Genomic DNA, 57,671 nt, shown 5'->3' on the forward strand with positions numbered 1-57,671 from the left:
AAGATGCAGAACATCATCCGCGCCGAACGCGACGGCGTCGTCAAGGCCGTCAACGCCAAGTCCGGCGATCCCGTCGCGGCGGATGAGGTGCTGGTGGAGTTCGTCTGATGAATTACCTGGCTCGTGACCCCTACGCGCCAAAGCGCCTGATCGACATAGGCGACGCCGCTCGCGGGCTGGGCGTCACCACGCGCACGCTGCGCTACTACCAGGATCAGGGTTTGATCCGATCGCACCGCCTGGCCCGCAATGTCCGGGGCTACGACCTCGCGACCATCGAGCAGCTCAAGGCCATCGTCGCGCTTCGGGCGGTCGGGCTGCCGGTCGCCGCCATTCGCGCCATTCTGTTCTTGCGCGATCAGCCCGACGCGCAGCGTCGCGCCTTGCGTTCGGCGCTGGCCGAGGCGCTGCGCGAGCAGCAGGCCCAAATCGAGCGGTTGGCGGCCCTGGCCGATGGCGTCGCCACCGACGACGCGGGGCTGCCACCGGCCATCGCCGGGCTGCAGGCCGCCTCCGCCGCGTGGCCGACGACAAGTCCGTCGCCCGACTGAACGCCGTGATCCGGCCGCGCCGGCTTTACGGTGCGCCCTATCGCCCCGCGGAGCGATCGCCGCGCGCGGCGTTCACAGCGATTGGCCGTCGTCGATGGTGAAGTCGGCGCCGGTCACGCCCTTGCTCTCGTCGGACAGCAGATAGACCAGCATGGGGTCCAAGGCGTCCTCGTCCAGGATCCGGCGACGCGGCCATTTGCTCATCTGCTTGCGGCCGCCCTCGGTGTCGAACCAGTCGCCCGCCAGTTCGGACCGGATATAGCCGGGGCAGAGGTTGTTGACGTTGGGCCCCGTCCGCGCCCATTCGCGCGCCAGGTGGCGGCCCATGTGGCTGACGGCGGCCTTGGAGGCGCTGTAGGCGGTCACACCCGGCGTCACCATCCTGGCGGTGATCGACGAGACCAGCACGATGCGGCCGCGCTCGGCGATATCGGCCTTGCGCATTCGCCGCGCGCCTTCACGGGCGGTCAGGAACACGCCCCGGACATTGACCGCGAACACCTGGTCGAAATCCTCGACGGAGAGATCCGCGGCCAGCCCCTCGGCCGTGATCCCCGCATTGGCCACGACGCTGTCGACCGGCCCGAAGGCGGCTTCGGCTGCGTCGTAGGCGGCGATCGTCGAAGCCTCGTCCGCAACGTCCAGAGCCACGGCCAGACACCGCCCGCCCGCCGCCACGATCTCGTCGCGCAGGGCCTCCAGCCGATCGACGCGCCGCGCCCCGATCACCACCGCCGCGCCCTCGTCGGCCACGACGCGCGCGAACCGCGCACCGATGCCCGAAGACGCGCCGGTGATCAGCACCGTGCGGCCGGCCAATCGCTGGATCTTGCTCATGTCTCTCGCCTCGGGCCTCGCCCGGTCGCCGCCCGTGACGACGGCGACCAAAACATCACGGATGCTCTCTATCAGCCCTGGATGCGTTCGATGATGATGGCCGGGGCCATGCCGCCGGCGGCGCACATGGTGACCAGGCCATAGCGGCCGCCGGTGCGCTCCAGCTCGTCCAGGACCGTGCCGATCAGCATCGCGCCGGTGGCGCCGATCGGATGGCCCAGCGCGATGGCGCCGCCATTGACGTTGACCTTGGCGCGATCGAGACCCAGGTCGCGGATGAACTTCTCGGCGACGACGGCGAAGGCCTCGTTGATCTCCCAGAGATCAATGTCCTCGACCTTCAGACCGGCCTTGGCCAGAACCTTGCGAGCGGCCGGCACGGGGGCGTTGAGCATCAGGGTCGGATCGTCACCCACGTTGGCCATGGCCACCACGCGGGCCCGAGCCTTCAGGCCGTGCTTTTGCGCATAGGCCGGCGAGGCCAGCAGCACCGCCGCCGCGCCATCCACGACGCCCGACGAATTACCGGCGTGGTGCATGGCCTCGATCTTCAGATCGGGATAGCGGCGATTGATCTGCCCACGGAAGGTCGAGCCCTTCGCGTCATAGGGATAGTCGGCGATGGCGGTGAAGGCCGGCTTCAGCTGGGCCAGCCCCTCGGCGGTCGTCTCGGGGCGCGGATACTCGTCGCGGTCCAGCGCGACATCGCCGTCGGGGTTCAGCACCGGGACGATCGACTTGGCGAACCGCCCCTCGGCGATGGCGCGGGCGGCGCGCTTCTGGCTTTCCAGACCCAGGGCGTCGAGGTCCTGGCGGGTGATGCCTTCCATGCTGGCGATGGCGTCGCCGCAGACGCCCTGGTGCGACTGCGGATGCAGCATGTCCAGGTGCTCGTTGCCCGAGCCCATCAGGCCTGGCGGAAAGCCGGCCGCCTGCTCCTGGGCGGCCATGGCGGCGGTCAGGCTCATCATCTCGACGCCGCCGGCGACGACCAGATCCTCCATGCCGCTCATGATCTGGGCGGCGGCGAGGTTCACGGTGGTGATGCCGCCGCCGCAGAAGCGGTCCAGCGTCATGCCCGAGGCCTTGACGTCATAGCCGGCGTCCAGCGCCGCCATGCGACCCAGGTCCCCGCCCTGCTTGCCCTTCTGCGTCGAGGTCGACCAGATCACGTCGTCGACGTCGGCGGTGTCCAGCCCGTTGCGCTCGGCGATCGCCTTCAGGACCGTGGCGGCCAGGTGTTGGGGGTGCAGATGGGCCAGCGCGCCCTTGCCCACCTTGCCAATGCCGCGCGGCGTGCGCACGGCGTCGATGATCAAAGCCTCGGCCATGGCCGTCTCCTCCCGCGTCTTATTCGTTGTTCGAGCGATTAATTGTTCGATTAATTGTCGTCAAGCGGTTTGCGAATGGGTCGCGCCAGGACGCCATGGAAGACCAGGTCCATGACGTGCTGGACGTATTGCTGGCGAACCTGCTCGGTCAGTTCGGACAGGCCCAGCGTGGTGGGCAGCGCGAAACCGGCGTAGAAAATGTGCTCGCAGGCCCCGACGACGCTGTAATACAGCATGCCTGGATCGAGCGGCCGGAACGTCCCGTCGTCGACGCCCTGAGCGACGATCGCGCGATAGGCGGCGATCATCGGCTCGACGAAGATCTTGGCCACCCGTTCGCTGGACGCCTTGTCGCCCCGGACGATCATGTAATTGATCAGACGGTTGACGTAGGGCGATCGGTAGTAGGTGTTGATGATGCCGCCGATGTGGATGCGCAGCTTCTGTTCGGCGGAGATTTCCATGCGGACCAGGCTGGCCAGATCGGCCATCGATCGCTCGGCCACGCGCTCCAATAGCGCCAGCAGCAAGCCCTCCTTGCCGCCAAAATAGTACTTGATCAGCGCCGAGTTCAGGCCGGATCTCAGCGCGATCTCGCTGAGCGAGACCTCGATCGTGGATCGCTCCGAAAGCAGCGCCGCGGTGGCGTCAAACAGAGTGGCTCGGGAATCTCGCCGCTCAAGACCCGCATCCTTAGCTCGCGTTCGCGCCATGCTTCATCCAACCTTCGAGATTGGACTCAGCTAATCGATTGACTAGAAACGTCAATCAGATTTGGCTTCAAGTCCCGGCCGGAGAGACTTCGGCGACGGGCGCGAGCATGTTTCAGTGTCGCCTGGTCGAGAGCTCAGCCCACCTTGGCCGACGGGCACGACCGCGCAGACGCCAGGCCCGCCGCCCATGCCTTCGGCCCCTCGGACCGCACCTTGGCCAACATGTCCGGCGCGTCGCTGAACGCCCCGTCGATCCCCTGGGCGAACAGGCGCCGGGCCTCGGTCTGGACGTCGCCGGACCGGTGGTCAAAGCCGGGCTTGGTCGGATCGCCGCAGCGCAGATCGACCGGCAGGTCCAGATTCTCCGGATTGACGCTCCAGACATGGACTTTCAGCCCCGCCGCGTGGGCGTCGGCCACGAAGGCGCTGGGCGGCAGGCTGCGGCCCTCGGCGTCGCGCGGCAGGATGATCTGGGTCTCGGGCCCGACAATGTCGGCGAAGGCGGCGATCTTCTTCAGGCCGTCCGGCGACCACACATCCGACCATCTGGCGATATGGTTGGCGGCCAGGATCGAGGCCGGCGGCGGCTGACTGTTGACCAGGAACATCAGCTTGATCGGCGTCATCTGGCGCAGAGCGATCAGCGCCGACGGGAAGAACGACTGGATAATCACAGGCGCGTCGGCGGTGTTGAGGCCGTTGGCCGCCAGGACGTCGATCAGCGCCTTCTCCATCGGCAGGCCGATACGCCGGAAATAGTCCGGGTTCTTCAGTTCGACATAGAGGCCCACCGGCCGGCCGCGCGCGGCGCCGGCCTTGGCGATGTCGATGATCTCCTGCAGCGTGAACACCGACTCCCGGCCGTCGTACCGGGCGCTCCCGGGTCGCGCCTCGGGCCGGCGCTCGCGCGATCGCAGGGTCTTCAACTCGGCCAGGGTGAAATCCTCGACGAACCAGCCGGTGAAGGTCTCGCCGTCGATGGCGCGCGTGGCCTTGCGGTCGGCGAACTCGGGATGACTGGCCACGTCGGTGGTGCGGCCGATCTCGTTCTCGTGCCGCGCCACCAGGACGCCGTCCTTGGTCATGACCAGATCCGGCTCGATGAAGTCAGCCCCCATCTGGATGGCCAGCTTGTAGGACATGGCGGTGTGCTCGGGCCGGTAGGCGCTGGCGCCCCGGTGACCGATGACGATGGGCGCGGCGGCCGGCGTCTGAGCCATGGCGGGGACGGCGAAGGCCAACAAGGCCGCGGCCGATAGCAGAAGGCGTCGCATGATCTGGCCTTTTCCCTAGTGGTGGATGGTCAGGCGCAGGCCATAGACGCGCGGCTCGCCCAGCACGTTGGTCGGCAGGCCAATCGACTTGCCGGCGCTCCCCGCGCCCTTACGGTAGATCTCGTCGGTCAGGTTGCTGCCGAAGGCCTCCACTTCCCAGTCGCCCCGCTCCGGCGCGTAGCTGATCCGGGCGTTGAGCAGGCCAAAGCCGTCCTGGAACTCGTCCTGGCCGGCGTCGGGAACCAACAGGCCGGCCTGCAGCTCGGGCCGGTCGTTGTCGTCGGCGAAGAAGATCTTCGAGCGCCAGGTGTAGGTCGGCCGGAAGTCGAACTTGCCGCCCAGGCCCGTCCAGCGGACCGACGCCCCCAGCGAGACCATGTGGTCCGGCGAGCGGGCGAAGTGGTTGCCCTCGTAGGCGCCGCGCGTGAAGCGGGCGTGGTTGTAGGCATAGCCGCCGAACAGGTCGAGGTTCGGCGTCACCGCGAAGTCGGCCTGGCTTTCGAACCCGTAGGCCCGCGCCGTGCCGGCATTGGTGGTCACGAAGGTCGAGCCGCGCTGCTCGCGGGTCTGGAAGTTGTCGTAGTCGTAGTAGTAGAGCGAGCCGTCGATCCGCAGGCGGCGGTCCAAGAGGTCGGCCTTGATCCCGGTCTCGTAAGCCTGCGCCGTCTCGGCCGGCGCGATGGCGAAGATCGGCGTCCCGTCCGGCGCGCCCGGGGCCCCGGCCGACAACACCCCCGGCCGGCGGCCGCGCGAATAGCTGGCGTAGAGGTTGGCGGTCGGGCTGAGCGCATAGCGGCCGGTCAGGCGCCAGGTGACGCCGTCGTCGCTCAGGTCGCGGCTGGTGAAGTCGCCATTATGAGCCGTGGGCTGAGCCGACACCCCGAACAGCGGAACCGGACCGTCCAAGGTCGCGCCATAGAAGCTCATGCCCTGGATCAGGGCGCGGGCCGTGGCGACGCCGGCCGGCGCGCCGGTGGCGGCGACGCCGGCCGCGCCGATGGCGCCGCCCAGGATGCTGCGCCCCTGCACCGAGCTCCCCCAGATCGTGGTCTTCTCGTCGCGGCTGTAGCGCAGGCCGCCCGACAGCTCGAAGCGGTCGGTGAGGCGGAAGGTCATGTCGCCGAACAGGTCATAGGCGTCGAGGTCGGACTCGTTGCGCGAGGTCTCGACGTGGCGCGGGTCCAGCCGCGCGGCCAGGGCGGCGGCTTCGGCGCTGGTCAGCACCAGATTGCCCTTGCTGGACTGGGCGACCAGACCCTGCAGCAGCGCGCCGGTGAAGGCGGTGTTGTCGAAAAGCGCGGCCGGGGCCGGCGTGGTCTTGGGCAGGCCGGTGAACGGTCCGCCGCTCAGCATCCCCGCCGCCTGGGCCAGCAGCATCCGCTCGTCGAAGCGGACATCGACCCGGGCCTTGGAGCGCTCGCGGTAATAGTTGGCCCCGGCGAACCACGAGACGCGGCCACCCTTGTCGTAGTTCAGGCGCATCTCCTGGCTGAACTGCGTGCCGCCGACATCCTCCATGTTGGTGAACAGCGGCAGCGACGTGCCGTCGGCGTCGTAGACCTCGACCGCGTCGATGTCGCGGTAGCTGGTCGTCGCGTTCAGGGTCAGGGCGTCGGTGAGCTTGTACTTCACCAGCGCCATGACGCCGTTCTGGTACTGGTCGACGCCCAGTGGGTGGCCAAGCGCGAAGTCGGCGGGCTTGGACAGCCAGACCGGATCGTTCACCCGCGCGCCCGCCAGCACCTTGCCCGTCGCCGGGTCGGTCGGGCTGACATACATCGACTTGAAGCCCGTGCCGTTCGTCTTGTCGTCCTGGTGGTTGTAGATCAGGTCGGCGCTGAAGCGGTCATTCGGCTTGAAGCCGAGCGCGACCCGGTAGGCGTTGGTGTCGATGGCGTTCAGGTCGCCGTCGGCGTTGGGGTTGAGGTTCTTCTCATAACCGTCACGGCTCTTGCGCCGCCCCGCCACGCGCAGCGACACCGTGTCGGACAGCGGCAGGTTCAGCATGCCGTCCAACTGGTAGTAGCCCAGGTTGCCGGCCTCGCCCGCCACCGACCAGTCGAGGTCCGGACCAGCCTTGTTCTGGATCACGTTCAGCGCGCCGATCAGGGCGCCGCGCCCGAACAGCGTCGACTGCGGCCCCTTGGCCACCTCGACCCGGGCGTTGTCATAGAGTTCGATGTAGGAGCCGCGCGACTTGGAGATCGACACGCCGTCCTGGAACACCGACACGCGCGGCTCGGTGAACGAGTCCCCGCCCGACGAGGTGATGCCGCGCATCACGAAGATCGGATTGTTGGGCGACTGGTCCTCGACCATCAGGCCCGGCACGTGGGTCGACAGTTCGCGGAAGTTGGTGACGCCCAGCCGCTCCAGCGCCTTGCCGCTGTAGGCGGTCAGGGCGAACGGCACGTCGATGGTCTTCTGCTCGCGCTTCTGGGCCGTGACCAGGATCTCGTCCAGGGCCACGGCGGCGTCGCGCCGGGCGGGGCGCAGCGAGATGGTGCGGCCGTCGTCGGCGGCGATCTCCAGCTCCCCAGCGGCCAGCAGCTTCGACAGCGCGGCGCGGACCGGCATCGAGCCCTTGATAGCCGGAGCCTTGCGGCCCGCCAGCTCGGCCGAGGGGAAGAAGATCTGCACGCCGGCCTGGCGCGCGAAGGCGTTGAGCGCCGCGGTCAGGTCGCCGGCCGGGATGTCGAAGGTCGCCGCCGGAGCCTGGGCGAAGGCTGGCGCATGAACGGCGACGGCGGCCGTCGCGGCCAGCAGGGCCGCGTAGCTGATGTCCCTGTAAGTCATCGAAATTCCCCGAAAGCCTCGCGCCACGGCGCGGTCGATGGGGAGACGCTCAGGGGCGCGGCCACCGCCAAGTTCGGCGGAAATTATTTCGCGCGGGTCAGGATCACGTCCTCGCCGGCCTGGCGAGAGGTCACCCCCAGGCTAGCCGACAGAGCCTGCAGAAAGTCGGCCGGGTCCGACGAGGTGAAGCGCCCCCCGACCCGCACCGCGGCCAATTGCGGGTCGACGATCATCAGCTTGCGCGTCAGGTAGCGGTTGTATTCCTCGACCGCGGCCGCCAGCGGCTCGTCCTCGAACACCACCTCGCCGCGCCGCCAGGCTTCGATGGCCTGCAGCTCGGGCGCGGCGGTCGGCCGGGTCAGGGCGCCGCTGGCCGTCAGGGTCAGGTTGTGGGCCGGCGCCGCGGCGACGGAAGACACGGCGGCCTGACCGCTCAGCACCGTCACGTCGATGACGGGTCCCCGCATGCGGGCGTTGTAGCGGCCGCCCGGCTGAAGCCGCGCCGTCTCGGCTGCCACGCGCAACAGGAAGGGCCGGCCGGCGGCGGTCAGGCTGACCTCTCCCCGCTCCAGCCACACCTCGACGCCGTCGCGGCCCTCGCGCCAGCGCACCTCGGTATCGGTGTTCAAGGTCATCACCGCGCCGTCGGCCAGCTTGCGGTCCAGTCGCTGGCCCACGTCGGTGACGACGCGCTGGCGGGCGAAGGCGCGCGTGGCGACGCCGCCGCCCAGGATCGCGACCGCGCCGATCCCGGCCGCCTCCAGCAGTCGCCGACGCGACGGCCGGCGCGCGGGCGCGGCGACGGGCGCGGCCACGGCCCTTCCCACGCGGGCCAGGTCAGACCACAGGGCCGCGACCTTGGCGAACGCCACCGCGTGGCGCGGATCGGCGCTCCGCCACCGCTCGAACTCCACCTCGTCCGCCACGCCCGTGTCCAGTCGCGCCAGCCAAGCGGCGGCCTGGGCGGCGACGGAATCCGGAGCGTCGTCCATCGGAGGTGGTGGAAGGGAATCGGGCACAGGCAGGGTCTCGGTCGCGATTTCACCCTAGAGACGCGCGAACCGCGACGCACCTCCACTTTGACGCCTGGGTATTATTCAGTCGCCGCGAACGCGCCGTCCGAGCTTGTTCCCAGCCGCAGCCGAAGGCGGCGTCTCGGCCGCCGCCCGGACGTCCGCGTCCATGGCCTGGGACAGCAGGAACATGCCCCGCGCCAGGCGCTTTTCCACGGTCGACAGGCTCAGGCCCAGTTGCCGGGCGATCTCCTGCGGCGGCTTGTCCTCGAAGCGGCGCATGATGACGATCTGGCGGCAGCGGTCCGGCAGCCGCTCCACCGCCTTCAAGAGGCGCCGCAGCTGTTCGCGGTCGATAGTCTGGCGTTGGGCGTTGGGCGTCTCGTCGGCCAGGTCGCCGGCGTCCAGACCCGCGATCTGTCGGATGCTGACCACCCGCGCCCGCCGCAGCTTCTGAATCGCGAGGTTACGGATCATGGTCAGCGCATAGGCCTTCGGGCTGGCCAGGCCGCTCCAGTTCTCCAGCCCGAACAGCTTGGCGTAGGCGTCCTGCACCAGATCGGCCGCGTCGTCGGCATTGCCGCAAAGGCGCCGCGCGTGGGCCAGGTAGGTCCCCTCGTGCGGCAGCACCTCCTCGATGAACCATCGGTCCAGGTCGCGTAGATAAGACATGGGGAGGCGATCCTGACGACGTTCCGTCGGGACTTAAGAGGGGCCTATGTCACCTGTATGAAGGGCGATCCGCCGCGCCGAACCGAAGATCGCCCTTTGGCCGGCCGATTATCCCAGGTAGGTCGCTCGCAACGTCGCGATCTTCGCATCGGTCAGGCCGAAGCGCGCCTTCACCAGGGGGACCGGTCCGCCGAACCTGGCGTCGATCGCCGCCATGGCCCGACGCATGACCTCGGGGTCCGAGCCCATGATCACCTGCAACACCTCCGGCGGCAGCTTGGCCAACGCCTGGGCCTGCTGGGCCGAGACGCTGGTGTTGGCCGCGCCGTTTGACATCTGCTTCATGTAGTAGGACTGCGGCGTATAGACCTGGGTCAGGGCGTAGTCCTCGATCACCGTCGCGCGCGGCGCGCCCAGCACCGACAGGATCAGGGCCGAAGCCATGCCCGTCCGATCCTTGCCCGCGCTGCAGTTGAAGGCCAGCGGGCCTTCGTTGGCGACCAGGCGCGCGAACAGGTCGGTATAGTGCGGCGTCAGCATGTCGAGGAACGACACGTAGCTGTCGGCGAAGCCCTGGATGGCCTCCTCGCGCGTGGTCATTCGCGCCAAGGCGGCCATCGAGGCGCTCATGTCGTAGTCGGTGGCCACGACCTTCGGCGCGCCGGCCTTGCCCAGGAACGGGCTCGGTTCGGAGGCGCGCTCCTGCGGGCTGCGCAGATCGCAGATCGCGGTGACGCCCAGCCTCGACAGATAGGCGTAGTCGGCCAGGGTCAGACCGCTCATCACGCCCGAACGATAGATCTTGCCCCACTTGATCTGGCGGCCGTCGGCGACACGCCAGCCGCCGACGTCGCGGAAATTGCGGCCGCCTTCCAGCGGCAGCAGGCGCTCGGCGACCCGGGTCTGGCGACCGTCGGCCGCCGTCACCAGGAAATACGGGCGCGGCGAGATCGGGGCGTCCAGATCCGCCGAAGCGCCGGCGGCCGTCTTCAGCGGGCGCATGGCCGGCTTCCTGGCGTCCGGGTCGGCGGAGACCAGGACCGAAACCGCCCGAGCGCCGGTCCAGTCCAGGCGAACGGCTGTCGGCGAGGTGCGGGCGGCCTTGGCGTCGAGGATAGTGGCCGCGCGGGCGGCCGGGGCCAGCGCCAGAGCGCCGGCCGCGGTGAGAAAGAGACGACGATCCATGGTGATCCCTCCGCTTAGAACTTGACGTTCAGTTCGACGCCGTAGGTGCGCGGCTCGTTGTAGATCCCGTAGGTCCCCAGGGCGGCGTTGTAGGCCCGCATGAACAGATGGGCCTCGTTGAGCAGGTTGCGCGACCACAGCGAGAGCTGCATGGCCGGACCGTCCTCGCTGACCCGGATGTCGGTCAGGGCCAGGCGACCGTTCACGATCATCGAGTCGTCGCTGAGGGTCGGATCGGCCGTGTTGGCGTACTGGGCGTCGGCATAGGCCGCGTCCAGGTGGGCCCTTAGGGTCGCGCCGAAGGCGGGGCGCTCATAGTCGACCGCCAGGCTGGCGGCGTTCTTGGGCGTGAAGATCGGATAGATCTTCGAGCGGGCGTTGATGAACGGGTTGAAGGCGTCCGACAGGGTGGTCTTGGTGTAGGCGTAGCCGGCCGTGACCGTCAGGCCTTCCATCACCGCCAGGGTGAAGTCGGCCTCGAAACCCTTGGTCTTGCCCGTCGCGGCGTTGGTGGTTTCCAGCGTGCCGCGATTGTTGTTCAGGATCAGGACGTTGAAGTCGACCTGGGCGTCCTTGATATCGCCGCTGTAGGCCGCGACGTTCAGGCGGGCGCGGCGGTCCCAGAACTCGGTCTTGGCGCCGAGCTCGTACATCTTGACCACTTCTGGATCGAACGGGCGGTAGGTCAGCGAACGCGAGTTGGCGCCGCCGGCCTTATAGCCCGTGCTCCAGCGGCCATAGACGTGGACGCTGGGAGCGACGTCATAGGCCAGGGTGACCAGCGGGTCGAAGTGGCTCCACGATTCGTCCAGCGGAATGACGCCAACGATCGTGTTCTTGTTGGCGTCGACATAGCTGGGGATCGCGCCGTTGACGACGTCCAGCGAGCCCTTCTTGGCGTCCTTGGTCAGGCGACCGCCCAGCGTGACATGCAGGGCGTCGTCCAGCACCGGCGGCGTCCACACCGCCTGACCGAACACGCCGTAGCTGGTGGTCCGCACGTGGCTGAAACGGTCGAAGGGCACCGCGTTGAGGTTCAGCGAAAGAACGCTGTAGCCCGTGCCCGTGGCGTTCCACTGCAGGCTGTTAGGGGTCTGGGCGCTGTCGCTGACCTTCTCGCGGAAGTAGAAGGCGCCCAGGACGTAGTCGAGACGGTCGAGCTTGCCGATCGCCTGGAACTCCTGGCTGTATTGGTTCTGGTAGGTGTTGGCGATGCTGTAGCGAGCGAACGGCGCGTTGGGCGCGAACACGCCCAGGATCGCCCCGGCGTTGTCGTATTGGCCTTGTTTGAGCTTGCGGTAAGAGCTGATCGACTTCAGCTCCAGGGCGTCGTTGACCTTCCAGTCCAGGCTCAGGCGATGGCCCCAGGTGAAGCCCTCGCTGAGGCGCAGCGGCACGCCGACGGTGGCCGCCTTGGCGCGGTCGGGCTGCGGCGGCGCGATCGGGGCGGTCGGATAAAGGCCCTTCGAGATCAGCTGCACCAGGTAGGGCGTGCTGCCGTCGTAGGAATCGTCGAAGGCATAGTCGGCGCTGAAGCCGTCGACGGGCTTCCACAGGGCTTCGATCTGGAAGCCGCGCTTGTCGTAGCTGTTGAAGTCCGGCTGGCCCGAGGTGGTCGGGTTCTCCGCCGTGCCGTCGCGCTTGCTGAGCAAGGCGTCGACCTTGACGCTGACGTTATTGTACTCGGGCAGGTCGATGTGGGTCTCGGCCTTGTAGGAATTGAAGTTGCCATAACCCAGCGTCGTGCTGGCGCCGAACACGCCGGTCGGCGCCTTGGTGACGATGCTGATCGCCCCGCCTTCGGTGTTGCGGCCGAACAGCGTGCCCTGCGGTCCCTTCAGCACCTCGATGCGCTCGACGTCGTACAGCGCCGAGCCCAGGCCCTGAGCACGCCCCAGATAGACGCCGTTGATATAGACGCCGACCGCCTGGTCGCGGGCCGGCTGATTGGCGTCGCCGGACGAGCCCACGCCGCGCATGCCGATCGTCAGGGCCGATTTGCGCGAGAAGAACGGGGCCACGCGCAGGGTCGGGATCGAGCCGTCGCCCAGGTCCTCGATCGACTGGACGTGGCGGGCCTTCAGGGCCTCGCTATCCATGGCCGAGATCGCGATCGGAGTGTCCTGCAGGTTGGTCTTGCGCTTCTGGGCTGTGACCACGACCTCCTCGAGGCTCACCGTGCTGTCCGCGGCGGCGGGTGCGGCGGCGCCGAGCTCGGCCGCGTGGGCCGCGCCGCAAAGCGCCAGAGCGGCCACGCCGGCCAGCAGGCCGGCGCGCAGCGCCGACGTCTCAAATCCCCGATTCATGGTGTGTCCCCTGGATGCCCGAACGACTGTCGGCGTCGAGGCGGCATCTAGGCTTTGCGCGTGACCTTAGAACGAATGTTATGTTGCAGTTCCGTGAAGCTCGGCGTTATCCAGCGGCCAAGCTTGCGATCCTCGTCCGACCAGGGAATATGCGACATGCCCTTGCGCCCGCCCTATTCCTCCTCGGCCAGATCATCCGCCAGCGCGAACGTTCTGGAACCTCAGGACAATACACGACAGCGCTTGATCGCCGCCGCGGCGACCCTGATCGCCGAGGGCGGAATCGCCGCCGCCTCGGCGCGCGCGATCGCCGCTCAGGCCGGATCCTCGGCCAGCGCGATCAACTACAATTTCGGCAACATAGAACGATTGTTACTGACTGTCTTCGAGCAAGGCGTCGAAGAGACCCGCGTCTGGCTGGCCAGTCGCACGCGCGAGATCGCCGCCCTGCCCCGCACCGCCGACGGCGCGGTGTGGGCGCTGACACACGTGATCCTGGCATGGACTTCACAGGGCCGCTCACGCGCGCTTGTTTACCAGGAAGCCCTGGCCGCGAATGCGGGCCAGGGCGCCGCGGCCGCCTGGACGCGCCTGTGGCAGGATTTCTGGACGGAGACGGCGGCCCTGTTCGGGCTGGATCCGATCGATGGCCGAATGATGCATGTCCTCTTCGAATCGGAGGCCCTCTATCACCTGTCGACCTGGTCGCCGGCCCTGGAGGCCGCGGCGCTGACCGAGATGGTCGAGCATTTCGCCTCGATCTGGCTCGACACGTCACCTCGCGCCCCCTGGGGCGCGGCGGCCCTGGCCGCGGAGGCGGCCGGCGCCCGTCCGTACAATTCCGTGCCGCCAGCAGCCTTGCGCATCGCGAAGGCCGCCGCCGAGGTCGTGGAGGAAAAAGGCCTGACGGGACTGACTCACCGCGCCGTAGCCACCCGCGCGGGCGTGACGACCGGCTCGGTCACCCACCACTTCCGTTCGATCGAGGACCTCGTCGCCGGCGCGATCCGCGGTCAGGTGCAGTTGATGACCGAACAGGTGCGCGCCCAGAGCAATCCGCCGCCTTCGGTCGACGAGATTCAGACGGTCGAGCAATATTTCGAGGCTCTGCGCCACCATGTGGCGTCCGGAGCGCCGCCCAGCCCGGTCCTGCGTCGCCGACGCCTGTTCCTGGCCGCCGTGCGGCGCGAGGATCTCGCCGCCTCGGGCGCGGTCATCCGTTTCTCACAGGGCGGCACCACGCGCGACACCCTGGAGCGGATCTTCAGCCTGCCCGAGAGCGACCTGGTTCTACATGCCGGCGTGGTGTCACGCTTGCTGTCGGCCATCTGGTTCGCCTGCGCCGGCGACGCTGAGCCGGCGCGGGCGCGGACAGCCGTGTTCGATCGGATCGAGACACGCCTGCGCGCCCGGCTGACGCAGCCAGGAACCGAGGGCGCAGACGGCAGGTAGAGTGGGTTGCGGACCTCGCTGCTCGTCAGCGCGACGAGGCGGGATCGCTGAAACTGGCCCTCCCCGCCTCGACGTGCCCCGCCAAGCGATAGCTCAGCCCGGCGGCGCTGATCTCGAGATCGTACCAGTGGGCGCTTTGCTCAAGGCTCAGGGACCGAATGACCCGTGCGCCGGAACGGATCGACAGGGATTGCGACGCGAGGCCATACCGATCGCGAATTTCCAGGTCCAGCGGGCCCGCGCCCCGATTGCGCAGATGGAGCTTCAGTCCGCCGTTGGCCAACGCTCGCAGACGAACCTCCAGACCGACCTCTTCTCCGCCCTCGAACGCCCGATAGAAGCCCGCGGGGCCCTGCACGATCAGTGCGTGGCGCCCCTGGGTCGTCTTCCACAGATCGGAGAGCGAACGCCGGGCGCCGACCGTGAACCGCCGCGGCGGCGCCTCGGGCGCCAGGCGATCGGACACGTAGAAGCTGGCGCCCGCCTTGCCGTCGTTGACGAAATCCAGCTCGACGCCGCCTTCGACCTGGCGAAGGTCGACGGCCAGCCTGTAGGGCAGCGGCCGCCAATTGCGCGGCCCAGGCTCCACCATCGGATCCGGCGGCGTCGCCGGCGCCACGGGCTTGGGCCGCTTGCCGACCACCGCCTTATAGGCATTGAACGCCGCCTGGTCTGGCAGGGCCAGATCGGCGCTGATCGTGGCCAGCTTGCGTGGCGGCTCGCCGTTCGGCGTCTTGAAGTCGAAGGCGGCCGTCAGGTCACCGCAGACTGTCCGACGCCATTTGCTGATATTGGGCTCGCGCACGCCGAACCGCGCTTCCAGGAAGCGGATGACCGAGGTGTGGTCAAACACCTCCGAGCAGACCCAGCCCCCACGGCTCCAGGGCGAGATCACCAGCATCGGCACCCGCATGCCCAGGCCATAGGGCTGCCCCGTCGCGGGGTGGCGCTCGTCGTGGGTCGGCACGGTGCTGAGACCCTGCTCGCGGTTCAGCGGCGGCGTCGGTGGAACGACGTGGTCGAAGAAGCCGTCGTTCTCGTCATACATGACCAGGAAGACAGTCCTGCTCCAGATCTCCGGGTTGGAGGTCAGGGCGTCCAGGATGCGGGCCAGATATTCCACGCCGTAGGCGGGCGGCCAGTTGGGGTGTTCGCAGAAGATGCGCGGCGGCGTGATCCACGACACCTGCGGCAGGCGATTGTTCTGGACGTCGGCCTTCAGGGCCTCCAGCCGACGCGGCTCGGCCCCGGCGTGATACAACGGGTCGCCGGGCTTGGCGGTGTGAAACCGCTCGAACGCCATCAGGGTGTTCATGCCGCCGTCGCTGTCATCGTCACTGGCCAGGTCCGTTCCCTGCCGATAGACGCGCCACGAGATCCCGGCGTCCTGCAGCCGCTCGGCATAGGTCTTCCAGCCAGGCCCGAACACCACGCCGTCGGGCCTCTGGGTGATATCGATGTTCGCGATCACCGGCCCGCCGCCCTTGCCGTGGTGATCCACGCAGCCGGTCATCAGATAGAGGCGGTTTGGACAGGTCGGCCCCTGCAGCGACGAGAAATAGGCGTCGCAAACCGTGAACGCGTCGGCCAGGGCGAAGTGATAGGGAATATCCTCCCGCGCCAGGTAGCCCATGGTGAGCCCGCCCTTGGCCGCGATCCAGTTGTCGTAGCGCCCCTCGTTCCAGGCCGCGTGGCCGGTGGCCCAGTCGTGATGCAGGCTCTTCATCACAGGGAAGTTGGTGCCGTTGGTGTCGAACCTGAACGGCGCCGCCGCGCCGCCCTTTCCGTCCGGCTGCCGCCAGACCGCGCCGCCGCCGGGCAAGGTCCAGGGAAAGCGGTCGGCGAAGCCGCGAACCCCGGACAGGGTTCCGAAGTAGTGATCGAAGGAGCGGTTCTCCTGCATGAAGATCACGACGTGCTCGACGTCCATGATCGTGCCGGTGCGGTGGGCGGCCGGGATCTCCATCGCCCGAGCGATCGCGCCGGGCCAGAGCTCGGCGGTCGCGGTCAGCCCCATCGCCGCGCGCAGAAACGCGCGGCGTGTGGCTTCGTCTTGGTTCGCGCTCATCCGGCCGGCCTCAGTAGCGGTATTTGAAGCCGGCGAAATAGCTCCGCCCGCCGCCAACGCTGTTGTAGATGGCGTCCGTCGCGCCGGTGGTGATCGTCGTATAGCTGTCGGTGATGTTGCGCGCCTCGAACGTCACCTGCAGCCCCTTGGCCAGGCGCCAGTTGATCTGGGCGTCGAGCTGGTCGGAGGGCTTGATCCACTGGTCGCCGGTCGGCGTGGTTCCGAAGGTGGTGGTGAACGCGCGCCCCCGGACCCGATAGTCGACATGCAGATCGACCGGTCCCAGGTCGTAGCTGACCCCGACATTGCCCAGATACTTCGGCTGGTTGCGCAGGGAGTCGATGGTGCGCACCGTTCCGTCGGTCAGGATCACCGTCCAGCGGCTGTCCAGGTAGGTATAGTTGGCGCTCAACCCCAGACGGTTGAACGGCGCGGGCAGAAAGTCGAGCCGCCGCTTGGCGAACGAGGCCTCCACGCCCGTGACCCGGGCGCTGCCACTGTTGAGGGGCGTGGTCTGAGTGAGGATCACCGCACCCGTGCTGTCCAGCGTCAGGGTCTTCTGGCTGAAGGTCTCGTGGCTCAGGTCCTTGTGGAACACGGCCAGCGAAACGAAGCCGCCGGCGAGATAATATTCCAGGCTGGCGTCGTAGTTCGTGGACAGGCGCGGACCAAGCTTCGGGTTGGAGCCGCTGATGACGGGATTGCCATTGGCGTCCACACCAACGGAACGCCCCGGCGCGATGTCCGCGAAATCGGGCCGCCCGATGGTCTTTGTGAAGGCGGCCTTCAGCTTGAGACGCGCGGTCAGGTCGTAGCTGCCCTGAATGTTGGGCATCCAGTTGCCGTAGTGGTTGATCCGGCGCGACGGGGTCGAGACACCGCCGACGGTGTCGCCGGTGTCGTCCTGATCATGGGTGTTCTCGTAACGCAGGCCGGCGATCAGGCGATAGCGCGCGCCCGACAGATAGGCTTCGGCGTGGCCGGCGAACACGTCCTCGACCAGGGCGTAGTCCGAGGCCGGCGCCCGGTCGGTGGTCTTGATCCCGTTTGCGTAGACATAGGTCCAGAACTTGTCCCAGTTCATCCTGATCGCGGCGTTGTCGGCCATGGTCGCGCCCGGCGCGGCCACGTCCGACAGCTTCAGCACCGTACCCTTGGGTAGCAGATAGTTGGCCTGGCCCTGGTCATAGGTGCGGTCCAGCCGGGTCCAGCTGGCGCCGGCCGCGAAGCCCAGTCCCCGCGCCTCGGGGAAGGTATTCTGACTGTAGTCGGCCTTCACCGCGCTGACCTTGTCGCGCAGGTCCTGATCGCGGACGTAGGAGGCCGTGGTGTTGCGGTTGATCCAGTTGGCCGGGTCGTTGTAGGTCGCCGGACTGTCGTACCGGGTCGTCGGCAAGTCACCGTTCAGGTCATAGTGACCCGACAGATTGTTCAGCTGAAACGTCTCCGGGTAACGGGTGACGATGGTGTTGTTGAAGTCGGTATAGTTGGCGCGCACCGCCAACACCCCCGCGCGACCGACCTGATAGTCGACGCCGCCGCCCAGCATCTTGGCTTTGCGCTTGATGTCGTAATCGTACTGCTTGGTCTGGCCGATCGCCTTGTTGAAGTCGGCGGCGCCGTTGCTGAAGTTCGTGGTGCGGCCGGCGGTGTTGTAGATGTAGGTCCCTTCCCGATCCAGGTACTGGCGCCGGGAGTCGTCGATGATCGTGCCGGACAGGAAGGCGTACAGCCCGTCGTTCTTGCGCATCTCGACCTTGGCGTAGCCGACCGCGTTCTTGACGTCCTTGTCGTAGAGACTGCTGCTGTAGAGATTGCTGGCGTTGACCTGGTCCTCGCCATTGACCTGCGCATAGGTGTCGACGCCGCCGTATTTGTCGGAATTTCGCATCCGCTGGGCGTTGAAACCCACGACCACGCCATATTGACGGTCAGCGCCGAAGGTCGTCTTCGCGGCCCCGTAGAGGCGCATCGACGGCCCGGAATTGACGACGCTGTCCTGGTCGAAGCGGCCGATGCGGCCGCCCAGCGACAGGTAGGGCCGGCTGCCCCCGTCGAAGGCGCGCAGGGTGCGCAGCGAGATGTGTCCGCCGACCGAATTGCCGTCCTGGTCGGGCGTCACCGTCTTGTAGACGCTGGTCTCCTTGATGATCGACGATGGGAAGACCCCGATCTGCGCGCCGCGATTGTTCTGGCTGCTGAACCAGATCGGGTTCCCGTCGATGTCCATGCTGTTGTAGCGGGAATCGAACGCCCGGACCGACACATACCCACCGTCGCTGGTGCCGTAGTACTTGTCGGCGCTGACGCCGACCACGCGGTCCAGCGCTTCGGGCAGGGTCGTATCCGGCGTGTTCTCGATGTCCGAGACCGTCACCGAATCCGAGATCCCCGGGGTCAGCCGCTTGATCTGCTCGTGTGGCGTATCGATGGTGCGGCGGCCGATCACGACGACCGCGCCGATGTCGGCCACGTCCTGCGCCGCCGCCGCGCTCCCCTGGGCGGCGACCCGGATGATAAAGCCCCCCGTCGCCGTGCCCTCGAACGTAAGGCCCGACCCCGCCAGCAGGCGCCGCAGGGCCTCTTCGTTCAGATACCGCCCCTTGAGCGAGGGCGCGGTCTTGCCGCGCACCAGACCGGGGTCGAAGACGATGTCCTTGCCGCTCTGCAGCGCGAACACGCGCAGCGCCGAGCCCAGCGCCTGCGGGGTGATCTCGAACGCACGGGCCTGGGTTTGGGCGCAGGCGGTCTGAGCCGATAGGGCCAAGACAATCGCCAAGGCCGAGCCGCCCATGAACTGGGCGGGCAAGAATTTCTGCTGCATGGTCATCCCCGTCGACCGGTCCTCGCCGGCAGTTCAGAAGACGCAGCCCGCTCTCCTTACCCCTGAAATCTTATCGTGAACTTTTGACGACATCTGGCGCCTGGATACGAGCATCCGCGGCCTGCGATCCCAGGACGATTTGCTTGTCGTCGTTCTTGACGATCCTTATCGGGAAGGCGCCGACGACCTCGCTCACGACGTCATAAGGTCGCCCGGTATGGAACACGCCGCTGATCCGGATATCGCCAAGCCGAGGATCGGCCAGCACGATCTGGGGGCCGCCGTAGCGATTCAGGTCCGCGACCGCCTCGTCCAGTCTGACATTGTCCAGCACGACACGTCCGTACCGCCACGCGCTGGACTGAACCACATTGGCCTCCCGCGCGATGGAGGGTTTGGCGCCGTCGAGATCCAGGGACTGACCGGCCGACAGGTAGAGCGCCGGCTTGACGGCTGGAACGGTTGAGGACCTCGCCAGGAGGCGCTTGCTTTCCGACGGATCGACGCCGTGAAAGATCGCCAGACGCCCTTCCTCCAGCACCACCTCGGCGCGGTCGTCCAGTCGCCGCACCTCGAACGCGGTTCCGACGGCCCGGACCTCGTCATCGCCAACGAACACCCGGAACGGCCGCGCGCTGTCCTTGGCGACCCGGAAATAGGCCTGGCCATGCTCCATGAGCACGCGGCGCTCGCTCCGCGTGAAGCGCGTGCTGACCTTGGAATCGGTATTCATCAGCAAGGTCGACCCATCGCTCAGCGAGATGGTCCGCAGTTCGCCGGGCACGGTCGCGTAGTGCTGCGTGGACTGAAGCCCTCCCGCCAGGAAGAGGACCAGCGCCGCGGCCGCGGCCAACCCTCCCGCGCCAACGCCCCATTGCGCCAGCCGCCGACCAAATCCCGACCACAAGGGCGAGAACTGCAGCACGGCGCGCGCCTTGGGATCGTCGCCCCACGCCGCCACGGAATCCCAGATCGTCACGTGAACCGAGAAGGCCTCCACATGGGCGGCGTCCGCCTCCAGCCAGGCGTTGAAGGCCTCCCGATCCGCCTGGGTCCGTTGATCGGAATGCAGGCGCACGACCCAGGCCGCGGCCTCTCCTTCAATGCGTTCAGCGTCGGTCATGATCAGGAAGCCGTTGTCGAAGATGACTGAGAGCCTTGCCCATCTCGCGTTCGATGACCTTCACATTGACCGCGTAGCGGGCGGCCAGCTGGGTGTAGGTCAGGCCGTCCAGCCGGTTCAGCAGGAAGATGTTGCGGGTCCGCTCGGGCAGTTCCCCCAGGGCCTTGGCCGCCTGTTCGAGCGCTTCGCGCCCTTCCAGAATCCGCGAGGGCGAGCCTTCGGGGCTGATCAGCTGGAAGTCCGCGATCGGGTCGTGCTGCCCTTCCCGCCTGACGCTGGCCCGGCGCGCGCGATCGATCAGGACGTGGCGGGCGACCTTGAACAGATAGGCTTCGGAGTTCTCAACCTCGGACTCCGCCACCCGCGCGAGGCGCACGAAGACGTCCTGGACGCAATCCTCGGCCGCCTCGGGCGACAGCGCCCGGCGGGCGAAGAACCGCAGCAGCGGCTTGCGATAGAGCTGCGCCAAACCGGCCAGCGAAGCCGCGACGGGGGCGTCCAGGCGATCGGTCTGTCTCAACGCCGCCTCCCCATCACGTCACATTTCCCTCGAGGATCACGCCGCCGATGACGCCCCCAAGGTATGAAGACGCAGCGTGACGCATATCCCCCGAGCCAACGGCGAAATTCTTCCCGGACCGTCCCGCTCAGGCTCGCCCCGGCCGCGCCGCCGTGCGTTTCCAGGGGCGGGTCGACGGCGGGCTTCAGGCCCTGACCGTTCCGGCGCGACCATCCTCGACGACCCAGGTGTTCAGCGTGGCGACCGTGGCGCGGGGGTCGCGGACATCCGAGATCGCCCTGTAACGGGTCGTCATCCGGTCTCGCCCCACGTCGATCGACATGTAACCGCGCACCCGGCTGTCGAAGAACTTGATCTGCGGATTGTTGGGCATGGCCGCCATCAGGCCTTCATACGGCGGCCCCGACGAGGTGATCGAGGTGCCGACGAACTCGGTGGCGATGGTGGCCGAGGCCGGATCGTCCGCGTTCAGCTTGACGTCATTGGTCCAGAACGAGTGGTAGTCGCCGCTCAGCACCACGGGGTTGCGCGGCTTCAATGTCGTGATCGCCTGGGCCAGACGGTCGCGCGCGCCGGGGAAGCCGTCCCAGGTGTCGGTCCAGAACTTGGTGTCGGGCCCGCCGTCGCCAAAGCGCAGGCCAGCCATCACCAGGTCCTGCCCCAGCACCGTCCAGCGCGCCTGGGTGTTGGCCAGGCCGTCATACAGCCAGCGCTCTTGATCGAAGCCCAGGAACGTGCGCGCCGGGTCGCGACGATCGGGACAGGCCGCGTCGGTGACGATCTGGCCCTTGCCGCCGTTGGGACCGTCTGAGCAGGGCTGGCGCGAGCGGTACTGGCGGCCGTCCAGCATGAAGAACTCGGCCAGTTTGCCGTAGCGGACTCGGCGGTGGATCGGCATCTGCAGCCGCGCGTCCAGCCGGGTGCGGCGGATCGGCATGGCCTCGTAGAACGCCTGGTAGCCCGCCGCGCGGCGGCGCAGGAAGGCTTGCGGCGAGACGCCGGACGTCTTGGACCAGATCCCCGAATAGTCGTCCTGGATCTCGTGGTCGTCCCAGGTCGCCAGGCAGGGCGCGACCTGGTGCAGGCGCTGCAGGTCGGCGTCTGTGCGGTGCAGGGCGTAGCGGTTGCGATAGCCCGCCAGGGTGGTAGCCTCTTCCAGGCCGTAGGGCCGGACGACCTGGTCCTTGCGGTCCGGCCCCATCGAATATTCGTAGATGTAGTCGCCCAGGAACAGGGTCAGGTCCGGGGCCTCGTCGGCCATGTGGCCATAGGCGCTGAAATAGCCGCGCTCCCAGTGGGAGCACGACGCCACGGCCAGGCGCAGGCGGTCGATATCCGCGTTCGCGGCCGGCGCGGTGCGGGTGCGGCCGATCGGGCTCTGCTGGCCCAGCGCGGTGAAGCGGTACCAGTATGGCCGGTCGGGGCGCAGGCCGGAGACCTCGACGTGGACGCTGTGAGCAGCGGCGGGTTCGGCCATCGCATCGCCGGCCATGACCACGCGGCGGAAGGCCTCGTCGGCGGCCACTTCCCAGCGCACGGGGACGGCAGCGCCCATGCCGCCCAGGCCGTCGGGAGCCAGCGGATCGGTCGCCAGGCGAGTCCACAGCACTATGCCGTCAGGGGCCGGATCGCCGCTGGCCACGCCCAGCGGGAAGACATAGGCGCCGCCGGCCCGAGCCTGACCGAAGCGCAGCACGGCCGGGGCGACGACCAGGCCGGACAGCAGCGCGCGGCGGTTCAGGGTAAGCGAAGACATGACGACTCCTAGAGCAGGGTCCACGCGCCGACGCCCTTGGCCTCGGCGGCCGCGCGCACGCGGCGCTGCACCGGGGTGGGCGAGCCGGCGACGCGCGGATCGGTGACGCTGACGAAGCTGGCCTCGACCGCCTCGCGCGTGACGTGGACGGCGACGAAGCCAATCGCCAGGTGATCGCACCAGACAACGTCGCGGTTGCGCTCGGCCACCCGCTGGCCGAACGGGGCGTCCTTCATGGCCAGGACCACGCCCAGCGACGGCCCGGTGAGCGTGCTGGTCGACAGCTCCACGGCCACCCGCCCCTGCTCATCGTGCAGTTCGTTGACGAAGGCCATGTGGCTGTCGCCCGACAGCACGACGGTGCGCGCCCCGCTGGCGCGGATGGCGTCATAGACCCGCTGCCGCTCGGCCGCGTAGCCCGACCAGGCGTCGAGGTTCAGCAGCGGCAGATCCAGCTTGGTCAGCTCGAAGAAGCCCTTCAGGGCGCCCGAGGCCGGGGCCCAGCGGCTCATGTCCGGATAGGCGTAGTCGGCCATCACCGTGGCGCTGCCCAAGAGCACCCAGGGGCGGCCGGCGGCGACCGAGCCGCGCATCTCGCCGGCGATCCAGTCCACCTGCTGCTGGCCTAGCATCCGGCGCTCGGGATCGGCGATCTTGCGGCGGAAGCCGTCGAGGTCGGGACGCCCGTCCGGCAGCCGGTCCAGATCCTTCGGCAGGGCCAGTTGCGCCGCGCGCGCCCTCAGCCGGGTCTCGGGCACGATCAGGGTGGCCAGGTCGCCGAACACCACCGCCCGCTGGATGGCGTAGGGATCGGCCGGGTCCGGATCGCGGATCGGCATCCACTCGTAATAGGCGCGGACGGCGGCGACCTTGCGGGCCTCCCAGTCGCCGTCCTTGGCCGGGTCATGGTGCTGGGCGCCGTGCATCCAGTCGTCGTTGGCGATCTCGTGGTCGTCCCAGGTGCAGATCCACGGCGCGCGCTGGTGGGCGGCCTGGAGGTCGGCGTCGGTCCGGGCCTGGGCGAAGCGGCGGCGATAGTCCTCGAGCGTGACGGTGTCGCGCGGCGGATCGGCCGGCCGCAGGGTGGGCAGGCCCGGATAGTTCGAGGCGCCGTATTCGTAGATGTAGTCGCCGACGAACAGCACCGCATCCAGCTTCGGCCGCTCGGCGATGGCGCGGTAGGCCTGGAAATAGCCCATGGTGTACATGGCGCAGCAGGCGACCACGAGGTCGAGCTGATCCAGCCGTCCGACCGGCAGGGTGCGGGTGTGGCCGACCGGCGAGCGCTGGCCGCCGGCCTCGAACTGGTACCAGTAGTCGGTGGCGGGATTCAGCCCTTGCGCCATCACCTTAACCGTGAAGTCCCGCTCGGCCAGGGCGATGAAGCGCCCTTCTCCCACGACCTTGCGCATGGCCGGGTCCGTGGCGATCCGCCAGCGGCCGTCGACTTCGCCCAGGCCCGTGACCCGCGTCCACAGCAGCATCCGGTCCGCGCCCGGCTCGCCGCTGGCCACGCCGTGGCGAAAGGCGGCCTCGGCCGCTTCGGCGCCGGAGGCCAAGGCCGCCGCGCTCAGGGCCAGACCCGCCCCCACGACCCGTCTGCGATCAACCGTCATGACAAGCTCCTATCCACAACGAGGAAACCTCGCCGCGGCGCGAAACGCGCGCCGCGGCGAGGCCGATGGCCGAAGGGGAAACGGCCGTCGATCAATAGCGCCAGGTCACCCGAACGCCATAGGTGCGCGGCTCATGCGGCGAGGCCGTCGCCGCCGAGATGAAGGCGTTGCGGGTCTCTTCGAAATAGTCGTCGGTGGCGTTGTTGACCCAGACGCCGACCGCGTACTTGCCGTTGGCCGGGCGGGCCGTCAGGCTGGCGTTGAACAGCCAGTAGTCGCCGATCACCGAGTTGGACGACGTGCTGAACATGTCGCTGCGGTAGTTGTAGTTGGTCTCGGCCTCGACCTGCCAGGCGCCGACGTCCATCACGTAGCTGATCGCGCCCTTGTAATCGGTGCGCGGGAACGGCAGGCGCTCGCCCGAACGGTCGCTGTAGATGATCTTGTTGTACTGGCCCGTCACCGGGTCCTTGGCCGCCTCGGTGGCGGTGGCGTTGACGAAGAAGAACTCGTCATACTGACCGTACTTGTAGCCCAGCGACTGGCTGATCGTCAGGCGCGCCGTCGGCTTCCAGGTGATCTCCAGCTCACCGCCCTGGATGTGCGACTTGGGGATGTTGATGATCCGGCCGACGCGGCCGGTCTGGGTGTAGAGCACGCCCTGCAGCTGCTGATCGCGATAGTCGTAGTAGAAGGCGGCCAGGTTGACGCGCAGGCGGCGGTCGAAGAACTCCGAGCGCAGGCCCGCCTCGTAGGCGATCAGCTTCTCCGGATCGAACGGGTCCAGCTGCGTGGGCAGGCCGCTGTTATAGGTGGTGAAGCCGCCCGACTTCACGCCGCGCGCCACGCTGGCGTAGCCCAGCACGTCCTTGGTGAAATGGTACTCGCCGCCGACCTTGCCGGACCATTCGCCCATGTGGCGGTCCTTGTCGGTGTTGGCCAGCCGCGAGTAGGTCGGGGCCAGGATCTCGGTCTTGAAGCCCTTCAGCTCGCGGGTCTCGTCCTCGTAACGCAGGCCGCCCGACAGGGTGAGGCGGCTGGTCAGGTCGTAGTCGAGGTTGAAGAAGGCGCCCGTGGTCTCGACGTCCTGCTTGTAGGTGGTCGAGAACCAGTTCTTCAGCGTCGAGGCTTCCGAGAAGTCCGAATAGAAGCCGCCGTCGACGGACTCCGTGGAGTGGTAGAGGCCGGCCAGCCAGCGGAACGTCTGGTCGCCACGCGAGGCCAGGCGCACTTCCTGCGACAGGGTGTCGATGTCGTTGAAGAAGAAGGTGCCGGCTTCGTTCGAGGCCGTGGCGTCCCAATCGTTGAACTCACGGCGCTTGAAGGTCTCGTAGCCGACCACCGCCGTCAGGGCGGCCCAGCCGAAGTCGTGACGCAGGCGGACATTGGCGCCGACGCCCTCGTTGTCGCGGAACGGCTTGGCGTTGGTCGAGGCGCCGATCAGGTTGGCGAAATAGGGCGTGATGCCCCAGCCGGTGATCCGCGGGTCGCTGTCGATCGGGTAGAGCTTACCGATTGGGGCGTAGTTGTGCGACTGGAAGGCGCGGGTGACCAGACGCAGGCCCAGGCCGTCGGACTTGTCGCGGTTGTAGCGCAGCGAGCCGTCGATCTCGGTGACGTCGCTCGGCTTCCAGTCCAGCTTCAGGCGGGCGGCCCAGCGGTCCTTGTCGCCGAGCTTCTCATGGGTGTCGCGGTGATACTGCCAGGCGCCGCCCTGGTCGGTGGTCATGGCCAGGCGGGCCAACAGGGTCTCGGTCAGCGGACCCGAGACGAAGCCGTCGACGTGGGCGGCGTCGAAGCGGCCGTAAGACGCGGTCAGGCCCGCGTCGAACGTCTGGGTGGGGGCGTTGGTGATGACGCTAACCGCGCCGCCCGTTGTGTTGCGACCGTAGAGGATGCCCTGCGGACCGCGCAGCACCTCGATGCGGGCCACATCGAACAGCGCGCCCTGGGTCATCGAGCCGTAGGGATAGGCGATCTCGTCGACATAGACGCCGACGGTGCCGGTGTTGTTGGCGGCGTAGTCGGTCAGGCCGACGCCACGGATGCGGAACTGCGGCTGGCCGCCGCCCAGCTGGCTGGTGACCTCCAGGTTCGGGACGCTGTTTTCCAGGTCGTTGACAGTCTGGATGTTGCGGCGGTCCAGTTCGGCGCCGCTGACCACCGTCAGGGCGGCGGCGACCTTCTGCTCGGATTCGGCGCGGCGTCGCGCCGTCACCGTGACCTCGTCCAGACGGTTGGAGACAGCCTCGTCCGCCGCCGGAGCGACCGCCTCGGCCGCCATGGCCGGCCCCGCGAAGATCGCGGCGCTTCCCATCAGCAGAGCCACGAATTTCACTTTCGACAGTACACGCATCACGCCCCCTCTTCCCGACGACAAACGGCCGGAAAAATCAGTTGTTCGACATCGAAGGGGATATAGGAGCGGCCCGTGTCGCTTTGATGAAGCCCGAACAAAGGAACTCTTTCACGCGCCTCTGGGTGAAACACAACCAATGAGAGAATTGAATAATATCGTTCGTTCGACGCGCTACGCGGTCACGGGCACCAGGGCCAGCGCCGCCGCGCCAAGCCGCGCCTCCGCCCCTTGAGCCTCGGTCTCGGGGAAGGCCGCGCTCAACAGGGCCGAGCCCTTGATCCAGATCGCGAAGCGCATGGCGCCGAGGCGGGTCATGTCGAAAGCGGGCGGCCAGACGGCCTCGCGCCGCGCATAGGTGCCGCCGCCTTCGGGGCCACGCAGCAGCATGGCCATGTTCTCGAAGGCGGCGTCGCGCCGGGCGATCAGGCAGATCTGCGCGATCAGGCGGGCGTACTTGACGTAGAAGCCGGCGCGCCCCGGGTCCTCGGATGATCCCGGCCGCAAGGTCGGCGCCAGCAGCGCCGCCAGGCCCTCCAGGTCGGCCGGCCGCTCGCGGTCGCGCGGGCTGCGGGTGTCCAGATAGTCGGGGATTTCGCGAAACACGCTGTGCCAGATCGCTTCGGTCAGGAACGAGCGCATGTCAGCGAAATGGTAGAGGATGGTCGAGGTCGAAACCCCGGCCGTCTGGGTCACGGCGCGGTTGGTGACCGCCCCGATGCCGCGTTCCAGGATCTGGTCGGCGGCGATGTCCAGCAGACGCATCTTCACCGACCCCGGCGCGTGACGCTTGCTGGGCGGCTCGGGCAGAACCAGGGCGTCGGTGAACCATCGCGCCACCTTGGCCTCGCCGCCGGACGGCTCACCGAACGCCATGGCCAACAACCCCTCCAGGCTCTCGCGCAGCAGCAGTTCGTAGTCGAGCCGCCGCGCCAGGGCCGCGGCGTAAAGCTCTTCCATCAGCAGATAGGGCAGATAGACCGCGCCCAGGCGCGCGAGCCGGGCGTCACGGGCCAGCAGCCCCTCCAGCTTGCTTCGCCGCATCGTCAGCCAGCGCGCCAGCGGTTCGCGCGCCACCTGGGCGGCCTCGGGATCAATCAGAACCTCTTCCCATATCCGGGCGAAGCGCGCCGAGGGCTCGGCCCGCGCCAGGACGTAGCGCGCGGTGATGTCGACCATCCGCCGCTGATCCAGGACCAGCCCGTCGACCTGGGACAGGAAGGCGTCATGGAACGCCAGATCCTCCTCCATCGCCGCCTCGACCATGGCGCCCAGCACCCCGGCCTTGGTCTGGAAGAGATTGAAGATGACGGTCGTGCTCTTACCGATCGCCGCGGCGAGGTCGCGCACCGACAGCGCCGCCAGCCCCTGCCCCGCCACGATGTCCATGGCCGCCGCCACCGTCCGCGCACGGGCGTCGTCGCGGTCAGGAGCGGTGAAGGCCATCGGGTCCGATCGTGCTGGCATCGCGCTATGTAAGCCAGATTCCGGCGCGCGCCGCGCGTTTCTGCTCGCCCGCCCGACAACATTCCGCCCGTTGCTCGGCGGCGTCAGTCGGATCTCATGGCGCAATCGGCCGATCCGCCCCAGAGCACCGTCTTAAGGCCTCTTAGGCCTCTCCCATCACGGAACGTCGCCCCGGTCGTCGCCTCACTTCACGCTCCAGCGCCACGGCGTTGACCAGCACGCCGCCCCTGTCGTGGATCGGAAAGACCTCGACCTCACACCGATAGGCCTCGCCCGACTTGCGATAGTTGATCAAGGCGACCTTCATCCGCTTTCCTTCGCGCAGCGCGCGCGCCAGCGTGCGGCGCGTCGCGAGACTGGTCTTCTCGCCTTGAAGCAACCGGGGCGTTTGCCCCACCAGTTCCGAACTCGAATAACCCGTCATGCGCTCGAAGGCGCCATTGACGTACAGGATGGTCGGCCCTGGATGCGAAAGCTCGCCATCCGTGACAACCACCGCCGTCTCCGAGGCGGCTGTCAGGGCGGCCACTAGATCCTCTAAGCCCATACTCACACAACCCACACACTGAACTCACCCACCGCGACTGCGGCTTAGATGAGATCGGCCAGATTGCAATTCATTTACCGTTAACCGTGGCCAATCGTCGCGCTTTCAGGTGGTTGCTCAGTTTGGGGAGGCTCTACCTGCGTCATATCTGCCCTTTGAATAGGAAATTAGCACCTCGTTAGTATTTTACAGCAACGTTCATGCAACAATGTTCTTAGAGCGAAATCGAACCGCCATGCTGTTTTCGAATACGGCCAAGACCAAGCAAGCCGCCATCGCCGCCGAGCTGCGCGAACTAAAGGCTCAGGTCGCCGCCATGGACCGGTCTCAGGCGGTGATCGAGTTTAAGCTCGACGGAACGATCCTTCGGGCCAACGCCAACTTCCTGAACGCCCTGGGCTACCGGGCGGAGGAAGTCGTCGGAAAACACCACAGCATTTTCGTCCCGCCAGCCGAAGCGGCGAGCGCCGAGTATCGCGCCTTCTGGAATGAGCTCAACAGCGGACAGTTCGTCGCGCGCAAGTTCCTGCGAATCGGCAAGGGGGGCGCCGAATGCTGGATCCAAGCTTCGTACAACCCCGTGCTCGACGAGAACGGCAAGCCCTATAAGGTCATCAAGTTCGCCACCGACGTCACGGCCATCGAGAATGAGCGAATGCGTTCCGAGGGCGAGCGGCAACGCGCGGCGGAAGAGCAGGAGGAGGTTGTCGCCAATCTCGCCGAAAGCCTCAAACGCATGGCGCAAGGTGACCTGACGGCTCGGATCAGCGCCCAATTCCTGGGTCGCTATGCGCAAATCAAGGACGACTTCAACGCCGCGATCGACAGCCTGCGCGAAGCCATGAGTGGGATTACGGCGACGACGGGCGGCTTGCGCGCCGGCGCCGATGAAATCTCCAGCGCTTCGGACGATCTGTCGCGCCGCACGGAGCAGCAGGCCGCCAGTCTGGAGCAGACGGCTGCGGCCCTGGACGAGATCACGGCCACCGTCAAGCGAAGCGCCGAAGGGGCCAAGCAGGCTTCATCCGCCGCTTCGGGCGCGCGGACCGACGCCGCCCGCTCGGGTGAGGTCATGCGCGACGCGGTCTCCGCCATGGGCGAGATCGAGCAGAGTTCAGGTCAGATCACCCAGATCATTGGCGTGATCGACGAAATCGCTTTCCAGACCAACCTCCTGGCCTTGAACGCCGGCGTCGAAGCCGCTCGGGCGGGTGAAGCCGGGCGCGGCTTTGCCGTGGTCGCCCAGGAGGTCCGGGCTTTGGCCCAGCGGTCGGCTGAAGCGGCCAAGGAGATCAAGACCTTGATCGCCAGCAGCACCGCTCAGGTCGAGCGGGGCGTTAAGCTCGTCGGCGACACCGGCCAAGCGCTGACCGGGATCGTGACCAAGATCGCCGAGATCGATGTCCTGATCTCTGAAATCGCCACGTCGTCGCAGGAACAAGCCACCGGCCTGAATGAGGTCAATACCGCTGTCAATCAGATGGATCAGGTCACCCAGCAGAACGCCGCCATGGTCGAGGAAGCCACCGCCGCGGCCGCCAATCTGAAGACCGAAGCCGCCGAGCTGGCCTCGCTGGTCGCGCGCTTCCAGACTGGCGCGCCCACCACGCGCGTCGAACGCGCTCAGCCTGGCCGTCATGCGCCAACGGCCAATCCCGTGGCGCGAGCCCAGGCCAGGATAGCCGCTTTCGCGCGGCCCGGTGGCGGCTCTCAGGCGGCGGCGCAGTCCTGGGAAGAGTTCTGACCCGCGTCGAGGGAGACGGCCAGATGGTGAGCGAGAGCAGCCTGCCCAGCGCGGGCAAACTGGAGCTGATTTCCTTCGAGATCGGCGGCCAAGAGTTCTGCATCGACATTCGCAGCGTGAGAGAGATTCGGGGTTGGACCGCGGCGACGCAGATGCCGCACACCCCGAGCTACATGCTGGGGGTCATCAACCTTCGGGGCGCGGTGATGCCGGTCATCGATCTGCGCTGTCGCTTGGGTTTGGGCATGACCGAAGTCTCGTCGCGCCACGTCATCGTCGTGATCCAGCACGGCGCGCAGTTGGCCGGCGTACTCGTCGACGGCGTTCAGGAAACCTTCCAAGTGGACGCCAGCGTGCTGCAGGAGCCCCCGCAGATCGAAACCACGACATCGGACCTTTTCGTCGACGCCATCATCCCGATTGGGGATCGCCTGCTCAGCCGGCTGGTCGTGAGCGCGCTTCTCCCAGCCCAGCGTCTCGTCGCGTAGGAAGCACTCGCTTCAGCCTCCCATCATCAAGAACGGCCAGCGTTACGATTGTCCGCTCGCGAGCGGGTTCGGCGCCTGGCCCGGGTGGCCACCGCTCGACCGCTCCAGTTCCTGCCGCATGCGCAGCACCTGGCCGCCGAGGCTGGTGATGTCGTTCTGCAACTGGGCGTTCCGGCGCTTGAGATAATCGTTCTCGCGACGCATCGCCTGGGCGTCTTCGTCGGTCATGGACGCGCCTCCCCGATCGTGGACCGCGGGGTCATGCGAATGACCGCCCGCAGCAGGGCCGCGCGATCGGGATGGAGGCCCGGCGCCAGCAGCTCCTTCTGCGCCCCCTCCCGGATCTCGCCCTTGTGCCGACCGCCAAGGAAGAAGGCCTCGGCCCGCACATCCCGCATCGAAACCTGGCGCACGCCGAAGATCGCCAGCACGGCGCCCCACGGGTTCATTGAAATACCGCGCGCGTGAGCTCGCGGACCGGACTGTTCGAGGGGGAGGACATGACGTCCCTTCAGGCCGACGAGCCCGCATGGCGCGGGGTAATCCGTGGCCCGGACAAGATAGCGCGATCCAAGGCCAATAGCTCCCCACGACGCAATCTTTTCCCCGCCCCGCGGCCGCGCGTGCTAGGGTCTTGCCGAGGCGCGCAGTAACGCCATCCGGCCCTGCCCCTCCCAGCGGACGGTCCCAAGGTCCCGAAGCCGGGGCGCCCAGACGCTCTCTTCCAGACATCAAATCACGGTCGACCGCTTCAGGTCGGGCTTGGCCCGGCCTCCGCGCGCACGCTCGCCCCCCCCCTCCCCCACGGCCCTTGAAAGGAAAACTCTCTTGTCCAAAGGCAATCGTGAAGTCCGCAAACCCAAGACCGCCAAACCCAAGGTGATCGCCGCCGCCCCCCCGACGCTCTCGCAGACCCTGGCGCCGCGCAAGAAGTAGCGGCCAGCCCCCAGACGACCGAGCGCCGCGGACCGGCGCGCTCGACGAAAAGGCCACGCCGTGAACACCTCCCCCGGAACTCGCCCCTCGGGCCCCAAGGGCTTGGAAGATCTCCGCTCGACCAGCGGCCAGCCCTCGCGGCCCCATCCAATCGCCCCCCACGCCCCGCGAGGCGCCAGGTCTTGATCCAAGCCCCCCGCCGCGCGCCGCCGACAATCGCCTACCTGATCCTGGTCCATCGCTATCCCGAACAGTTCAAGCGGTTGTTCAAGGCGATCCACGATCCGGCCAACCACTACCTCGTCCATGTCGATAAGAACGCCGGCCCTGAGCTGGAGAACGACCTGCGCGCGTTCCTCGCCGCCTATCCCAACGCCGCCGTCCTGGAGAGCAAGCGCGCCCTGTGGGGCGGCTACAGCCTGGTCGACGCCGAGCTGCGCGGCATGGCCCGGCTGCTCGAGATGGACGCCCGGTGGGACTACTTCATCAACCTCAGCGGCCAGGACTTTCCGCTCGCGACGCAGGGCCGCATCCGGGACTTTCTCGACGCCAACCGGGGCCGTGAGTTCATCCGGGTCCTCGACCAGGCCAGGAGTCGCCCCGAAACCATGGGCCGCGTTCTCGGGCACGTGGTCGAACAGGGCGGCCGCATCATCGACAGCCTGGTCACGCGGCTCTTCTTGAACGACGCCACGCCCTATATCGGCAATCAGTGGAAGATCGTCAGCCGGGCGTTCTGCGACTTCGTCTGCCATGACCCGTCGGTCGATCGTTACAAGGCCTTCTATCGCAACACCTTCATCGCCGATGAGGGCTTCTTCCAGACCGTGATGATGAACACCGCCATGCACGGCGAGATCGTCAACGACGACCTGCGGATGATCGACTGGGTCCCCGACGGAGACATCAAGCTTCGCCCCCGCACGTTCACCAAGGCCGACGCGGACAGGCTGACGTCGAGCTCGGACCTCTTCGCGCGCAAGTTCGACGCCGAGGTTGATGGGGAGATCCTCGACATCCTGGAAGCCCATTTGCGGACCCAGCTCGTCGCCAGTGAGCGCGCGCTGGCGGCCGTCCCCGATCCGCTCGCGATGTTGGTGGCCTAGACACCGCGAACCGGTGTCTCCTTCAGTCGATCAAGGAGTCGCGGCTGGATCGTCCTTCTGAAGGCCATCCAGCCGGCGCCCGGCTATGCGCGGACCACGACTCCGGGTCTCCATCGCCCTAGATCCCGCTCCCGCCACCGCGGGCACATGGACAGCCGACTAAGAGCTCGCGCTATTCGAGCAACACGTCCAGGAGGCGGACATACTGCTGCCCGCTGTGCATATCGCGCTCGACGACGCCGCCTTGGGGCGACTTCCTGGGATAGGAGATCTTCAGCACGCTCAGGGAGTCGACGGCGAAGCGCTTCACCTGTGTCGGATCGGCGCCATAGGCCTCGCCGATCGCCTCGGCCGAGAGCGCCGGCGCGTCCTTGAACCGCGCATAGGACTCCGGTCCGTCGAAGAAGACGTCAATCGTCACCCAAAAGGGCCCGGCGTTCTTCGAGCGCACCTGGTGGCAGACCTCACGCAGCGTGACCATGGTCCGCCTCCTTGCCTTGTTCGAGGTTGTCCTGGTCAAGATCGACCCAGCGCGTGCGGACCAGTTCGAAGGGATCCGTGGTCTCGACAACATGATTGAGCTTGAACTCGAAGACCTGGCCCCGCTCGATCTCGGCCGGGGAGAACGGGAAGGCGTAGCTGGGCAGCTCGATGCCCATGCGGACAGGAAAATGGAAGAAATAGGGGTTGCAGGCCTTGGCGATCTGGGTGGCCTGGGCTTGGCCTTCGGCCGTGGCCACGAACAGCAAGCCCACCTCACGCGGCGGCGGGGTTCCGGCTCCTGGCGTCTGACCTGAGACAGCGTTCCAGCCATAGGCGCGTAACGAAATGTCGAAGTCGCCGGCCGCGTCGCCCATGGCGCGATGGATGCGCTCGTTTAGCGCCTGCGCCATTCGCGCCATGAACCCGTCGAGATCGGCCAGCACCGCGGGGTCCTCGATCCCCACCAGCATGACCGTCTGAAATGGCCCGCCAGCGGCCCCCTCCAGCTTCATGGTGTAGGGTCCGGGCGTCCATCGCGATCCGGTGACCCGAACGCTGCGATCGTCCAACGCGAGGTAGGCCGAACCGGTGACGTCCAGCACGCCGCCGGGTTCAACCAGACGGAACGGATCGCTGTTCTCGTAGAGCATGTGGGCCGAGACGGTGTGCGGTTCGCAGCGGTTGTCCGGCGAAAGCGGCGCGATGTCGAAGCCTTCGTCATCGACCGAGAACAGAATGCCGGGGTTCATCGGATTGACCGTGCATTGCCCCCCGCACTCGGCGACCTTGGCGCCGTGCCAGGCCGGACCGGCGGCGGCGCCCAGCATCAGGGGCACGGCGGCCAGGACCGCTGTATCCGTGGTGCGTCCGCCCAGCACGATCTCGGCGCCGGCCCGCAGCGCGGCGACATAGGGCTCGGGCCCAAGCAGGGCGACGATGTGGGCGCAGTCATCAATGACGCCGTCATCCAGCGCGCCCAGAGGCGGTAGAGGACGGATACGACCCTGCGCGTTGCGGGCCTTCAGCACGGCCTTGTCCTGCTCGGAATAGAGCACCGCGATCCTGGGCGAGCTCCCCTGCTCGACCGCGATCTCCCTCACGATCTCCAGGGTCCAGTCGACGGCCTCGTCACAACCAGAGGTGCCGCATGAACCGACCAGCAGCGGGATTCCGGCCCTGGCCCGGGCCGCCATCAGGATCGAGAGGTCGCGCTTGACCGCCGCGCGGCTGTACTTGGACTTGCCCGTGCCCAGATACGCCGGGCCGCTGTCGGTGGAGCCGGCGTCCAGGGCGATGGCGTGGGCGCCGGCGGCCAGACCCGCCTCGACCTCGTCGGGCCGCACACCGCCGCCCAGCGCCCCACAAGGCACCAGGACCTTGACGCCGCCCTCCGGTAGCTTGCCGTCGTACATGGAGACATCCTTCGGAAAATCGTTTCGAGCCACTAGCCGGCTCGCAAGGGGAAGGCGCCGGTAGCCAGGGCGGCGACCAGCAGCAGGAGACAGGCGGCGATCGCCCACTTCAGCGAGAACCGCTGGGCCTCGCCGACCTCGACCTTCAGCAGACCGGTGACCAGGTAGATCGCCGCGATCAGGGGGCTCAGCCCGTGCACCGGCTGGCCGACCAGCGAGGCGCGAGCGATCGCTTCGGCCGGCACGCCGAATTTCGCGGCCGTTTCGGCGATCACCGGCAGGACGCCAAAATAGAAGGCGTCGTTGGACATGAAGAAGGTCATCGGCATGCTGATCAGGGCCGTGATCGGGGCCAGATAGGGTCCAAGGCTTGGCGGGATCGCCACCAGGGTCGCGTCGGCCATGGCCTTGACCATGCCGGTCCCCGAAAGGATGCCAGTGAAGGCCCCGGCCGCGAAGATCAGCAGGACGACGCCAAGAACGTTGTTGGCGTGGGCGGCCACGCGCTTCCGCTGGCTGGCGATATCGGGATAGTTGACGATGGCGGCGATCGCGAAGGCGCCCATCATCAGCACCGGCAGCGGCGCCAGACCCGTCACCAAGCCGGCCACCAGGGCCAGGGTCAGGGCCAGGTTGAACCAGATCAGCTTGGGGCGCTTGATCGTCGGATCGTCGGGGAGGTCGAGACGCGGATTTCCCCCCTCCCCCGTCACGACGGGCTCCAGCCCCAGGCGCCCCAGACGCTTACGCTCCCCGCTTCCCAACCACCAGGCCAGGACCAGGACGCCGGCTAGGCCGATCAACATGGCCGGGATCATCGGCAGGAACACCGCGCTGGGCTCGAGACGCAATGCCGTGGCGGCGCGCGCGGTCGGTCCGCCCCAGGGCGTGAGGTTGACGATCGTGTTGCTGAGCCCCAGCAGCAGGGCCAGGATCAGCGGGTTCAGCTTCAAGCGGCGATAGACCGGCAGCAGCGCCGAGATCGTCACCAGCGCCGTGGTCGCGCCGTCGCCGTCCAGCGACACCACCATCGCCAGCAAGGCGGTGCCGACGGTGACGCGGACGGGGTCATCCCCCACCGTCTTCAGCACGAGCCGGACCAGCGGGTCGAACAGACCCGCGTCGATCATGACGCCAAAATAGAGCACCGCGAAGGCCAGCATCAGGGCGGTGGGCGCCAGCTGGGCGACGCCCTTGATGATCATGCCGCCCAGATCAGGCCCCGCCCCCGCCAGCAGACCGAACAGGATCGGCACGACGATCAGGGCCGTTACGGCGGACAGCCGCTTGGTCATGATCAGCGTCATGAAGCTGATCACCATCAGGAAGCCGAGCAGCGCCAGATTCATGACCGCCTCCAGGGTTTGGCGATCATCCTAGTACTTCCAGTTCAGGGTCGCGCCGAAGGTCCGCGGCGCGCCGAAAGTGACGAGGTCCGCGCCCTGGAACACGACCTGGTGGGTCCGATAGTAGCGGTCGGTCAGGTTCTTGCCCCACACCGACAGGTTCCAGTGGCCGTCGGCGCTGTCGTAGACTAGGCGCGCGTCGGCCAGCAGCTTGGGCTTGCGGACCGTGATCGGGTTGTTGTCGATGTCGTCCCAGACCTTGCTCTCGTAGGCGAGGTCAACGGTTCCGGTCAGGCGCGCGCCTGAAGCGAAGGGCTGTGCGTAGCTGGGCGACAGGGTGATCTTGTGCCTGGGGCTACGGGTCATGTGGTTGCCCGAGCGATCCTGCCCGCGATCGACCAACTCCAGGAACTTGCCGTCCGTATAGGCGTAGCTGGCGCCGACCCGCATCCGCGGGCTCAGTCGCGCGTCCAGCGATGTCTCCAGACCCCGGATGCGCGCGGTGCCGGCGTTGGTGGTGATGGTGTCGAAGCCCCGGGTGCTGCGCACCTGCAGGTCCTGGTAGTCGGTCTGGTAGATCGAGGTGTTCCAGGTCAGGCGACGATCCAGCAGCGTGGTCTTGGCGCCGAGTTCGTAGAGGGTGGCGGTCTCGGGATTGAACGGGGTGGCGGCCGACGTCGCCGTTGACGGCGTGTCCTGGTAGCCGCCGCTCTTGAAGCCGGTCGAGATCACGCCGTACAGCATGACGTTGTCGCTGGGTGAGACGTCGCCGCCGATCCGCCAGGTCAGCTTGTCCCAGCTGTGGCTCGTATCGATGCTGTAACGGGCCGCCGCGCGCAGCAGGGCCGTGGAGTCCAGGTTGTTGAGCGCGTAGTCCTTCTTGTCCTTGGAATAACGCAGGCCGCCGAAGACATTGATCTTGGCGGTCACCGGCCAGGTGGCGTCGCCGAACAGGGCCCAGCTGGTCGTCTGGGCGTCCTGGTGGAACAGGTCCTTGGCCGCATAGGTGGCCGGCGGCGTCGGGCGCGACTTGATGTCGGCCAGCAGACTGTCGGTCCGCTGCGTGTCCGCGCCAAAATAATAGCCGCCCACCACCCAGCGCAGCTTCGAGCTGGGCAGCGCCGAGGCCCGTAGTTCATGGCTGTGGAAGTTGGTGTTCTCGTCCTGGCCGCCTCGAAAATTCAGGGCGTAGATGCTCGGATTGCCGCCGTCGAAGTCCTCGGCGTAGTGGTAGGTCAGGTCGCGATACGAGCCGATATAGGTCAGGGACGCGAAAGGCAGGTCCCAGCTGAGATTGGCCCGCACGCCCCAGGTGTCGCGGTCGTTGCGGCCGTTGTTCTCGGCGAAATACTGGTCGCGCTGGCCGTTGATCCGCCACAGGGCGCTGGCCGGTACGCTGGGATCCACCTGCACGACGTGGCGCGCGTCGCCATTGCCGCGATCGCGCGTGACGTCGACGGCCAGGATCGCCGAGAAGGTCTCGCTGGGCTTCAGCAGAAGCTGCACGCGGCCGCTGTTGGTGGCCTGGTCCTCGGCCGCGCCGCCGGCGAAGGCGTTCTTGGTGTAGCCGTCGTGGTTGCGCGAACTTAGGCTGACACGGACCGCCGCCTTGCCGTCGGCCAGCGGGGCGTTGACGAAGCCTGCGCCCTCCACCCGTGAATAGTTGCCGACCGTGACCGACGCGCCCGCGTTGAACGCGGTCGCTTCGGGCTTGTGGTTGATGATGCTGAGCGCGCCGCCGACAACGTTCTTGCCCAGCAGCGTGCCTTGCGGCCCCTTCAGAACCTCGATGCGCTCGACGTCGAAGGCGTCGAAGGCCACTGCGGAGGGGCGGCCATAGTAGACCTCGTCGATAAACACCGACACCGACGGGTCGCCGGCCGCGCCTCGATCGGACGAGCCGATGCCACGCAGGGTCGGGCGCGGCTGGCTGCTGGGGAAGGTGTCGAAATTGAGCCCCGGCGTGCGGTTGGCCACGTCCTGGACCTGGACGATGCGAGCCTGCTCGATCTCCTTGGCGCCGAACACCGACAGGGTCAGCGGCACGTCCTGCAGGTTCTCCGAGCGCTTCTGGGCAGTCACCACCACCTCGTCGATGATCGAGGTCTCCGGCGTCGGTGACGCGGTCTGGGCCTGCGTCGCCGAAGCGGTCGAAAGCGCCAGGGCGCAGGCGGATGCTAGCAAAGCGTGACGAGCATTCATGGGTGTTCCCTCCGCTGCGCTTTCACATTGACAATTTTCGTCAATGTATATTTTGATATCGCGCTTGAGGTGATACAGAGCCCTACTGATCTGACTCGTCAATCTGTACGAAAATCATCAATATGAATGACAACGCGCTCTTCATGGACGCCGACGAAGCCGCCGAGACCTTGGGCGTCAGCCTGACCACCCTCTATGCTTATGTCAGCCGAAAGGGCATCCGCTCGGAAAAACAGCCGGGCTCGAAGAGCCGCCGCTACTGGCGCGCCGACGTCGAACGGGCGCGAAAGCGCGGCAAGCCCGCCGATCCCTCGGCCGGCCTGATCAAGTCGACCGCCGTCACGCTGATGACCGCCAAGGGCCCGTTCTACCGCGGTGTCTCGGCTATCGACCTGGCCGAGACAGGCGGCATCGAGGAGGTCGCTGGCCTGCTCTGGAACGCACCCGACGCCTTCGCCGCAACGGCGCTGGTGCTGCCGCCAGACTACGATGAAGCCGCCAGGGTTTTCTCGTCCCTGCCCCGCACCGCGCGCGCCATCGCCCTGTTCAGCCTGATGGAGCAGGCCAACCCGCGCGCCCATGACCTGTCGCCCAGTGGATATGCCCGCGCGGGCGCCGGCGTCGTCCGCTGCTTCGCCTCGATCGTCTGCGGCGGCGCGCCCTCGGAAACGGGACCGATCCACGAAGTCCTGGCGCGCAATCTGGGCGTCTCGCCGGCCTATGCGGATATCATTCGCCGCTGCATGGTCCTGGCGGCCGATCATGAACTGGACCCGACCACCTACGCCGTCCGCGCCGCCGCGAACGCAGGGGTCACCCCCTATGGCGCGGCGATGGCCGGTCTGGTCGCCGGCCGGGGACGACGCCTGCACCAGGGCCGCGCCGAGACCGTGGCGCGGTTTATCGAGGAGGCGATGAATGGCGATCCACGCGAGGCGGTGCTGGCCCGATTCCGGATCGGCGAGCCGATCCCCGGTTTCGGCGGCCACCTTTACGCCGACAAGGATCCCCGCGCCCAGGCGCTGATCGTCGCGCTCGAGCGCGTTGTTCCCGAACCCCTCTTCGCGCGCCTGCGGATTGTCGCCGACACGGTCGAGGATCTGACTGGCGCGGCTCCCGACTTCATCGTGCCGACGGTGTTCCTGGGCAAGATCCTGGGTCTGAAGGGTGAAGAGCTCGCCATTTCCACCGTGGGCCGCATGGTCGGCTGGATCGCTCACGCCATGGAGCAGTATCAGGACAACGAACTTTTCCGCCCGCGCGCATCCTATGTCGGACGCCTGCCGGGCTGAGAGCTAAGGCGCGACGCCGCCATGGGGCTGGTCATATGCATATGGCGAAGCAACGCCGCCGATCCTTGTTGATTGAGGATTCCCGCCCCTGGCGGCCAGGGCCAAGCCCCGACGGTCGGACTGACCGTCGGGGTCGTGCGGGCCGGGAGGACGCCGCGACGTCAAGAGCGAGGCTAGAACCGCGCCTCGAGTCGGACGTAGGACTGACGGCCAAACGGGTCGGCCAAAGCCTGCAGATAGCCCGTGTACTTGGCGGCCGGCGGGCTCTTGTCGAAGGCGTTGATCATGCCGACGGTCAGGCGGTAGCGCTCGTCTTCGCCCAGGCCGACGCCGTATTGCAGATCGAGCATCGTCCAGGACTTGACCTTGGTGGCGGCCTTGGCGGTGACGGCGATCGCGTAGTCGTCCGCCACGCCCGACACATAACGCACCGTGGCGCTGGCCTGGTGACACCCCATCGACCAGTCGACGCCGGCGGTGTTGCGGTAACGCGGCGCGGCGGCCGCGGTGAGCGGCGAGGTGATGGCGTTGTTGCGCCGCCCCACCCCGTCATAGACGCCCGTGCCCGTGTCGATGTCGTACTTCAGCAGATAGCTGAGGCTCTCGCGCAGGGTGAAGGTGCTGGAGCCCCAATCGAAGGCGTAGGTCGCCATCAAGGTCCAGGCCCGAGGTCTGGGCGCCGCTCTTGGCGTTGTAGCTGCGCACGAGCACCGTCTGGGCCGCGCCGCTTTGGTCGCGGATCACCTGGCTGCCGTTCGGGTTGGCGTTGATCACCGCCTGGCCGTTCTCGATGGCGATCTGGTTGTCGTACTTGAAGGTCCACCAGTCCAGCGACAGCGAGGCGCGCGACACCGGCAGCCAGGTCGCGCCGAAATTCCGCACCTTGGCGGTCTGCGGCTGCAGGTCGGGATTGCCGACCGTGGTCACGGTGCGGAAGGTGGTGTTGCCCTGCAGCGGGTCGGTGATGTTGACGACGTCCTGCCCCGCGACCGCGCCGACGCCGGGGCCGTTGAAGCGGTAGTTGCAGTTGGCGCCGCCATAGCCGTTCAGCGCTCCGCGACTCAGCCTGGCGAACCCTCTTCTCGCGTCGAGTCGGCGCCTGCGCGACGGGCGCGACGCGCCAACACATTCGGCATCGATCGCCGATTTCACGCCAGTAAGTAACAGCTTCATTATCCAACACCCCGCGCGGCTACGTCGCGGCTATCTGTCTGGCGACGAAGAACAAGGTCCGTCGCCATGGCGCGCCTGGCTTCGCGGACGTCGCGCGCATTCCGCGCGAGACGCCCTCTTATTTGGCGTGCCGGCGCCCTCCTCGGGGGCGCGGCGAAGGATCGGGAAGACCTATGAGTGGTAAGACCGCGCAGGGCGCGACGGGAACGAAGGCGGCGCTGGACCGTCACTTCGGCGTCAGCGCGCGAGGGTCCAGCGTCCGGACCGAGATCCTGGCCGGGGCCACGACATTTGTCGCCATGGCCTATATCGTCATGGTCAACCCGGCGATCCTGTCCGACGCGGGCCTCCCGGTCGCCGCCGTGGCCGTGGCCACGTGCATCGCGGCCGGCTTCGCCACCCTGGCCATGGGCCTCGTCGCCAACGTGCCCCTCGCCCTGGCGCCCGGCATGGGCTTGAACGCCTACTTCACCTACACCGTCGTGCTGCAGATGGGCGTACCCTGGCAGGTAGGCCTGGGCTGCGTGTTCCTGTCGGGTGTGATCTTCCTGCTGCTGACGGCGGCTGGCGTCCGGCAGCTGATCATCGCGGCCATTCCCGTACATCTCTTCGCCTCCGTCGCCGGCGGCATCGGCCTGTTCATCGCCTTCATCGGTCTGAAGAACGCCGGCATCGTGGTCAGCAATCCGGCGACCTTCGTGGCCCTCGGCGACCTGCGCCAGCCAGGCCCCGCCCTGGCGCTTCTGGGTCTGGTGCTGATCGCCGGTCTCAGCGCCTGGCGGGTAAAGGGCGCCCTGCTGATCGGCATCGTCGTCACCAGCATCATTGCCTGGCTGTGCGGCCAGGTCGCGTTCACGCCTCAGCCCTACAGCCTGACCGCGCTGACGCAGACGGCGTTCAAGCTGGATATCGCCGGCGCCCTGGGTTTCGGCGGGCACGGTCTGGGCCTGCTCGAGATCATCTTCGTCTTTCTGTTCGTCGACATCTTCGACAACATCGGCACCCTGGTGGCGGTAACCAAGCGCGCCGGCCTTGTCGATGCGTCGGGCAAGATCCCCGGCCTGAACCGCATCCTGACCACCGACTCGGTGGCGACCATGGTCGGGGCCGTCGTCGGCACCAGCACCGTGACCAGCTATGTCGAGAGCGCGGCCGGCGTGCAGGCCGGCGGTCGCACGGGCCTGGCTTCGGTGGTGACCGGCATCCTGTTCCTGCTGGCGGTGTTCGTGGCGCCCTATGCCCAACTGGTCCCCGCGGCGGCGACCGCCCCGGCCCTGATCATCGTCGGCGGGCTGATGATGGCGCCGCTGGCCGAGGTTGACTGGGACGACGCCTACACCGCCGTGCCGGCTTTCCTGACGCTGATCATCATTCCCCTCACCTTCTCGATCGCCAACGGTCTGGCGTTCGGCGTCACGGTCTTCGCGGCGTTGAAGATCGTGCGCGGCCAGGCCCGGCGCGGCGACTGGCTGCTGTTCGTGCTCGCGGGACTGTTCGTGGCCCGCTTCGTCTGGATGACGGCGGGCTGAACCGCCGGACAGGCTCTACGGGGCGAGCTTCGGGACGATGGCCTTCATCTCGCTCTCGAAGGTGTCGAAGGCCCGTTCAAGGCGCCACTGATCGCGCGCCTTGGGACTGGTCTTCAGCACCGCCGCGCAGGATCTAGACGGCGTCGGGCCGCTGGCGTCCGCGCAGGGACCATCCCACAGGCTCGCGCCTTGCAGGAACGCGTAGGTCAGGCTGTCGCGCGACATCTGCTTCAGCTGACCGTAGCGCACGCCCTGTTCCAGCACCGCGCGCATGTATTCGTGAGTCAGATCGCTTCGTGAGACGCCCAAGTCGTCCGTCGACAGGGTCACGGGCACACCGGCCGCCAGATACAGCCGCAGCGGATGGTCCTTGCCTTTCACGCCCAGGATGACGTCGTTGCTGGTCAGGTTGATCTCGACGGCGATCTTGTCGCGGGCCATGCGCGCCAGCAGCTTTTCGGCGCCATCCTCGTAGGCGATGTCGACCCCGTGGCCGATGCGGCGGGCGCCGGCCACCTCGACCGCCTCGGCGATATGGAAGCGCAGGTCGCGCGGCGGCGTCAGGCCCATGGCCAGCTCGCCCGCGTGGAGGGTCAGGGGCACGTCGGGATACAGCGTCTTGAAGAAGGCGAAGAGGCGCATGTGCAGCCGGTAGTCGCGCAGCGACACCGGCCCGTCCTCGGGCTCCAGGATATTGATCCCGACATAGCGCGGATCGGCCTTCACCAGCGCGAAGGCGGCGGCCATCTGGCCGAACACCACCTCGGGCGGGCGCTGGCGCGAGATCGACAGCAGGTAGCGCAGCGTCACGTCGCAGGCCGGCTCGGGCTTCGCGGTCCCACAACGATTGAGGGCGGCGATGGCCTTGTCGTTGGCGTCGGCCCCGGCGATCGCGGCCGGCATGGCCTTGGCGATGGCCGGCTTCAGCTGGTCGAGACGGGCCTGCAGGATCCTGGCGTCCAGGCGCTGGGGCGGCGAGCCGTCGGCCGTCCGGACCCAGGGATCGGCCCACGGGATGGCGGCCGAAGCCTCGATCACCCCGCGCGAGGCGCTCGAACCAGCCATCAGCTCCAGATACAGGGTGTTGTCGAGCGCGGCCTGGCGCAGGGCCTCGGCCTGGATCCGCACGCCGCGGTCCTCGCCGCCGCCCCGTCCCGAGCGACCAAAGGTGCGGAAGAAACGACGATGGCCGGAGATTTCCGGATCGCCCACCCCCTGCTCGAAGCGGCGGGTGGAGAGCGCATCGACGATGTCGCTGTAGAGGTCGGGGTCTCGCTCGGGCAGACCCTTCAGCGCAACGCGATCGGCGTTGGCCTCGTCGGCGCAAGGGGCCGGCAGCAAGGATTGCGTCGACGTGGAGAAACAGCCATCGGCCGCCGCGGCCCAGGCGATGAAGTCCTCGGCATAGGTGCCCCCGCCCGCGTGGTTGTGCAGGTCCGCGCCCTTGGGCAGCTTGGTCAGCAGTATGCGCAGCAACGGTGGCGACGTCGCCGCCTTGGCGAACAGAGCGTCCAGTTCGGCGTCCGCGGGCGTTCCCGCCATGGCCGGGCAGGCCAAGGTCAGACAGCTGGCGGCGAACAGGGCCGCGAGGGCCCTCATGGATGCGGACATCATGCGCTGCCCCCTAATATGGAATCGGCCCCGGCGCGAACGCCGAGGCCGAAGCTTAAGCGGTAAAAACTAGAACTCGAAGCGGGCCCCCAGGCGGACCCGCCAGACGCCCAGCTGGGCGTTCGGCTGCAGGGTCGGCTTGGTGAAGGCGGTGTAGGAATACCGATTGCAGCTGGAGCCGGCCTGCTGGGCGCAGGCGACGTTCACCACCGAGGTCAGCGGGTTGTAGGTCCGGTAGGAGCCCCAGTCGCTGTTGATCAGGTTCAGCAGGTTCTCGACGTCGCCGAACAGCTTGAACCGCGCCGAACCGAGGAACGGCGCGGGCACCTCCTGTTCGACGTGCAGGTCGACCTTGAAGTAGTCCGGGGACTTTTCGGTGTTCTTGCCGATCACGCCCTGGCTCAGGTCGTTGGCCCGCACGAAGTCGCGGAACGCCTCGTAGACCGCCGTCGAGGCATAGCTGACCTTGGAGTCGGCGGTGATGCTCGACACATCCGGCACATACAGCAGGTAGCGGTTGGAGCCGCCGGTCGTACCGAACAGGGTCGAGCGGCTGTTGGACAAGGTGGTGTTCATCGTCAGGCTGTAGGGCGAGCCCGAGCGCAGTTCGCCGAACAGGTTGAAGCTGGTCTTGTAGTCGCCGAAGAAGGCGTGGGCGTAGTCGATGTTGAACTTCCAGTTGTCCCGCACCTCGTAGCTGGACCGGCCATACGCCGGCTGGTTCGGATCGACCATCGGCTGGCCGCCATAGGTGCCGCTGGCCGTCGAACCGCCCGAGGCGTAGCTGCCCATGTCCGACAGCGACTTCACGTTGGAGTAGGTATAGCTGACGCCGGTATCCAGGCCGAAATCGAAGGACTTGCTGGCCCGGGCGACGGCGATGATCGACTTGCCCTTGTCGGTGCTCAGCATGGCCAGGTCGCTGTTGGCCGTATTGGTATAGGTGTCGGCATAGATCGCGCGACCGTCGGGCGCCGTCCCGACCTTGGTCAGCCGCAGATCGGTATAGTAGGCTGCGGAGTCCGCGCGCCCATAGAACAGGTCCGCGCCGAAACGCCAGCCGTCGCCCAGTCGTTCGCCCAGATCGGCCACATAGTCGACCGACAGGTTGGTCTTCCACTGCGCCGGCAGCTTGAAGGTCGGCAGGATAAACGAGGTCGGCGAGGCCCCGAGGGCGGAGATGTTGGTCTGCAGGTAGCTGGACACCAGGGGGTCGATCTTGTTGCCCTGGACATTGTTCAGGGCCGCCGCGCAGATCGCGGCGGCATTGGCCACCGTAGCCGGGATCGTGCAGCCCGTACCGCCGACGGCGCGACCGATAGAGACCGTGTTGGTGAACACCCCGGCGTTCGAGAAGCTGTTGCCGACGAAGACGTCCGGCGCGCCGCCGTTGAACAGGCCCACGCCCGTGCGGACTGTCAGGCGATCGGTCGGCCGCCAGGTCAGGCCAACGCGCGGCTGGACAACCAGATTGCCGTCGATATTGGCGTTGTTGGCGAAGCCATAGCGATTGACGAAAGACGTCTTGAGCGGCGCCTTGTCCTTCATCTCATAGCCGTCGAAACGGACGCCGGCGGTGACGTTCAGCTCCGGCGTGATGTCCCAGCTGTCCTGGGCGCCGAAGGTCAGCTGATCATAGTCGAAGCTGGCGCTGGCGTCCGACAGCTTCCCCGTGATCGAGTACTGGTACAGAAGCTGGCCGGCCTGGCGGGCCTGGAAGTCCGCCAAGGAGTCGAAATAGTAGGTGCCCAGCGAGTTGGCCACGAAGGTGTTGCTGATCTTCAGCCGGCTGTAGGACGCATGCAGCTTGAAGGCATGGTCCCCGAGACTGTAACGGGCGACGAATTCGGCGCCGTATTGCTTTTGCCCGACGACGTCGGCCTGGCTGAAGGCTTCTGTGCCGAAGACCAGTCGCGGCGTCCCCGTCTGGGTGCACTGGTTCAGCGAACCGACGGCGACCGGGTCGAGGCAGACGGTGATATCGCTATAGCCTGGCGAGCCGAACGAGATCGGGACCTTCATCGAGTCGCGATAGTTGACCCGTAGCTCCGTGCTGAAGGCGTTGGTCCAGCGGGAGTTCAGCTGCAGGACGTGGGTCTCGACCTTTTCCGGCTCATGGGTGGCGTAGGAGCCCAGACCCAGGCCCGGCGAGGTGATCGACGAGGTGCCGCCGCTCAGCGCGACCGTCTCACCCTTGTTCTGGATGGTCGAATAGGACAGGCGCTGGTTGTCGTTGATGTTCCAGTCGAGCTTCAGCGTCCATTTCTTGTCCTTTTCAGGACGGCTGGTGAGCACGCCGAGCGTGTCGTAGCCGTAGACTGACTTGGCGATCGAGGTAACCTGATCGACCTGGGCCTGGGTCAGGTTCGGAATGGCGTTGCCCGAACCGGGCGGACCGAAGACCGACGGGACGGTCTCATCGAGCTTCTCGTAGGCGAATGCGAAGAACAACTTGTCCTTGATGATCGGCCCCGAGATGAAGGCGTTGCGCGTCTTGGAGGTCATCTCCTGCGAGAAGCTGCTGCCCTTGGACTTCGTGCCCATCAGGCTGTCGTCCGAATAGGTATAGCCGGCGGCGCCGGTGAACCTGTTGCCCCCCGAGCGCAGAACGACGTTGATCGAGCCGCCCTGGAAATCCCCTTCGGAGATGTCATAGGGCGCGATCTTGACCGACAGCTGCTCGATCGCGTCCAAGGGGATGGGGCCGCGCGCGCTGGGCAGGCCGCCCTGGTTCAGGCCGAAGTTGTCCGAGAAGCGCACGCCGTCGACCGAGAAGCGGTTGGTCCGGCCGTTCTGGCCCGCGATCGAGACGCCGCGGGTGCTGGGGTTGAACGAAGCGAACGGATCGCGACGGGCGATGTCGCGGATATCGCGAGACACCGAGGCCACGCTGGCGATGCTGTCGCGATCGAACACCGTGACCAGCGGGCCGCTCTTTTCCGCCCGCGTGGCGGTCACCACCAGGGCGTCGACCTGCGTGTCGCCCACGGCGATCGGCAGGACATAAGGCTGACCAACGCTCAGGAAGAGATTCTGCGAGGTCACCGGCGGGAAGCCCGGCGCGGTCACCGTCACGGTGTAGGGACCGCCCGGACGCAGGCCGGTGAGGTTGAAGGCCCCGGCGCTGTTGGTGGTGGCGTTCGCGGTCGTGCCCGAGGGTTCGTGTACGGCGCTGACGCTGGCGTTGACGGAGGCCGCGCCGCCGGCGGTCACCGAGCCGCGGATCGAGGAGGTGGTCTCCTGGGCGACGACCGTCGTCCCGGTGGCCGCCAAGGCGAGCGCGATGGCGCTCGCGGCATAAAGATGTCGCATTTAGGTCCCCTTGAGATGGTGCGCCGCGGTCCCCCCGAGCCACACCGAACTGAAGTCGTTACGCCCGCCGCGCCTATGGCCGCGCCTACGCGCCAATGCGCGCGGCGAGCCGTGAAGCGGAGTTTGCGGTGTTTCCCCCAACGGTCGGGACACTTGACGTGTCCTCGCGGCTGGACCGACCACCAGGGCCGATCCGCCGTTTCAGGTCGTTACTTCCCGTCGCCGGGAATCTTGTCGCGATAGACGGCCCAGTTGCCCGAGAGCTCGTCGACGACCTTGCCGGCCACGACGAGGGCGGCGTAGGCGGCGGCGTCGCCGACCCCGGCATAAGGCCGGTTCATGCTGTCGACCGGGCTCTCGCCCGGAGCCTGCTGCGAGTAGTTACTGGCGGTGCGCAGAACGACCAGCCGATCGTAGTCGGCCTTGCCGACCACGGTGAGCCGCCGCAGCGCGTTGGCGACGCCGGTGTCCTCCATGGCGGTCATCACGAACCGGCTCTTGCCGCCACTGAAGTCGGTGGCGAGCTTGGCGTAGCGCTTGGTCAGCATTTCGCCGTGCCAGTAAGCCTGGCCGGAGATTTCGTCGCCAGTCAGCACGAAGGGCGGCTTGGAGCCGTTTGGATAGTTGGAGAAGCGCGCCCGCGCCGTCTTCAGCGCGTCGGTGTCGGGAAGCGGGATGCCCTTTGTCAGCCCATAGGCCCAATCCCGCAGGCCGACGTTGAGCGGATAGTAGACGCTGCTGGGGCGGTCGGCGCGCGGCGGCTCGAACGGCGGATAGCCGCCCGTCCATTCCGGCGGGGCCTCGCGCGGATCGACCCACTTGCCAAAGTCGACGTCGATGACGTTGCCGATCCACGCCGCCGACCCCGGCGAGGCCTCGTTCGGATTGACCCCGGCGATGGCCGCGATCACCCAGTAAGCCTTTGAAAGGTCGAAGCGCGGATCGGTCGCCAGAGCGAAGGTGGTGATGGCCGCATGGTTGGTGCCCACGCCGGTGCGCACGATCAGGACGCCCTTTGCCGGATCGTAACCCAGCGGCGCGACGCCGTTGGGGAAGTCCAGAGTCTGGGGCGCCTTGGCCATCCAGGCCTTGTCTTCCAGCGCATAGGCCGTGACGACGACGACTCGGATCGGGATGGGCGCGGTGACCGCGGACGCGGCGGGCGGCGAAACCGGCGCCTGCGCCAGGGTCGACGTCGCCGTCACCCCCGCGAAGGCCGCGGCCAAAAGGGATCGGCGTGTCCAGGCGGACAAGTTCAACATGATAGCAAATTCCCCCAACTCGGCCCTGTAACGCTACGCGAAGACCCCGGCGCCGCGGCGGATCGCCGGGGACGCTGAAACCCTTGTTCTGGTCGGATGCAATGGCGTTGGGCGCACGCCGGTCAAGCGAGCGGGAGAGTGGAAATAAATTCTTACTTCATGTGACGCCGGACCGGGCAACCCTGCGCCCGCCCTGCTGCTTAGGGCAGCGCCAGGAGGCCGCTCGCCGGCGGCGACGCCGCCAGGCCCCATACGCCTGGCCATCCCGCTCCCGGCGCGACATGCTTCAGATCTTTTCGAGACTGGGCGTCATGCAAGGTCGAGGTTTTCCGCGAGCGCTTCTTCCGGCGCTTCTCCTGCTCTCAGCGGCCGCACCGCCGCCGTCCGCCTTCGAGGTCGTCGCGCTAGGCGTCAACGGCGGCGTGGAAGAGCCGACGAGCGCCTACCATATCGTCGCCCACGGGAACCGGTCGGGCGTGATGTGCGACGCGGGCACACTTGCTTCGGGCCTGGATCGGGCCGTGCGCAAGGGGCGCTACCCAGGGGCGGACTCGCGCGGACAGGTGATGGACTCCATCGCCGCCTATCTGATCACACACGCCCACCTCGACCATGTCGCGGGTCTTGTGCTGGCGTCTCCAGACGACACCAAGAAGGACATCATGGGCCTGCCGCAAGTGAACCAAGCGCTCGCGGATCACTATTTCAACTGGGTCGCATGGCCCAACATGGGCGACCGCGGCCCCCCACCGCGCATCGGCAAATATCACTACAAGGACCTGGAACCTGGCGGGACGCCCACGCCGATCTCTGGAACGGGCATGACCGTCACGGCCTACCCGCTGTCACACGGAGGGGTGACGTCGACCGCGTTCCTGCTCCGGAGCGGACCGGACGCCTTCCTCTGCCTGGGCGACACGGGTCCCGACGCGGTCGAACACGCGACGAACCTGGAAAATCTTTGGCGCGCCGTGGCCCCGTTGGTGCGGCAAGGGCGGCTGCGGGGTATGCTGATCGAGGTCTCGTACCCCGACCCGGTCCCGGCCGCTCGCCTCTACGGGCACCTGACCCCGATGTGGCTGAACACCGAGCTTGAGACGTTGCGCGGCATGACGCAGGACGACGCTCGCATGCGGGCGTTGCCCATACTGGTCACGCACATAAAGCCTTCGGGCGCGCCGCGATCGAGCCGTACATCGGTAGAGCGGCAACTCGAAAAGATCGGCTTCTTCAATTTCATGATCGCGGAGGAAGGGCGCAAATACGCTCTCTAGCCGCCGGATCACGCAGCTTCGCGTCGACCATCTGTCCGAGGCCCTCGCCGTCAGGCGCTCACCCGCCTCGCGAAAAAGGCCCGGCGCGAGCCGGGCCAGGTGATTGGATCTCTCAAAACCCGCGAAGGCATGAAGCCCTCACAGGCCTCCTTCTGAGAGCCCTCCGACCGTATCTGGAAGAAAATAAGTCGCGACCAAACCGCTGAGGTCGCCGTTCAATCATATTGCGCGAACGCGAGGCACGGGCTGAGTGACCGATTGGCAGTCGAGCGTCGCGCGTCACGGCAGGATCGGGCGGTATGGCATGCTCGACCGCGATCCGGCCGGAGCCTGTCTCATCGCCGCCGATGGCCCGCGGCGAATGTCGAATCGCTCAACGACCAGCGCCAGCGACCTGCGCGGGCTTGAGGATATGGGTGAACGGAGAAACGAGGTTCGGCCGCTTCAAGAGCCAAAGCCCGAAATCATGTCTGTTCAGGCCGACATCAGCCACCGACCTAGTTGCCCGTAGAGCCAGCCAGCGTCTTCGCCCACGCCTCAGGCGACAGTTCTGGCCCCGCATAGGCGGTGGCGAAGTAGGTCTTAAGGTCGCCAGCGAAGGGCCAGTCAGACCCGGCGACGAAACGATCCGGACCGATCCGGCGGATCAGGCCGGCCATCCGGGCGCGATCGTCCGGCGTCGCATTGTCCTTGAAGACCTGGGCCAAGTCGAAGCGGACGTTGCGGACGCGACCCGGGTCCTTCTCGAATGTGTTGGCGAAGGCGCCCAGGGCGTCCAGCGTCACCGCGTCGATCCCGCCCCAGCCCGCCGCGTGGGCGATGACGACGGGCTGGCCGCCGGCGGCCGGCAGGACCTGATCGATAAAGGCTTCGACGTCCGGCGCGCCATAGTCGGCCGCGCCGGTGCGCATGTGGATCATGATCGTCCAGCCGTTGGCGGCCGCGGCGCGGAAGACCGCCGCCAACTTCGCGGTCTGGGCCGGATCGCGCAGATCCAGGCCGGAATTGGTCAGGTGCAGCTTCAGCCCCGTGACCGCGCGGTCGCCCTTCCAGCGGGCGATCTCCGCCAGGGCGTCGGGCGCCGTCGGATTGACGCTGACGAAGGCGGCGAAACGATCGGGCCGGCTCCGCGCGAGAGCGACCGTGAAATCATTGGCCTCGCGCACCACCCGGGCGGCGTCCGGCTGAGGCGGGCCCAGCGGGCTCTCGGCCAGATAGGCCGTCGACATCAGCCAGCCCTGCTTGATCCCCGCGCCGTCCATCGCCTTCAGGGCGTCGTCGGCGGTCAGCGGCGCGGTGAAGCGCGGGTCGCACGGACTCTTGCGCTTGGGGCTGGCGCAATAGGCCGGGAGGATCTCGAGGATCGCCGGCGAATGGACGTGCATGTGGTGGTCGATCGCCGGCCCCGCCCAGGCCCGGCCGCTCGAAAGCAACAGCGCCAAGGCGGTCGCGCAACGCAAAAGGCTCGACAAGGTCATCAATCCTTCCAAGGAAAGGCGCGGAACCTTGGTCCCGCGCCCTCGCCTGCCCTACTGGCCCAGCAGCGTCTTTCGCCAGAACATGATGCTGGTCCAGAAATAGTAGTCGTCGTTCTCCTTCTTACGGAAAACGTGACCCTCGTTCTTGGCCAGCACGTGCCAGACCGAACCTCCGTTGGCGCGGACGGCCTTGATCATCTGGTCGGCTTCGGACGGCGGCACGCGCGGGTCTGTCCCGCCCGTGGCCACCAACAGCGGCGTGGTGATCTTGTCGACGCTGGTCAGCGGCGAGATCTGCATCAGCTGTTCGCGCTGCTTGGGATCGCGCTCGTCGCCATACTCCACCCGGCGCAGGTCCCGGCGGTAGGCCTGGGTGTTCTCCAGGAAGGTGACGAAGTTCGAGATCGCGACGTAGCAGTTGGCGCCCTTCAGACGAGGGCTGTAGTGCGTGGCCGAGGCGTAGCACATGTAGCCGCCGTACGAGACGCCGTTGACGGCGAAGCGGCTGGCGTCCAGGGCCGGGTCCTTCTCCAGCGTGTCGAGGAAGGCGCCGATGTCCTTCACCGAGTCCTCGCGCTTGAACGGGCCGTTGTCGAGATTGACGAACCGCGCGCCATAGCCGGTCGAGCCGCGCACGTTCGGGAAGAACAGCGCGATGCCCAGCTCGTTCAGCAGATAGTTGTTCCCACCCAGGAAGTCGGGACGGGTCTGGCCTTCCGGACCGCCGTGGATGTCGACGATCAGCGGCCGCTTGCCGGGGAACTTGGCCGGGTCGGGCTGGTAGAGGAAGCCCGAGACCTTCTCGCCGTCGAAGCTGGCGACTTCGACCAGCTTGGGCTCGACGTTGAGGCTGGGATCCAGGCCGCCGGTCTCGCTGTGGGTCCACTGGGTGACGGCCAGGGTCTTGGGGTCGATCGAGAAGGCGTCGCCCGGCACCTTGGCCGAGGCCATGCTGAGGCCAATCTCGCCCCACGGCGCGATGTCGATCGCCGCGCCGATGCTGTAGGGGATGACGCCAGCCGGCAGGCCCGTCACCGGGCGGACCGCGCCGGTGGCCAGGTCCAGCACCCGCACGCGCGACACGCCGGCCTCATTGATGGCGTAGACCGCGAATGCGCCATCCGGCGAGACGGCGAAGTCGCTGACATCCCACTGCGGCTCCTTGGAGACCGGGACGAAGCCGCCCTTGCCGTCCAGCTTGCCCAGGCGCTGGAAGTCGGAGCCCTTGTTCGAAGTTAGCCAGACCGAGCCGTCGTGGGCGTACTTCGGATCGACGTACGAGACCTTGGCCTTGGGATCGGTCAGGGGCTTCATCTTGCCGCTGGCCAGGTCCAGTTCGTAGACCATGGCCTCGTTGACCGACATGCGGTTCAGCACGAGCGCCTTGGCGCCGTCCGCCGAGAAGTCGGCGATGTTCCAGCCGCCGCCGGTGACCTGGGCCACCAGGCGGTCGGTCTTGGGGTCCTTCGGGTCGACGACATAGAGGTCCATGTCCGCGCCGTTGCGACGCGACGAGGCGTAGCCGACCAGCTTGCCGTCCGGCGACCAGGCGCCGAACCAGTTGCGGCTCTTGCCGTCGGTGATCAGGCGCGGACGGCCGGCCTCCAGCACGTAGAGCTGGTAGAACTCGTCGCCGCCCTTGTCCTTCTGGATCACCAGCGCGCCGCCCTTGGGCGACAGGGCCGCGGCCAGGATCGGCTCGTTCTCGAAGCTGATCTGGCGGCGGTCGCCCTCGGGCTTGGCCACGACGTGGACCTGATCGGAGCCGCCGAAGCGGGTCTTGATCAGCATCGAGCGGTCGGCGGTGTTCCAGCCCAGGAAGTTGGCGTGGCGCGCCTGCAGATAGGGCGCGGCGGCCGCGACCAGCTCTTGCGGAATGGCCGGCGCGCCGTCGACGACGATGGTGGCGGGCGGCGCGACGGTCTGGGCCGCCAAAGGCGTGGCCAGCGGAGTCGCGGCGGCGGCGGCCAAAAGGGCCAGCGCCAGGGCATGACGAGAGATCATCTGGAGAATGCCTCTGAAGAAAGGGGGAGCGCCGCCGGCGGGGGGAGCTAGGGGAAGCAACCGGCGGCGCAATGTCGGGCGGGCTTAGAAACGCATCCGCGCGCCGACGGTCACATAGCGACCGATCACGTCGTAGTACGGCGAGTACAGCGACGAGACGGGCGGGTTCTTGTCGAAGAGATTGGTCGCGTTGGCGTAGAGCTCGACCTCATGGCCCATGACCTCGGGCAGCTTCGCCTGAACGCCCAGGTCGACATAGGTGTAGGCCTTGATGTGGCCGTTCACGAGGTCGACCGTTCGGTTGTACGTGCCCGGCGAGATATAGCGCGCCCGCAGGTTGGCGCTGAACACCTTGCCCGACCAGTCGAGCGCCGCGGTCATGCGGCTCTTGGGCGTGCCCAGGCCGAACGAATAGCCTTGCGACTTGACGTACTCGATCTTGCTGACGCCGTCGTTGGTGGTCAGGCTGTTGACCCAGGTCATCAGCCAGCGGGCGCGGATGCGGCCGGGCGCGTCGGGGATCAGGCGGTCGAGATTGGTCGCGTACGAGATCTCGGCGTCGACGCCGTCGGTCTTGTAGTTGGCCAGGTTGACGTAGGTCGAGACGATCCGCGAGATCCCGCCGGTGGCGTCGCGAGTGACGCGCGAACACATGTCGGCATTGCCGTTGGCGCAGCGCGTGACGATGTCTTGCGCCGACACGGTGGTGATCACGTTGTCGATGTCGATGTCGAAATAGTCGACCGAGATGTTGAAGCCCGGAAGGGCCGGCGGCGAATAGACGAAGCCGGTGGTGAAGGTCTTGGCCGTTTCAGGCGTCAGGTTCGCATTGCCGCCGCCATTGGTCAGCACGTAGACGCTGGAATTGGTCTTCGGGTCGACGATCGTGTTGTAGCCGGTCGTGCTGGTGGTGAAGAGTTCGGTCAGGTTGGCCGAACGGATGTCGCGCGACTTGGTGATCCGTCCCCGGAACCCCGGGAAGAACTCGTTGGTGGCGCCCAGCTTCCACGACCAGATCGAGCCGGTGGTGTTGTAGTCGGAGACGCGGGCGGCGGCGTTGACTTCCAGCTTGTTGAAGACGGGCACGTCGCGGATCACCGGCACAAGCACTTCGGCGAAGGCTTCCTTGACGCTGTAGTCGCCGGCCATGGCCGAGAAGCTGAAGCTTGTGAAGGCCTTGGCCGCGTCCAGGGCGCCGACCGTGCGGTCGACCGACTCCTTGCGGGCCTCGGCGCCGACGGCGACCGAGACCGGGCCGGCAGGCAGGCTGAAGGGCTCGCCGCGCAGGCTGAAGCCGCCGACATCCAGCTTGCTGGTCTCGCGCATGGACGGCGTGCCGGTCACATAGTCCAGCGCCGCCCTCGAAGGCGCGCCCTGGCCGAACAGGTTGATCGGCACGCAGTTGGTCGAGGCGTTGGTCAGGGCGACCCGGCAGATCGGCTGGCCGGTGGTCGGGCTGATCACCGAGTCGACGGCGTTGGCGTAGTTCTGGGTCAGGAAGAACCCAGGGGTGTCGATGTTGTTCTCGTTCTCACCGTGGCTGTAATAGGCGCTCCAGCGCCAGCCGTCGCCGAACGCGCCGTCGAACGCGATGGTCCCCTGGGTCGAGACGCGCTCGAAGTCGATCGTCGGATAGGCCTCGGTGTTGAAGCGGCCCATGGTGAACGAGGTCTGTCCCGCCGCCGCCAGGGCCGACTTCACCGCCGTCGGCAGATAGGCGTTGTCCGACTTGATCGTCAGGTTGCCGCGGTTGTGGTCGCCGAACCAGATGTAGTTGTTCCACATCCGCGAGCGGCGCAGCTCGGCCGTCATCTTGATCTTGTCGGTCAGATCGTAGGTGACGCTGGCCATGGCGGCGTAGCGCTTCTGCGGCGTAACGAGGGGCGAGAGGTCGTCGTTGGACGGACCTTCGCCGCCGACCGAATTGGTGCCGATCACCGTGCCGCCGTTGAAGGTGCGCAGGCTGCCGTCGGGATTAAAGGCCTGCCCCTTCAGCACGCCCGACATGATCAGGCCGCCGTAGGCCGCGTTCGAAAAGCCGACATTGGGGGCCAGGATGAAGCGGCCCGCGCCGTTCGAGACCGTGGCCCAGCGGCCGATGTTCGGCCGGCTGTTCTTCGGGATGACCCCGTCATTGTCGATGTATTCGCCGCCGATCACGAAATGACCGCGGCCGTCGGCGAAGCTCTTGCCCGCCGCCGCCTCGATGCGGACCTGCTTGGCGTCGTGGTACGAGGACTCGCCCGCCTCCACGCCCAGCTTCAGGCCGGTGAAGGTGCGGTCGATGCTGATGTTGACCACGCCGGCCACGGCGCCGGAGCCCCAGGCGGCCGAAGCGCCGCCGGTCACCACGTCGACGCCCTTGGTCAGGACGCTGGGGATCAGGTTCAGGTCGTTGTCGCCCGAGAAGCGGCGGCCATCCAGCAGCACCAGGGTGCGGCTGATGCCGAGGCCACGCAGGTCGACCGGGGCGTTGCCCGCGCCCGTGTTGGTGCCGGTGGTCTGAGCAGAGGTCGTGGCGCGGAACTGCGGCAGGTCGTTCAGGGCCGCGGCGATGTTCGGGCGGGCGCCGACGCTCAGGTCCTGGGCGGTGACCCGCACCGTCGGGGTGGGCGCCTCGAAGCCGGCGCGGTCGATGCGCGAGGCCGTGACGATGATCTCACCGACGCTGGTGTCGTCGGTCTTGGCGGTGTTCTGGGCGGCGTCCTGGGCAAAGGCGGCGCCGTGCAGGGCCAGGACGGCGGGAACCAGGCTGCAGCCCAGCAGCAGTCCCCGGCGAGTTTGGCGTGAAATGGTCAAAGTAAGATCCCCTATGTTTTAGCAGTCGACAGTCGCTCTCTCCCGCGCGCCCGCTTGTTCGGTCGCGTCGGTCGCGGCGCTCGGAAAGACGTGCGCCTTCCCGGACTCCGCCAGGCGGTTCCTCTGCCCCCGCTGTCCCTTGGCCTGAGAGATTCAGACGCGGTCGCGCCCTTGCTCCTTCGGCGAGGCCGCTCACTTGTGGAGCGGTCCTGCTTTCCAGCGTCCTCGTGCTCTGCGGTCCCTGTTGCCTGAGCGTTTCCGGGGCGGTTGCGCCTTCGGCGTCGGGCTGACCCGATCTCTTCCGCGAGAGCCAGGTCAATACGACCGGCTCGCCCCATCGCGTCAAAGCGTCGAAATTCGGTACAATGTTGCCCGGCCCGCGATGAGGACGAAAGGAATCCCCCTGAGTTCAACCGGTGGGCACGATGCGCGTTCGTCCGTCGCCGCGCGATCCGTGAAGGTGATAGGTCGGTGACAGCTTGGGCTTATCGGGGCCAGAGGCAAAAACCGCGAAGCTTTCGTGAACCTGGCCGAAAGTGATTATTTTTAAGGCGGATAATGATCTATATTTAAGCAATATCAATGATCGGCGGTCGCGGCTTTCCAGCGCGCCAGCAATTCGGCGCGCCGCCCCTGGTCGAAATTGGCCAGCAGGGCGGGACCGACACGGATCGGGCGGCCGGCCGCGCCCAGCGCCGGCGCGCCGGCGATGGGGCGGATCGGCGTCAGCCTGGCCTGGGCCAGTCGCCTCTGCCCTTCGTCCGACATCAGATAGTCCAGAAACACCCGGGCCGCCTTCGGATGCGGCGCCGAGCGGGTGATGAAGGCCACGCGCGAGAGCGACAGGTGATAGTCGCTGGGCACGACATAGCCGATGTCGGCGTTGCGATGGCGCGCCCACCAGTCGGCATAGAAACCATTCATGTCGTAGGCCAGGTCGTGCGCCCCTGACAGGCTGGTCAGCAGCGGCGCGCCGGGCACGAACAGGCCAGGCTCCGATTTCGCCAACGCATCGTACAGCGCCCAGGCGTCCGGATAGGCCTGCAGGTCGCTCGACAGGTACATGAACCCCACCCCGCTCTTTTCGGGGTCGTACATGGCGATCTTGCCGCGCCAGCGTTCGGGGTCGGCGCGCAAGGCCGCCAGCAGCGCCGCGTGGCTGCGCGGCACCTCCGACTCCTTCAGCGCCTTCTTGTTGTAGGCGAAGACGATCGGCTCGGCCGTCACGCCGAAGCCCTGGTCGCGCCAGACGGCCCAGGCCGGCAGGCCCTTGGCCTCCGGACTGCGATAGGTCTGGGCGTAGCCGTCGTTGATCAGCTTGACCTGGATGTCCATCGACGAACTCCAGGCCACGTCGGCGACCGGCGCGCCCGCGTCCGTCTCGGCGATAAGGCGCGCCTGCATCGGTTTGGCGGCCAACTCGACGAAGCGGACCTTGATCTTGGGAAAGCGCTTGCGGAAGCCCTCGCCGATCACCTGGTGGACATCGGTGTTGAGATAGACAACGAGCTCGCCCTCGCGCTCCGCGGCGCGAATATCCCAGCCGCTCGTCGCCTGCCCGATCGACTTCGGCGCGCAGCCGGCCAGCGCGGCCGCCAGGGCCAGCGCCGCCATGATCGCCACGGGCCCGCGTCTCTTGACCTGATGAGGCAATCGGCGTCGGATGATGACCTCCCCTGCGTGTTCGGTTCCTACATCCCCGATGAAGATACTGGTTGTCGAGGATGATCCGCCTCTGCGTCGCTCCCTGACCGCGACGCTGGAGAGCGAAGGGCACGAGCCCGTCTGCGCCGAGACCGGCGAGGCCGCCCTG

At 67.3% G+C, this 57,671-nt stretch carries 43 protein-coding genes and 2 riboswitches (1 of these 45 running past the window's edge); of the genes, 10 read left to right on the forward strand and 33 right to left on the reverse strand.

Annotated elements, in window-relative coordinates:
• Both AC1RJ9_RS20605 and AC1RJ9_RS20610 read left to right on the forward strand, forming a co-directional pair.
• A partial coding sequence (locus AC1RJ9_RS20605; protein WP_492839920.1) for a biotin/lipoyl-containing protein occupies positions 1-108 on the forward strand: 108 nt, incomplete at its 5' end.
• Positions 108-551, forward strand: a complete 444-nt coding sequence (locus tag AC1RJ9_RS20610; RefSeq protein ID WP_492839918.1) for a MerR family transcriptional regulator — start codon at positions 108-110, stop codon at positions 549-551. The genes AC1RJ9_RS20605 and AC1RJ9_RS20610, both read left to right, overlap by 1 nt.
• A 72-nt stretch (positions 552-623) precedes the next feature.
• Here AC1RJ9_RS20610 and AC1RJ9_RS20615 read toward each other — a convergent pair whose 3' ends face one another.
• The 9 genes from AC1RJ9_RS20615 to AC1RJ9_RS20655 all read right to left on the reverse strand — a co-directional run bounded on the left by AC1RJ9_RS20615 (position 624) and on the right by AC1RJ9_RS20655 (position 12,678).
• The gene (locus AC1RJ9_RS20615; RefSeq protein WP_492839917.1) at positions 624-1,388 is read right to left on the reverse strand and encodes an SDR family NAD(P)-dependent oxidoreductase; all 765 of its coding nucleotides are present in this window, start codon (positions 1,386-1,388) and stop codon (positions 624-626) included.
• Positions 1,389-1,459: 71 nt separating this feature from the next.
• Positions 1,460-2,719 carry an acetyl-CoA C-acetyltransferase gene (locus tag AC1RJ9_RS20620; protein ID WP_492839916.1) on the reverse strand — a complete coding sequence of 420 codons (1,260 nt, stop codon included), beginning with the start codon at positions 2,717-2,719 and terminating at the stop codon, positions 1,460-1,462.
• Between the two features lie 50 nt (positions 2,720-2,769).
• On the reverse strand, positions 2,770-3,432 hold the full coding sequence (locus tag AC1RJ9_RS20625; RefSeq protein WP_492839915.1) for a TetR family transcriptional regulator: 663 nt from the start codon (positions 3,430-3,432) through the stop codon (positions 2,770-2,772).
• Positions 3,433-3,566: 134 nt separating this feature from the next.
• Positions 3,567-4,706 (reverse strand): glycerophosphodiester phosphodiesterase family protein, encoded by a 1,140-nt coding sequence (locus tag AC1RJ9_RS20630; protein WP_492839914.1) that lies wholly within the window; start codon positions 4,704-4,706, stop codon positions 3,567-3,569.
• Positions 4,707-4,721: 15 nt separating this feature from the next.
• The gene (locus tag AC1RJ9_RS20635; RefSeq protein WP_492839913.1) at positions 4,722-7,502 is read right to left on the reverse strand and encodes a TonB-dependent receptor; all 2,781 of its coding nucleotides are present in this window, start codon (positions 7,500-7,502) and stop codon (positions 4,722-4,724) included.
• 83 nt (positions 7,503-7,585) lie between these two features.
• Positions 7,586-8,521, reverse strand: a complete 936-nt coding sequence (locus tag AC1RJ9_RS20640; protein ID WP_492839912.1) for a FecR family protein — start codon at positions 8,519-8,521, stop codon at positions 7,586-7,588.
• A 78-nt stretch (positions 8,522-8,599) separates the two neighbouring features.
• Positions 8,600-9,187, reverse strand: coding sequence for an RNA polymerase sigma factor (locus tag AC1RJ9_RS20645; protein ID WP_492839911.1), 588 nt, complete (start codon positions 9,185-9,187; stop codon positions 8,600-8,602).
• A gap of 108 nt (positions 9,188-9,295) precedes the next feature.
• Positions 9,296-10,372 (reverse strand): tyrosine-protein phosphatase, encoded by a 1,077-nt coding sequence (locus tag AC1RJ9_RS20650; protein WP_492839910.1) that lies wholly within the window; start codon positions 10,370-10,372, stop codon positions 9,296-9,298.
• Positions 10,373-10,386: 14 nt separating this feature from the next.
• Positions 10,387-12,678 carry a TonB-dependent receptor gene (locus AC1RJ9_RS20655; RefSeq protein ID WP_492839909.1) on the reverse strand — a complete coding sequence of 764 codons (2,292 nt, stop codon included), beginning with the start codon at positions 12,676-12,678 and terminating at the stop codon, positions 10,387-10,389.
• Between the two features lie 243 nt (positions 12,679-12,921).
• Here AC1RJ9_RS20655 and AC1RJ9_RS20660 point away from each other — a divergent pair, with 243 nt between their 5' ends.
• Positions 12,922-14,130, forward strand: a complete 1,209-nt coding sequence (locus AC1RJ9_RS20660) for a TetR/AcrR family transcriptional regulator (RefSeq protein WP_492839908.1) — start codon at positions 12,922-12,924, stop codon at positions 14,128-14,130.
• Positions 14,131-14,155: 25 nt separating this feature from the next.
• On the opposite strand, the gene AC1RJ9_RS20665 is transcribed toward AC1RJ9_RS20660, so the two are convergent.
• The 9 genes from AC1RJ9_RS20665 to AC1RJ9_RS20705 form a co-directional block, all read right to left on the reverse strand.
• The gene (locus AC1RJ9_RS20665; RefSeq protein WP_492839907.1) at positions 14,156-16,198 is read right to left on the reverse strand and encodes a phosphocholine-specific phospholipase C; all 2,043 of its coding nucleotides are present in this window, start codon (positions 16,196-16,198) and stop codon (positions 14,156-14,158) included.
• 10 nt (positions 16,199-16,208) lie between these two features.
• The gene (locus AC1RJ9_RS20670) at positions 16,209-19,022 is read right to left on the reverse strand and encodes a TonB-dependent receptor (RefSeq protein WP_492839906.1); all 2,814 of its coding nucleotides are present in this window, start codon (positions 19,020-19,022) and stop codon (positions 16,209-16,211) included.
• 70 nt (positions 19,023-19,092) lie between these two features.
• On the reverse strand, positions 19,093-20,145 hold the full coding sequence (locus tag AC1RJ9_RS20675; protein WP_492839905.1) for a FecR family protein: 1,053 nt from the start codon (positions 20,143-20,145) through the stop codon (positions 19,093-19,095).
• Positions 20,132-20,665, reverse strand: coding sequence for a sigma-70 family RNA polymerase sigma factor (locus AC1RJ9_RS20680; RefSeq protein WP_492839904.1), 534 nt, complete (start codon positions 20,663-20,665; stop codon positions 20,132-20,134). The genes AC1RJ9_RS20675 and AC1RJ9_RS20680 overlap by 14 nt, the downstream gene beginning before the upstream one ends.
• Before the next feature lie 184 nt (positions 20,666-20,849).
• Complete coding sequence (locus AC1RJ9_RS20685) at positions 20,850-22,421, reverse strand: alkaline phosphatase D family protein (protein ID WP_492839903.1); 1,572 nt, start codon at positions 22,419-22,421, stop codon at positions 20,850-20,852.
• Positions 22,422-22,429: 8 nt separating this feature from the next.
• The gene (locus AC1RJ9_RS20690) at positions 22,430-24,037 is read right to left on the reverse strand and encodes an alkaline phosphatase D family protein (RefSeq protein ID WP_492839902.1); all 1,608 of its coding nucleotides are present in this window, start codon (positions 24,035-24,037) and stop codon (positions 22,430-22,432) included.
• A 91-nt stretch (positions 24,038-24,128) separates the two neighbouring features.
• Positions 24,129-26,393 (reverse strand): TonB-dependent receptor, encoded by a 2,265-nt coding sequence (locus tag AC1RJ9_RS20695; RefSeq protein WP_492839901.1) that lies wholly within the window; start codon positions 26,391-26,393, stop codon positions 24,129-24,131.
• A gap of 174 nt (positions 26,394-26,567) precedes the next feature.
• Positions 26,568-27,839 (reverse strand): TetR family transcriptional regulator, encoded by a 1,272-nt coding sequence (locus AC1RJ9_RS20700; protein ID WP_492839900.1) that lies wholly within the window; start codon positions 27,837-27,839, stop codon positions 26,568-26,570.
• A 163-nt stretch (positions 27,840-28,002) separates the two neighbouring features.
• Complete coding sequence (locus AC1RJ9_RS20705) at positions 28,003-28,389, reverse strand: PAS domain-containing protein (protein WP_492839899.1); 387 nt, start codon at positions 28,387-28,389, stop codon at positions 28,003-28,005.
• A gap of 253 nt (positions 28,390-28,642) precedes the next feature.
• Here AC1RJ9_RS20705 and AC1RJ9_RS20710 point away from each other — a divergent pair, with 253 nt between their 5' ends.
• Positions 28,643-30,151 carry a methyl-accepting chemotaxis protein gene (locus AC1RJ9_RS20710; RefSeq protein WP_492839898.1) on the forward strand — a complete coding sequence of 503 codons (1,509 nt, stop codon included), beginning with the start codon at positions 28,643-28,645 and terminating at the stop codon, positions 30,149-30,151.
• Between the two features lie 23 nt (positions 30,152-30,174).
• A complete protein-coding gene (locus AC1RJ9_RS20715) occupies positions 30,175-30,639 on the forward strand; it encodes a chemotaxis protein CheW (protein WP_492839897.1) in 465 nt (154 codons plus the stop codon).
• 42 nt (positions 30,640-30,681) lie between these two features.
• On the opposite strand, the gene AC1RJ9_RS20720 is transcribed toward AC1RJ9_RS20715, so the two are convergent.
• Together AC1RJ9_RS20720 and AC1RJ9_RS20725 are read right to left on the reverse strand one after the other, a co-directional pair.
• Positions 30,682-30,867 (reverse strand): hypothetical protein, encoded by a 186-nt coding sequence (locus tag AC1RJ9_RS20720; protein WP_492839896.1) that lies wholly within the window; start codon positions 30,865-30,867, stop codon positions 30,682-30,684.
• Positions 30,864-31,088 (reverse strand): hypothetical protein, encoded by a 225-nt coding sequence (locus AC1RJ9_RS20725; protein WP_492839895.1) that lies wholly within the window; start codon positions 31,086-31,088, stop codon positions 30,864-30,866. The genes AC1RJ9_RS20720 and AC1RJ9_RS20725 overlap by 4 nt, the downstream gene beginning before the upstream one ends.
• Before the next feature lie 669 nt (positions 31,089-31,757).
• On the opposite strand from AC1RJ9_RS20725, the gene AC1RJ9_RS20730 reads away from it, so the two are divergent.
• Positions 31,758-32,681 (forward strand): beta-1,6-N-acetylglucosaminyltransferase, encoded by a 924-nt coding sequence (locus tag AC1RJ9_RS20730; protein WP_492839894.1) that lies wholly within the window; start codon positions 31,758-31,760, stop codon positions 32,679-32,681.
• 172 nt (positions 32,682-32,853) lie between these two features.
• Here AC1RJ9_RS20730 and AC1RJ9_RS20735 read toward each other — a convergent pair whose 3' ends face one another.
• The 4 genes from AC1RJ9_RS20735 to AC1RJ9_RS20750 are packed head-to-tail and all read right to left on the reverse strand — an operon-like array spanning position 32,854 to position 38,124.
• Complete coding sequence (locus AC1RJ9_RS20735) at positions 32,854-33,162, reverse strand: DUF4387 domain-containing protein (RefSeq protein ID WP_492839893.1); 309 nt, start codon at positions 33,160-33,162, stop codon at positions 32,854-32,856.
• Positions 33,146-34,576 (reverse strand): acyclic terpene utilization AtuA family protein, encoded by a 1,431-nt coding sequence (locus AC1RJ9_RS20740; protein WP_492839892.1) that lies wholly within the window; start codon positions 34,574-34,576, stop codon positions 33,146-33,148. Before AC1RJ9_RS20740 ends, AC1RJ9_RS20735 begins: the two co-directional genes overlap by 17 nt.
• Positions 34,577-34,608: 32 nt before the next feature.
• Complete coding sequence (locus AC1RJ9_RS20745; RefSeq protein WP_492839891.1) at positions 34,609-35,925, reverse strand: CitMHS family transporter; 1,317 nt, start codon at positions 35,923-35,925, stop codon at positions 34,609-34,611.
• A 27-nt stretch (positions 35,926-35,952) separates the two neighbouring features.
• Positions 35,953-38,124 (reverse strand): TonB-dependent receptor, encoded by a 2,172-nt coding sequence (locus AC1RJ9_RS20750; protein WP_492839890.1) that lies wholly within the window; start codon positions 38,122-38,124, stop codon positions 35,953-35,955.
• Between the two features lie 122 nt (positions 38,125-38,246).
• Here AC1RJ9_RS20750 and AC1RJ9_RS20755 point away from each other — a divergent pair, with 122 nt between their 5' ends.
• Positions 38,247-39,416, forward strand: coding sequence for a citrate synthase family protein (locus AC1RJ9_RS20755; RefSeq protein ID WP_492839889.1), 1,170 nt, complete (start codon positions 38,247-38,249; stop codon positions 39,414-39,416).
• A gap of 173 nt (positions 39,417-39,589) precedes the next feature.
• Here AC1RJ9_RS20755 and AC1RJ9_RS20760 read toward each other — a convergent pair whose 3' ends face one another.
• Both AC1RJ9_RS20760 and AC1RJ9_RS20765 read right to left on the reverse strand, forming a co-directional pair.
• The gene (locus AC1RJ9_RS20760; protein ID WP_492839888.1) at positions 39,590-40,069 is read right to left on the reverse strand and encodes a hypothetical protein; all 480 of its coding nucleotides are present in this window, start codon (positions 40,067-40,069) and stop codon (positions 39,590-39,592) included.
• Entirely contained in the window at positions 39,966-40,589 is a 624-nt protein-coding gene (locus tag AC1RJ9_RS20765; protein ID WP_492839887.1) for a TonB-dependent receptor domain-containing protein, read from the reverse strand. Before AC1RJ9_RS20765 ends, AC1RJ9_RS20760 begins: the two co-directional genes overlap by 104 nt.
• 173 nt (positions 40,590-40,762) lie before the next feature.
• Here AC1RJ9_RS20765 and AC1RJ9_RS20770 point away from each other — a divergent pair, with 173 nt between their 5' ends.
• Entirely contained in the window at positions 40,763-42,118 is a 1,356-nt protein-coding gene (locus AC1RJ9_RS20770) for an NCS2 family permease (protein WP_492839886.1), read from the forward strand.
• A 15-nt stretch (positions 42,119-42,133) separates the two neighbouring features.
• Here the strand turns inward: AC1RJ9_RS20770 and AC1RJ9_RS20775 are convergent, their stop codons facing one another.
• From AC1RJ9_RS20775 to AC1RJ9_RS20785, 3 genes are all read right to left on the reverse strand, one after another.
• On the reverse strand, positions 42,134-43,732 hold the full coding sequence (locus tag AC1RJ9_RS20775) for an adenosine deaminase family protein (RefSeq protein WP_492839885.1): 1,599 nt from the start codon (positions 43,730-43,732) through the stop codon (positions 42,134-42,136).
• A gap of 66 nt (positions 43,733-43,798) precedes the next feature.
• Complete coding sequence (locus AC1RJ9_RS20780) at positions 43,799-47,041, reverse strand: TonB-dependent receptor (RefSeq protein ID WP_492839884.1); 3,243 nt, start codon at positions 47,039-47,041, stop codon at positions 43,799-43,801.
• A 209-nt stretch (positions 47,042-47,250) separates the two neighbouring features.
• Positions 47,251-48,303, reverse strand: a complete 1,053-nt coding sequence (locus AC1RJ9_RS20785) for a hypothetical protein (protein ID WP_492839883.1) — start codon at positions 48,301-48,303, stop codon at positions 47,251-47,253.
• A gap of 311 nt (positions 48,304-48,614) precedes the next feature.
• Here AC1RJ9_RS20785 and AC1RJ9_RS20790 point away from each other — a divergent pair, with 311 nt between their 5' ends.
• A complete protein-coding gene (locus AC1RJ9_RS20790; protein WP_492881683.1) occupies positions 48,615-49,577 on the forward strand; it encodes an MBL fold metallo-hydrolase in 963 nt (320 codons plus the stop codon).
• Between the two features lie 497 nt (positions 49,578-50,074).
• Here AC1RJ9_RS20790 and AC1RJ9_RS20795 read toward each other — a convergent pair whose 3' ends face one another.
• The 4 genes from AC1RJ9_RS20795 to AC1RJ9_RS20810 form a co-directional block, all read right to left on the reverse strand.
• A complete protein-coding gene (locus AC1RJ9_RS20795) occupies positions 50,075-51,055 on the reverse strand; it encodes an amidohydrolase family protein (RefSeq protein WP_492839881.1) in 981 nt (326 codons plus the stop codon).
• A 51-nt stretch (positions 51,056-51,106) separates the two neighbouring features.
• Entirely contained in the window at positions 51,107-53,059 is a 1,953-nt protein-coding gene (locus tag AC1RJ9_RS20800) for a S9 family peptidase (protein WP_492839880.1), read from the reverse strand.
• 84 nt (positions 53,060-53,143) lie between these two features.
• Complete coding sequence (locus tag AC1RJ9_RS20805) at positions 53,144-55,858, reverse strand: TonB-dependent receptor domain-containing protein (RefSeq protein WP_492839879.1); 2,715 nt, start codon at positions 55,856-55,858, stop codon at positions 53,144-53,146.
• A gap of 130 nt (positions 55,859-55,988) precedes the next feature.
• Positions 55,989-56,080, reverse strand: a riboswitch (glycine riboswitch).
• Between the two features lie 3 nt (positions 56,081-56,083).
• A riboswitch (glycine riboswitch) is annotated at positions 56,084-56,172 on the reverse strand.
• Positions 56,173-56,437: 265 nt separating this feature from the next.
• Positions 56,438-57,472: an ABC transporter substrate-binding protein gene (locus AC1RJ9_RS20810; RefSeq protein ID WP_492839919.1), complete on the reverse strand. Its 1,035-nt coding sequence runs from the start codon at positions 57,470-57,472 to the stop codon at positions 56,438-56,440.
• Between the two features lie 88 nt (positions 57,473-57,560).
• Here AC1RJ9_RS20810 and AC1RJ9_RS20815 point away from each other — a divergent pair, with 88 nt between their 5' ends.
• Positions 57,561-57,671, forward strand: the 5' end (the start) of a protein-coding gene (locus AC1RJ9_RS20815; RefSeq protein ID WP_492839878.1) for a response regulator transcription factor. The gene runs 558 nt beyond the window's last position; 111 of the gene's 669 nt are visible here — the first part of the coding sequence; it begins with the start codon at positions 57,561-57,563; its stop codon lies off the right edge, out of view.

The organism is Caulobacter sp. GW822-FHT07D08, from assembly GCF_058798735.1.

Bases quoted from the DNA above. Each gene is read 5' to 3' on its own strand.
- AC1RJ9_RS20775 (WP_492839885.1), bottom strand. From the start codon at position 43,732: ATGATGTCCGCATCCATGAGGGCCCTCGCGGCCCTGTTCGCCGCCAGC.
- AC1RJ9_RS20725 (WP_492839895.1), bottom strand. From the start codon at position 31,088: ATGAACCCGTGGGGCGCCGTGCTGGCGATCTTCGGCGTGCGCCAGGTT.
- AC1RJ9_RS20700 (WP_492839900.1), bottom strand. From the start codon at position 27,839: ATGGCCTTCACCGCTCCTGACCGCGACGACGCCCGTGCGCGGACGGTG.
- AC1RJ9_RS20645 (WP_492839911.1), bottom strand. From the start codon at position 9,187: ATGTCTTATCTACGCGACCTGGACCGATGGTTCATCGAGGAGGTGCTG.
- AC1RJ9_RS20690 (WP_492839902.1), bottom strand. From the start codon at position 24,037: ATGACGGTTGATCGCAGACGGGTCGTGGGGGCGGGTCTGGCCCTGAGC.
- AC1RJ9_RS20755 (WP_492839889.1), top strand. From the start codon at position 38,247: ATGAATGACAACGCGCTCTTCATGGACGCCGACGAAGCCGCCGAGACC.
- AC1RJ9_RS20770 (WP_492839886.1), top strand. From the start codon at position 40,763: ATGAGTGGTAAGACCGCGCAGGGCGCGACGGGAACGAAGGCGGCGCTG.
- AC1RJ9_RS20665 (WP_492839907.1), bottom strand. From the start codon at position 16,198: ATGAGCGCGAACCAAGACGAAGCCACACGCCGCGCGTTTCTGCGCGCG.
- AC1RJ9_RS20675 (WP_492839905.1), bottom strand. From the start codon at position 20,145: ATGACCGACGCTGAACGCATTGAAGGAGAGGCCGCGGCCTGGGTCGTG.
- AC1RJ9_RS20655 (WP_492839909.1), bottom strand. From the start codon at position 12,678: ATGAATCGGGGATTTGAGACGTCGGCGCTGCGCGCCGGCCTGCTGGCC.
- AC1RJ9_RS20650 (WP_492839910.1), bottom strand. From the start codon at position 10,372: ATGGATCGTCGTCTCTTTCTCACCGCGGCCGGCGCTCTGGCGCTGGCC.
- AC1RJ9_RS20635 (WP_492839913.1), bottom strand. From the start codon at position 7,502: ATGACTTACAGGGACATCAGCTACGCGGCCCTGCTGGCCGCGACGGCC.
- AC1RJ9_RS20760 (WP_492839888.1), bottom strand. From the start codon at position 40,069: ATGGCGACCTACGCCTTCGATTGGGGCTCCAGCACCTTCACCCTGCGC.
- AC1RJ9_RS20785 (WP_492839883.1), bottom strand. From the start codon at position 48,303: ATGTTGAACTTGTCCGCCTGGACACGCCGATCCCTTTTGGCCGCGGCC.
- AC1RJ9_RS20810 (WP_492839919.1), bottom strand. From the start codon at position 57,472: ATGGCGGCGCTGGCCCTGGCGGCCGCGCTGGCCGGCTGCGCGCCGAAG.
- AC1RJ9_RS20610 (WP_492839918.1), top strand. From the start codon at position 108: ATGAATTACCTGGCTCGTGACCCCTACGCGCCAAAGCGCCTGATCGAC.
- AC1RJ9_RS20630 (WP_492839914.1), bottom strand. From the start codon at position 4,706: ATGCGACGCCTTCTGCTATCGGCCGCGGCCTTGTTGGCCTTCGCCGTC.
- AC1RJ9_RS20625 (WP_492839915.1), bottom strand. From the start codon at position 3,432: ATGGCGCGAACGCGAGCTAAGGATGCGGGTCTTGAGCGGCGAGATTCC.
- AC1RJ9_RS20750 (WP_492839890.1), bottom strand. From the start codon at position 38,124: ATGAATGCTCGTCACGCTTTGCTAGCATCCGCCTGCGCCCTGGCGCTT.
- AC1RJ9_RS20795 (WP_492839881.1), bottom strand. From the start codon at position 51,055: ATGACCTTGTCGAGCCTTTTGCGTTGCGCGACCGCCTTGGCGCTGTTG.
- AC1RJ9_RS20720 (WP_492839896.1), bottom strand. From the start codon at position 30,867: ATGACCGACGAAGACGCCCAGGCGATGCGTCGCGAGAACGATTATCTC.
- AC1RJ9_RS20695 (WP_492839901.1), bottom strand. From the start codon at position 26,393: ATGCGTGTACTGTCGAAAGTGAAATTCGTGGCTCTGCTGATGGGAAGC.
- AC1RJ9_RS20740 (WP_492839892.1), bottom strand. From the start codon at position 34,576: ATGTACGACGGCAAGCTACCGGAGGGCGGCGTCAAGGTCCTGGTGCCT.
- AC1RJ9_RS20745 (WP_492839891.1), bottom strand. From the start codon at position 35,925: ATGAATCTGGCGCTGCTCGGCTTCCTGATGGTGATCAGCTTCATGACG.
- AC1RJ9_RS20780 (WP_492839884.1), bottom strand. From the start codon at position 47,041: ATGCGACATCTTTATGCCGCGAGCGCCATCGCGCTCGCCTTGGCGGCC.
- AC1RJ9_RS20710 (WP_492839898.1), top strand. From the start codon at position 28,643: ATGCTGTTTTCGAATACGGCCAAGACCAAGCAAGCCGCCATCGCCGCC.
- AC1RJ9_RS20735 (WP_492839893.1), bottom strand. From the start codon at position 33,162: ATGGTCACGCTGCGTGAGGTCTGCCACCAGGTGCGCTCGAAGAACGCC.
- AC1RJ9_RS20790 (WP_492881683.1), top strand. From the start codon at position 48,615: ATGCAAGGTCGAGGTTTTCCGCGAGCGCTTCTTCCGGCGCTTCTCCTG.
- AC1RJ9_RS20715 (WP_492839897.1), top strand. From the start codon at position 30,175: ATGGTGAGCGAGAGCAGCCTGCCCAGCGCGGGCAAACTGGAGCTGATT.
- AC1RJ9_RS20670 (WP_492839906.1), bottom strand. From the start codon at position 19,022: ATGCAGCAGAAATTCTTGCCCGCCCAGTTCATGGGCGGCTCGGCCTTG.
- AC1RJ9_RS20800 (WP_492839880.1), bottom strand. From the start codon at position 53,059: ATGATCTCTCGTCATGCCCTGGCGCTGGCCCTTTTGGCCGCCGCCGCC.
- AC1RJ9_RS20620 (WP_492839916.1), bottom strand. From the start codon at position 2,719: ATGGCCGAGGCTTTGATCATCGACGCCGTGCGCACGCCGCGCGGCATT.
- AC1RJ9_RS20765 (WP_492839887.1), bottom strand. From the start codon at position 40,589: ATGAAGCTGTTACTTACTGGCGTGAAATCGGCGATCGATGCCGAATGT.
- AC1RJ9_RS20685 (WP_492839903.1), bottom strand. From the start codon at position 22,421: ATGTCTTCGCTTACCCTGAACCGCCGCGCGCTGCTGTCCGGCCTGGTC.
- AC1RJ9_RS20615 (WP_492839917.1), bottom strand. From the start codon at position 1,388: ATGAGCAAGATCCAGCGATTGGCCGGCCGCACGGTGCTGATCACCGGC.